Source organism: Sinomicrobium sp. (assembly GCA_029266035.1).
GTDB lineage: Bacteria > Bacteroidota > Bacteroidia > Flavobacteriales > Flavobacteriaceae > Sinomicrobium.
Genome location: JAJUFH010000006.1, coordinates 1 through 57,671 on the forward strand (window position 1 = coordinate 1; position 57,671 = coordinate 57,671).

Consider the following 57,671-nt stretch of genomic DNA (forward strand, 5'->3'; position numbering starts at 1 on the left):
GACTTTGAAAACTTTTGAAGAAAAAGGCATTGTACACAGTATTCAGGAGAACACTACGGTCAAGTATATTCTGTGCCACGATGGGTGTGATGAAAATACACACAAGGATTGGCACTTACATTTCTATTGTAAGATTTGTAAACAGACAACCTGTAAGGAGGATTTTATAATACCGCAGAATGGAAACCAAAATTACCGTATTGACGAAATAAAACTATTTGGTAAAGGTATTTGTGAGAATTGTTTAAAGGAGAGTTTGCAATAGCATTGCAGACTCTCCCTGTGTAACTTTGTTATAAATATATATCAATTTTAATAAAACAGATATGGAACATAAGCATACTTACGATGCACAGGGCAAACAGCTTTGTTGCACACAGGAAGAAAAAATCTACACCAAAGCAGGTGCAAAGAATTTGATACAGGACGACGATTGTTGCAGTACACAAAAGCATAATCAAAATCACAGCGATGATGACGGACACGACCATTCGCATTCGGGAGGTACTGACAATATTTTCAAGATGTTTCTTCCCGCCATTATTTCCCTTACGCTCTTGCTTACAGGTATCGCAATGGATAATTGGTTTCCGCAAACGTGGTTTACCGATTGGGTACGAATTATTTGGTACGTGGTGGCTTATGCTCCTGTTGGACTGCCTGTACTTAAAGAAGCGATTGAGAGTATTCGTAAAGGCGAGATTTTCTCGGAGTTCTTTTTGATGGGCATTGCCACTATTGGGGCATTTGCAATTGGCGAATATCCCGAGGGTGTGGCGGTAATGTTGTTCTATGCTGTTGGCGAGGTTTTTCAGACAATGGCTGTGTCGAGGGCAAAATCAAACATCAAATCGTTGCTTGACCAAAGACCCGATGAAGTAACGGTTTTAAAAAACAATAAACCGCAAACAGTAAAGGCAGAAACCGTTACCATTGGCGAAATCATACAACTGAAACCGGGAGAGAAATTAGGCTTAGACGGAGAACTGTTGTCCGAAACATCATCGTTCAATACATCGGCTTTAACAGGCGAAAGCAAACCCGACACAAAGAATAAAGGCGAAACCGTTTTGGCGGGGATGATAAATCTCAACACCGTATCGCAGGTAAAGGTTACGACCGCATATACCGACAGTAAGTTGAGCAAGATTTTGGAATTGGTGCAAAACGCCACTACACAAAAGGCACCAACAGAATTATTTATCCGGAAATTTGCAAAAATCTATACGCCTATTGTCGTGCTGTTAGCCATAGCCATTTGCCTTCTGCCTTATTTCTTTGTAGAAAATTATGAGTTTAGAGATTGGTTGTACAGGGCTTTGGTATTTTTGGTTATTTCTTGCCCTTGTGCGTTGGTTATTTCCATTCCGTTAGGTTATTTCGGTGGTATTGGTGCTGCGAGCAAAAACGGAATACTTTTTAAAGGAAGTAACTTTTTAGATGCCCTTTCCGATATTCAAAACGTAGTGATGGATAAGACAGGCACAATGACAGAGGGCGTTTTTAAGGTTCAGGAAGTCAATTTCAATCCCAAATTTGATAAAGCTGAAATTCTGGAATTAGTCAACATTTTGGAAAGCCATAGCACACACCCCGTAGCAACTGCTATTCACGAATACGTGGGGAAACCGAATAATGAAATCCGATTAGAAAATACGGAGGAAATTGCCGGACACGGTTTGAAATCAACGGTAAACGGCAAGGATTTATTGGTCGGGAATTTCAAACTGATGGATAAGTTCGGCATATCATACGACTTAGACCCGAACAGCATCGTTTATACAACGATTGCCGTTGCTTACGACAGCAAATTTGTCGGTTACATCACGATTGCCGACAGTATCAAAGAAGATGCACAGGAAACCATTACCTTATTGCATAAGCTCAATGTTAAAGCAACGATGCTTAGCGGAGATAAAAGTACCGTTGTAAAATATGTGGCGGAGCAGTTAGGGATAGACAATGCTTTTGGAGATTTATTGCCCGAAGACAAAGTAAACAGGGTTAAAGAAATCAAAGCCAAAGGCGAAAGCGTTGCTTTTGTGGGCGATGGTGTAAACGATGCTCCTGTTGTGGCATTGAGCGACGTAGGTATCGCAATGGGTGGTTTGGGAAGCGATGCCACTATCGAAACTGCAGATGTGGTCATACAGGACGATAAGCCAAGTAAAATACCTATAGCAATCAACATCGGTAAACAGACAAAGAAAATCGTTTGGCAGAATATCACATTGGCATTTGGAGTAAAAGCGATTGTACTCGTACTTGGAGCAGGTGGATTGGCGACAATGTGGGAAGCTGTTTTTGCGGATGTTGGCGTAGCGTTATTGGCTATTTTGAATGCGGTAAGAATACAGCGAATGAAATTTTAAACCACTTCAATTTATGAGTTTTGAAAAGGAAAAAGAAAATACGCAAAAAGAAATATATCCCCAGTCGGCATATTTCTCAATCAAGTAAGCCTGTAAAAAGGGTAGAAAGATTGCATCATAGAATACTTAATTGGACAATGCTGATTTTCCTTTCTGCCATATTGATATTCCTAATTTTTGCTGTTGTCCGTCATATTTATCATCATTATATAGGCAATTTTCAGCACCATCAACACCAACATCACCATCATCGTTGAAATGGCAGATTAGAGATTTTTTTTGATACGGTAGATACAGAATTGTAGGCAATCCAAAAATGCGTTACTCTCTTTTGAGTAGCATTTTATCAAATCAAGCTTAAAATTAAATGACAGTATATTATAAACAAGCAATCGAAAATTTAGAAGAAGAAATAAATAAATTGCACTTTGAACAGAGCGACTTATTGGTTTCTTATGAGAAAGCTATTAAACTCATTTTAGCAAAAATTTCTGAATTGAAGCAATACGTGCTGGATGTAGGGTTTAAAAACCAACAGGAAGAAATTTATTTTTTCAAACACCAGAAACCTGCCCTTGTTTCCAAATTGATTTACTATAACGCTGTTTATAAAATCGAAACCAAAAAGCCTTACGGAGAGAAACAAATAAAAAGATTTCTTAACAAAGAATTGAGTAAGCTCAAAAAATTCTTTGATAACAACATTGATTTTTATAAGTATTACCGTAGCAACAATTCCTTTCTCGACGTGAATTTCTTTATGAGAGGAAAACACGATATAAGGTTATGGTTAGATACATATTATTTTGAAGCAGACCATCGTTTTTGCACCTCCCACGATTATAAGGTTGCCAAAATATTAGCCAATGATTTGATACAAGCATATCTTGAAGACCAGCTAAACAATAATCATAAAAAGACGTTTAATAATTCTTCACTCAATTGGACGGGAAGCAAAACGGCATTAACCGAGTTAATATACGCACTTTATGAACAAGGTGTGTTCAACAACGGAAATGCCGATATAAAACTAATTGCCAAAACATTTGAAAGCACCTTTAATATTGATTTGGGCGATTTCTATCATACGTTTATGGAATTGAAAGCCCGTAAAATTAACCGAACGAAATTCCTTGACAGCCTGTGCGAAGCCCTGATAAAGAAAATGGACGAGCAGGACGGTAAGTAGAAGTTATTTAAGTATTTACTTGGGTGTATTCAAGATTTATATTTTCAATGTCATAGACATTAGTTTCAATACACTTGAATTTTTCAGGATAAAATATTGCAACATTATAACCCTGCGAATATAATGAACTTCTAAATTCTATACCGTCAAATCCCATTGATTTTATCAGTTCTGAAAGATACTGCGTTGGCAGATAATCCAATTCGCTGTCATTCTTTCTTCTTGGCTTTGAAAGTTCTTCTTCCAATTTATCAATGAAAGAACCGTGTAACATAACTTCCTCTAAAGATTCTAATTCTGCAAGCCTGAATACATCGTATGTGGAGCGACTTAAATTAACTACTCTTATGTCTTCTTCGAGTTTAAATGTACCGACAGAAACATAATCAAATAAACTTGCTCTTGCTTCATACAAAGTTGTTGTTATGTCATTGGCAATATAGAGATAAGAAATACCATTCGGATTGGCTCTTCCGCTTTTGGCTAATGCATTAGGGGGATTACCCATTTGTTCGAGAGGATACCCTTGTGGGTTATTACTAATTCTTGCTCGGTAAAATTTCTTTCCCTTTTTGTAATCTTTCTGAAAATGTTTGAATAAGGATTTTAATTTTTCCAAATCCAAAGCATTTACAAAATGAAACCTATTTACAGTTTTTATTTCTTCGGAAAACTTATCCCAAGAAAGGAAAAGAGGTTGAGTAACGTCTTCCTCTGCTCCTGTATTATGAAACCTTAATCGTACAGGATTATCTAAAACATTTTGATAATTGGCAATGTCATCTTTAATAATTTCAGCGATGAGCTGTTTTATATTATTTGTATCAATTAGTTTTTGCGTAAATACTTTTTTATGAAAATCCGTAATAATTTGAATTTCCAATGGTTTTCCATTGGCAGTATCAACTTCATACAAGTCAATAATCCCAAGAAAGAAAGGGTTTAATTCGGAAGCCTCATAGATACTCACATTTTCGGACAGACAATAATCACAATTACCTGTTGTCTTGTTACCCAAAATGATAGCATTTATATAACTGCTCTCAAAACAATTTGTGCAACAATTCATACTAAATCAATTTCAATACTAAATCTATATGGTTCATTAAGGAAAGTTTCTTTAATGTCCCTAATCCCGGAAAGTGTCCGTTCTCGTGAAAACGTCTAAATTCAGGTATAGCAATAGAGTTATAGCCTGTTTGGTCACACCAAGCAATGAGTTTATCTAAAGCCTCAGCAAACTTTCCTGCAATATCCGATGTGTCATCGTTTGAGTCAGAAACAAAATGCTTCACTTTTATTCTATTTGTTTGTGCTTCCGCATAAGATAAATGTATCGCAACAGCGTAGGGCAAAAACCCTGTTTCCGAATATTCCTCTCCAATAGAAAGATAGTCTGAAAAACCTTCAAATCCTTCGTCTTTGTAATAGATATGTTCTTCTGAAAAATTGCTTTCATCTACTTGCAAATAATCAGCATTCTTTGTTTGAGCATTGAAATAATCGTCAAGTTCAATCAGGGTATTTCTTTCAAAATTTCTAAAATATCTTCTACTTGTTGATGATAGATTGATTACATTATACCTAATAGCAAAATGTTCTTGATATGATTTAAGAATATCCGAAATGTTATCAAACACGGCATTATGAATAATACTTAGAGCAGGAATAGCTTTTGTATATTGTTGTAAAATGCCAATAGCTTTTGAATGGTCTATCCTATTATGGAAAATAACACCTATCTGATAATTTGTATAATCTCCAACTGAACTACTAATAGTATTAAAGATTGCATTGGTATCTTTGAATGTTCCTACTTGTGGATTAACAACAACTGTAAAATTGATATCATGACTTGCTAATTCTTTTATTGTAGTCTTTAAAGTAGAAGAATCCTTGACAGGTTCAATAATAGGAGATACCTTGGCTTTATTTGGAAAAAGAACAGGTTTAGTTAATTCTCTTATTCCTATCAACTCAAACTGTTTTCCTCTTATATACGGTTGATACATACGCTTTTAGTTGCTAAAAAATTATACAATCTTTGATATTCCTGCTCATTAAAATCCAAAGAATTACAAATGTGCTTTAGTTCTCTTGGGGTTTTAGATGATTTCAGCAAGTCGGGGTTCAATAACTTTCTTTCTTTTAATTTATTCAAAACCTGCTTTTGAAAATCAACTATATCAATTGTGGCAAGTAGTTCGTAACAAGCTCTAAAAATTTTTGTATTAGGAACATCAGGAACAGAACCAAAATTAACAGCAACTAAATCAAGATACTCTTGCTTTCTCAATATTTTAAAAATAGTTTCAAAGTCGAAGAAAGATTTATTTGCATCTGCCTCTTTCATCGTTTCCAATTTATTTTTGGTATTTAATGCAATAATACCAATGCTTGTGTTTTGGTATTCAACTTGGAGCTTTTTGGCGTACTTTTCATCTGTAACAATATGTACCTCGTTGGCAAATTTTCGGTAGTCATTTATTTGTTTTGCCAACTTTTCTAATCCGTCAAGTTCCGTTTTAATCTCATAGACTCTTACAGCACCGTTCAACATAACCAAGTCGGCTTTTGAAGCACCAATTTTTAGTTCATTAAGCGTTAATGTTGATTTTAAGCTATGAGTTTTTATAATATCAATAATCAAATTATTTTTATAAATGTATTCACATCTATATTGCTTTTGTAACGACTTATATAACGACTTAATTATATCTAAGTTGGTTTCGTATGAGGTAGTGTTGAAGTATTTATCTATTTGTTTTTGAAATAGCACATAATCGTCTTCCCGTACTATCTTTTGGAACATAGGCGGGGAGAAAATTTGTGATAATACTCTCAACTTTTGTATAGTTTTCATACTACTTCTTTACACTACAAAGGTAACAAATTACAAAAAGATAACTATTATAATGCTTGATAATTCGGTTTCGTGGCTTAAATAGGTTATAAATTTAGTCAAAAAAATGTACCAACATATACTTTAACATTATAAAACAGTATCAACAAATATATTTTTTCATTAGGGTTCTACTTAATGCTTTTAGGTAGTAGCTTCGTGACTTAACGAGTTTAACCGCTCCAAATCTTCCAAAAAATGTTTCGAGATTTGTTCGGTTTCGGCTACTAACTAGGACGGCTAAAAAGTCGTCCTTTTTTGTTTATGAAATTCACGGTTTACATATTATTTTCAAAAGCACACCTAAAACATTACACTGGGTTTACTTCTAATTTTTTAAAACACATATTTACAAATACTTATACTGATGAATCCTAAGGATTAGGGATTTTTTAGCTTTTATACACTCTCAAAACAGCCCCTAAACACCCATATAATTTTGTCAAAATATAAATAATGTGCCAAAATTATATAAATTATCCTTACATTTACCATAAAAAAGATTTTGGCAGAAACATTGGAAAAACATATTGGTCATTATTTCAAAGGACATGAAAGGCTTTCCAAGCAGAAACTTGTTGGCTCCATCAAAAAGGATTTCCCGGATTGGTCCGACAATACGATTAATATGTATTTGTCCAAATTGAAAAAAGAAGGAATTATAAATACGCCTTCAAGGGGAATTTATGAGATAGATAGCCACACGCTTTTTCAGCCAAATATTTCAATCAAACTAAAAAGAATATTTAATAAAGTAAAAAGAGAGTTTCCTTATATATCTTTCTGTATTTGGGATAGTGTTTGGTTAAATGATTTTATGCTTCATCAACCGTTCAAGCATTATATCGTTGTGGAAGTAGAAAAAGACGCCTGCGAATCAGTGTTTAGCTTTCTTAGTGAAACGATGAAAAATGTTTTTCTAAATCCTGATGAGGATATTTTTAACCATTATATCCGCAATCTTGATGAGGCAGTAATTATAAAAAACATGGTTTCTGAATCACCTTTGACAGAAGTACAAAAGGTTATGGTTCCAAGATTAGAAAAATTTTTGGTGGATATGCTGATTGATACAGCTCTTTTTTCTGCACAGCAAAATGAAAAAGAATTTATTATGCGAAGTGCAATGGAGAAATACACATTGAACGAATTAAAAATGCGCAGGTATGCTATCCGAAGAAACAGAGAGAAGGAAATTGAAAATATGATTAATATAATTTCGGCAAAATAATTAAAATATGCCAGTAGTATAAACGTGATAAACTCAACATCATATACAATTGAGTGGATTATCAATTTGAGAAACAAATTGGGAAAACGTATTGACCCGAAATTGATTGAAAAGGTAATATACGCTTTGACACTTTTGGAACAACTTCGCTTGAACAATTTGAATTTCGTTTTTAAAGGAGGAACAGCCCTGCTTTTAGCCACTGAAAACCCTAAGCGATTTTCGATAGATATTGACATCATTACAGAAGAAGCTGAGAATAAAATCAAGGAAATTTTAGAGAAGATTAGCCAATTAGAAATGTTTATCCGTTGGGAAGATGACAATGATAGAAAACACACACCTGATGCACCAATCGGACATTTTAAAATATTTTACAAAAGTGTGATAGATGGTCACGAAGAGCCAATATTGCTGGACTTGCTCTATAGTCCAAATCCTTATCCTGAAACAAGAGAATATCCGATAAACCATAACTGGTTAGCCATATCAGGCGAAGATACTACGGTGGTGCTGCCGACATTTGAGGCTATTTTAGGAGATAAACTAACAGCTTTCGCTCCGAAAACCACAGGTATTCTATATTCAAAAAACCGTCCTGTGGAAATTATCAAGCAATTGTATGATATTAGTTTCTTATTTGACCGAACAACAAATCTCCGTGTTGTGAAAGAGAGTTACACAAGAGTCGTTACGGAAGAAATAGGTTACCGAAAATTAAACATAAATGCTACCGAAGTTTTGAAAGACACTTGGCAAGCTTGTTATATCTTGGCAAAAAGAAATATAAAGTCCGATGAATTCAAACTTTTGCAATTAGGTATTAAGAACTTTACAAATTTCATTATTGAACGCTTTTCAATAGAGGAAGCGATAACAGCAGCTGCTAAAGTAGCTTATTTAACCTCATTACTCAATAAAGAAAATCAAGAAATAGAACGGTTTGAAAATCCGTTGGACATCAAAGATTGGCTGATTGAAGACCCAACCTACAATAAATTGAACAAGTTAAAAAAGACCAATCCGGAAGCATTTTTCTATTGGTATAAGAGTTTCGGGCAGTAAAGTTAACGCCAGAATTCATTGTTGTCAACCGCTCCAAGTCCTCCAAAAAATGTTTCGAGATTTGTTCGGTTGGGGCTACTAAACAGGAGAAGTGATTAATAGTATCGCTTCTTTTATCGCTCTTCCCCAAACATCACTCCTCTACTCTTTGGGCGACAAATACTGATAAGGCATTTGCCCGTTCTGTACCCCTACTTAGATATTGTACCTCTCCATTTTTCCAAAGGGTAGCAATAGCTCTTGAATGGTTGAATGCATCACCCACCATATATACATCACCATCCGAAACAAATACAGAGTAGCCAAATGTTCCTGGGGCTGTTATTAGATCACCGTCGTTTAGCTGCTGTGCCACGCCATTTTCCCAAAGGGTATTGACATACGCTGTACCGTTGTGTGAATGGCCTGCCACATATACATCACTTCCCGCCACAAATACCGAATAGGTCCGGACACTACTCGCACCATCGCTTAGTTCCTGTGCTACGCCATTCTTCCAAATAGTAGCAACGTCTAATCCTTTATTTACAAAACCCGCTACATATACATCGCTACCTGAGACAAATACAGAACTGGCAATGGCCCAATCTGTGCCCTCGCTTAGCTCCTGTGCCTCGCTATTTTCCCAAAGGGTGGCAATTCTCTTCTCACCCCTGCCTGTATAGCCCGACACATAGACATCACTGCCTGAGACAAATACCGAATTAGCTTCTGTATCATTCACGTCTTCGCTTAACTCCTGTGCCTCACCGTTCTTCCACAGGGTAGCGACCGCGTTTGTGCCGTTATATACATTCCCCGCCACATACACATCGTAAACCGCCTCGGGTTCAGGATTAGGATCGGGATTGTCAGGGCCTCCATCGTCATTAGAGCAACTAAATGCGACAATGGTGAGTATGGCCAACACTAAGACTTTTAAAGTACTTTGCAGGGGGTGGTTGTTTATACAGTGATTGCTGTTTTTTTTCATAACTATTAGTTTTAATTAGTCCTGTAACTTCAAACTCAGTAGTTACAAGATTAAAACATGTTGTCATTGAATGCAATAGAGAATAAGTATAGAGGGCGTATCATTGAGTGTTTGAAAAAAGGACAAATAATCACAAAAACCCCTTAAACACTCCTTCTACCCCCTTAAAAACTCATTGAACTTGATATAAAGCAGCTGTTTTGAGGTATCTTTGAAGTTATCTTCAGACAAGACAGCGGCATGGTTAGAACAACTATAAATGCAGGCAATGCTGTTTTCACCGACGAAATGGCTACGGTATCGGTTTGCCCCCCAATCATATAATTCATATATTTGTCTAAAGCTTTAGGGGTATTCTGAAAAGAATTGAGAGAGTCCCTTTGAACCTGATCCGGCTAACACCTGCGTAGGGAAAAGCAAAATGCATCAGTATTGATGTTTTTCTTTCTTTATTCTATAGTGTTTTCCTAAAGCGTTTTTTAATAAAAATTAGTTTAATGGAAAACAATCTTTGGAATTACATTCAATCCGTAAAAAAACAATCGCCACTTGTTCATAATATCACCAATTTTGTAGTGATGAACAATACTGCCAATGCGCTTTTAGCAGTTGGAGCTTCTCCGATTATGGCTCATGCAAAATCTGAAATCAAAGATATGGTCGCTATCTCCGGCGCAACAGTTATCAATATCGGAACCTTAGATGAGTATTGGTCTGAAGCTATGCTAATGGCTGCAGAGGAAGCGCATCGCAGCGGAAAAACTTGGGTTTTAGATCCGGTTGGAGCAGGCGCCACCGCTTTTCGAGATGAAATCTCAGCAAAACTTTTGGCATTTAAACCCACGATCGTGAGGGGGAACGCTTCAGAGATCATCGCCTTGGCCAAGGCCAACAAAACCACTACAAAAGGAGTAGACAGTACCGCTGAAAGCAATGAGGCAATAGACGCAGCCAAATATCTTGTAGAACACTATCACTCCACTGTATGTATTTCGGGAGCAACAGATCTTATCATCGATGAAAAGACAACTTATTTTGTTAAAAACGGTCACCCCTTGATGACAAAGGTAACGGGATTGGGTTGTTCCGCTTCGGCCATAGTTGGGGCTTTTGCCTCAATTTCTGAAAATAGAACAGAAGCTACTGCCGCCGCTATGTCGCTATTGGGTATTGCGGGAGAATTGGCCGAAAAGATTTCTACGGGACCAGGGAGTCTTCAGCTAAATATTTTGGACAAACTGCACAATATTTCGGAGCAGGAGTTTTTTGAAAATGTAAAGGTTTCAAAAAATGAGTAGAATCCTTTCTTTTCCTTATCAGCTTTATCTCGTAATCTCTGAATCAGATTGCAAAGGTCGAGACTTCATAGATGTGGCTGAACAAGCAATTTTGGGTGGAGTTGACATTATTCAGCTACGGGAAAAAAATGCTTCCGATTCGGATTTTCTGGAAAAAGCAATTCGGCTGAAAGAGATTACCGACAAATATGGGATTCCCTTAATTATCAACGACAATGCTTTTGTCGCTAAGGAAATTGAAGCTTTTGGCATCCATGTAGGGCAAAACGATATACATCCGACAATTTTAAGAGAAGATTTTTTCGACAATAAGATGATAGGTTATTCCATTGAGCATTTGGATCAACTCAAAAACAACGATACCCTTACTTCGGATTATTTAGGTGTCAGTCCGATTTTCAGAACAAAAACTAAATTAGATACGGTTACAGAATGGGGATTGGAAGGACTGATCGAAATTAGAGCGCTCACCGAGAAACCACTGATAGCGATTGGAAATATACATCTTAACAACGCAAAAGACGTGATGAGATCGGGGGCAGATTGCATAGCGGTAGTATCAGAAATCTGCAGTGCTGAAAACCCTCAAAAAGCCGCTTTTGACCTAAAAAATGAAATCGAAAAATGAAAAAGTACAAATACCCTTCCGTCCTAGCTATCGCAGGGTTTGACGGCAGTGGAGGTGCCGGAATTCAGGCAGATATAAAAACCATTTCGGCTTTAGGATGTTATGCCACCTCCGTTTTAACAGCTTTACCCGTTCAGAATACCCAAGGGGTAAGAAATATATTCCATATTCCCGTCAAAGCCGTATCGGAACAGATCGAGGCCATTATGGACGATGTTTTTCCGGATGCTATAAAGATTGGAATGGTGCATACCCCAGAATTGGTCGAGACCATTGTAAAGACTTTGGCCAAATACAAAAAGGTTCCGATTGTATTCGATCCTGTGATGGTCGCGACAAGTGGTCATCGGCTTATAGAAAAAGAAACTATCCAAACAATCGTCAAAGAACTTTTTCCTATTTCGGATATTCTCACACCCAATATGGATGAGGCTTCAATTTTGGCCGATATGCAAGTAAAAACCTTAGACGATATGAAAATAGCAGGAGAAAAGATTAAAGATCTTGGCGGCAAACACATACTGCTAAAGGGAGGTCATCAAACTACTGCAAAAATCACTTCGCTATTTTACAGTGATAAACACAGTTCTCGGGTTTTTGAAAGCCTAAAATTAAACACCAACAACACCCACGGTTCGGGCTGTACGCTTTCTTCTGCAATTGCTTCGTTTATCGCACAAGGAAAATCTTTAAACGATGCGGTAGCCTGTGCTCAAGCTTATGTTTCAGAAGCAATCATCAACGGGAGCGATGTACAAACCGGAAAGGGAAATGGCCCTTTAAATCACTTTTTTAACCCTCAAAAACTTATTAAAAATGAATTGGTCTGAGAAGGTCTGGAATTCGACTGAGCGAATTTATAACGACATTATAAACATGTCTTTTATCGAGGAACTGTCAAATGGAACTTTAGACAAAAGTAAATTCCATTTTTACATCGGGCAAGACGCTCTGTATCTCGAACATTTCGGAAAAGCCCTTGCTTTAATTGGAAGCAAACTCCACAATAAAGCAGATGCCTTGGCCTATATGAGATTTGCAGAAAGTACTATTGTTGTCGAAAATGCCTTGCACGAATCCTTTTTTAAGGAAATGGGAATCCCGGATCAAAACATCTTACAACCGGCTTGTCATCACTATATCCATTTTTTGAGAAGCACCGTTGCCTTTGAGCCCGTAGAAGTTGCAATGGCTGCAACTTTGCCTTGCTTTTGGATTTATAAAAAGGTAGGAGATTATATTTTAAGCCTTCCTCAGACCCCTAATAACGATTATCAAAGCTGGATCGATACTTACGGGGGAGATGATTTTGCGACTGCGGTTAAGACCGCCATTGAAATTTGCGACAGAGCGGCCGAAAATACTACTCCCGAGATAAGAACTCGAATGAATGAAGCTTATGCCACGGCTTCTCAACTGGAATTTCAATTCTGGCAAGCCGCATACGATTTAAAGGTCTGGAAATAGTTTGATTTACAACTGTTAAATAACCGCATTATGCTGAATTATCAGCGGTGAGATATTATTTGGAGACATCACTATGAAAAGACGTCGAATTTTGTATTTTTGCGCCAAGTAAAAACTAAAAACACTTTTAGTTTACGGGTCATTAACTCAGTTGGTTTAGAGTGTCACCTTGACAGGGTGGAAGTCATTGGTTCGAATCCAATATGACCCACATTTTACTTTACCTCTACAGAAGCACCTTTTACTCGGTGCTTTTTTTATGTCTTTTATCTTCACTTGTTTGGCGTCTTTTAAAGAGAGTTACAGCAGTAAATATTGCTGGATACTGCTTCGTAAATGTTAACCTCTCCCCCTTTTTCGTATAAAAAGGAAACGCTCAAAACTTGTAAAAAGCATGAAAAATCTAATCGAAAACCTAAAGAGAAACCGCCAAAATGTGATTTGCGAATCACTCATTGCATTGACGGCTGTGCTTTTAGGTATACTGATTTTTAGTTGCTTTGAAAGTATCGACGATAGCAGCGAGACACCGACATTAGAAGCTATAGCCGAGATAGAGGCCGTGTTTTTTACTGAAGGTAGCTCTAAAGCTCCTGTGGTGAACTGGAAAGAGAATAAAGGCACATTTGTCTTGACGAGCGATCCTGTACAAGGATTGAGTATAGACCAAAACACCGGAGTGTTGTGTTGGACAAAAGACCTTCCAATAGGAGAGCATATCGTCGAGATAACGGCTATCAACAGCAAAGGTAGCAGCTCCAGAACCATAGTGATCAACAACCCGCTTCAAGGTACATTCCGCGGTTTGAGCGATTTTATTTTAGACAAAGAGATCAACAAGGCCTCCTTTAAAACAGAGATGAAGTTTACTCCTGATGGAAATATGACGGGAAGCAGCGATGAATACCAACTTGTAGGGAATTGGAAACTAAGCGAAGGAGAGCTATATGTAGAATTCACATTTGACCCTAATGGCGAAGCCCTCAGATTTTCTGTAGCACACCCATTGAGTTTCAGTGACGATGCGGTCTATTTAGGGCTAACAAGCCTACTCTACGTACCGGCGAGAAAAGAGGTTGGGAACATACATCTCTGCATGGGCGATTGTGAGTTGTAAGGCACTGAAAAAAAAGTACTCTACAAATGTTAACCTTCCTCCCTTTTTTACATAAAAGGGAAACTCTTAAAACATTTAGGCAATATGAAAACTTTAAGCGAAAACCAACAAACAAACTATAGCACTGCGATATACAAATCACTAAGCCTATTGGCCACAGTGTTTTTTAGTGTGCTGATTGTGAGTTGCTCCGGCAGTGACGGCGATGGCGACGGCTATGGAGCACCGACCTTAGAAGCTATAGCCGAGATAGACGCAATGTATTTTAAGGAAGGTAGCACTACCACACCTACGATAGACTGGAATGGCCAACAGGGTACCTTTGCCTTGACCGGCACTCCGGTACAAGGCTTGAGCATAGACAAAAACACCGGAGTACTCAGTTGGGGGAAAGACCTGCCGATTGGTGAGCACATTGTGGAGATCACAGCTACCAACAGTGTGGGAAACAGCTCCAGATCTACAGTGATCAACAATCCCTTTCAAGGCTCATTTAAAGGATTTTACCAGTATTCTACTGCCTCGGTGGGCGGCGGTCCAACCTATGAAGTAAATATAAGCTTCACTCCCGATGGAAAGACCACAGGACGTATAGAATTATCATCAGGTACTAGATTACCATTTGATGGAATTTGGGAATTGACAGATGATGAGTTATTTGTTGAAATCATAGTTAAAGCTCCAGAAGGTGAAACCGCTACATTATCACTGACGAGCGAACTGAATTCCAGTGATGATGCCGTTTATATAGGTCCTACTACCCTGTACGTCGGTGAAGGCACTCCTGAGGAATACGCGTATGGAGATATACAACTGTGTATGGGCGATTGTGATTTGTAGAAAAAAGAAAACTCTTAAAACATTTAGGCAATATGAAAACTTTAAACGAAAACCAACAAACAAACTATAGCACTGCGACATATAAATTGCTAAGCCTATTGGTTGCTGTACTTTTTAGTGTATTGATTTTTAGCTGTTCTGACGATGGCGATCAGGCAGGATCACCGGTATTAGAAGATATGGCTCAAATAGAAGCCGTGTTACTTACTGAGGGCAACTCTGCAACCCCAAAGGTAGTCTGGAACGGCGATCAGGGCACATTTGCTTTGACCAGCCCGCCGGTACAAGGCCTGAGCATAGACGAAAACACCGGAGTGCTCAGTTGGGGGAAAGACCTGCCAATGGGAGAGCATGCCGTAGAAATCACAGCCACCAACAAAGAGGGTAGCAGCTCTGTCTCTACCGTAATCAACAACCCTTTTCAAGGTAAATTCTCCGGATTATGGGATGGTAGTGACGACGGAGAATTGGAGAGCTCTCCTTTAGAAATAGAAATGGAGTTCTCCCCCGACGGGAGCATTGGCGGAAGTATAATGGATCGTTTTGGCGAATATAATATTAGCGGAAACTGGGAATTAGATGATAGTGAACTATACGCAGAATTCACTTTTGATAGCGAGGGGTCGGGAACAGTCGAATTATCTTGGTCTGAAGAGCTTAATTTCGGCGATGATGGGGTCACTATTGGGATAACTACCTTTTACATAGGCTACGACCTTCCCGAGGGGGGTGAGTATGGAGATATACAACTGTGTATGGGCGATTGTGATCTGTAGAAAAGCCGACAGTAGGTCATCATTCTGTCATTTATTCGGAATAATGGTTTGCGTTTAGTGAAAAAAGCTAAATTTGTAACAACCGATAGTTAACTTTTTTCACGTGAATCCATTAAGTGGTGTATAGACGGACTGATGACATACTCCAAGCCTTAAAACAAGGTGACGACAGTGCTTTTAGACAGGTTTACGAAGCAAATAGAGATAAGTTTTTAAACTTCTCAAAACGTTATCAGTTGACCGAAGAAGACGCAGTCGACATCTATCAAGATGCCTATATTGTGTTTTACAACAACATTGTTGAGGGTAAAATAAAACAGTTTACGAGCAGCATCTCTACCTATTTGTTCAGTATAGGCAAACACTTAATATACGACAGAATGAGAAAGAATAAATTGGAAAGTGAAGCTAACTTTGATTTCGCGGTAGTAAAAGATGAGGAGAGCTTGGCATCTCCATTAGATTTTGAAGATGTATCGTTGACTGAAGAGCAGCTATTAGTACAAAAACACTTCGGTAGCCTAGGAAAAAAATGTCAGGAGCTGCTCACTTTGTTTTACTACCGCGGATATACTATAAAAGACATCTTGGATTTGGGTGATTACAACAGCGAAAACGTGGTTAAAAGCCAGAAATCCAGATGTATGAAAAATTTAAGGGATCGGATAAATGCAAGCAGCAAACAGTATGAATAGGGAAGATTTGTTATATCGTTACTTTTCCCATACGCTTTCTCCATCACAGAAGAAGGCCTTAGACGAGCTATTGCAGTCGGATGCCGACTTTAGGCGACAGTTTGAGTTTGAAGTCAACCTGAAACACGCAATCCAAAAAACGGAAAACGAAAAGCTAAAGGCAAAACTACAGGGATTCGAAGCAGAAATACCAAATAAGACTAAAAAACCGAGCTGGTTTAACTCGCGAAATATAGCGATTGCCGCTTCTGTGGTGCTACTGATAGGTGTGGCAGGCTTTTATCATTTTTTTGGTCTCGATCACTCTGCATTGTACGAAGACAATTTTAAAACCTATCCTAATACCGTGTATAGCATTACCCGGAGCGATAGTGAAAATACGGTAGAACGCCAGGCCTTTGTAGCTTATGAGACAGAAGACTACGGCTTAGCTCTTGAAAAATTTAAGCAAATCCCAGCCGATTTGCGCGCTGATTATATCGGTTTCTACGAAGGCCAAGCTCTTCTAAATCTCGGTCGATGGGACGAGGCACTGCAACACTTTACCGATATTGTAGAAAACGGTCAAAGTTTTGTGGCGGAGTCGCATTGGTACCTATCGCTTATCTACCTGCACCAAAAGGACAAAACCAATGCCGCCAAGCATTTAAAAACCTTAATGGCCAACTATACCTACAATCGGGATAAAGCAAAAGCTCTGTTGGACAAACTGAATTAGGGCATCTTTTTTCTCCGGCGGTACAAGCCAAAGCCCAATCCGGTTACAACGAGCAAAGCTACGCCCATATACCACTCGTTAAGCCTGCTTTTCACTACAGGAGCAGTGTTACCGGAAATTACAAATCCCGACCAGTAGTACGGATGGGAAAGTGCATTTTCTCTGTTTTCCGCGATAAAGTCTAATTTCGCTTTTCGCAAGGCGACGTCTTTTTTGTCCCCCTCGGAAAGATAACTGTAAAACTGATCCATAATTTTTGCAGAAGAGGCATCGTCAATTTTCCACAGCGAACTAGCTATAGCCGAGGCACCACTAAAATAAAAGCCCTGTGCCAAGCTCATAAAACCCTGACCACGTCGCAAATCGCCTATACCGCTTTCACAGGCACTAAGGGTAACTAAGCTGCTGTTCAAACTCAAATTGTACAAATCACTGACGTACAACAAATGTTCATCCGCTCCATCGGGACGAAAGGCCAGATAGGAGAATTCGGGCAGACTATCGTTCAACACGGCATGGGTAGCAAAGTGCAGCAGACCGTAATCGCTACCTTGAGATACAAAATTGCACAGGGTAGCACGCTTGCCAACCAAAGCTTCCCCTTCAAAATAACGCAACACCGAGGCTACCTCTTTCTCATTGCTCGGCAGCGGTAGCAGTCCGCCTGATTCAGAACCCTTAAATTGAGGAGCCACTCCTAAAACCCGTTGATTGCTGCTATTTTTTTCGGACAATTGCATCAGCAAGGTCGCTGAATTAACGTAGCTCACCACTCGGTCTTCGATAAGGTAGCGAACTCCCTTGCTCACAGTGTTCAACTGGTCGAACGGAATGTAGTTGAGCAAACCGTCGGGGGCTATAATCAACTTGTCTTTGTCGGGAAAAGCTTGGAGCAGTTCATCCAAAACACTGCGGTACAACTCAAACGACTGCTGCGCCAATTTGTCTGTGTCAGATTTCGGATTGCTGATCGCCTGGTAGTAGCTCGTGATAAACCCGTTCAGATTCGGACTGACCGGGATTTTATGAAACACAGTTTTTTGACGGGAAACACCTATGCAGTATACAGCCTTCTCCCCGAAGAAATAAGACAGTAAAACCGCATTGGGATCCAGAGCTGATTGAAGCGTATTCGTCGCAACTACCTCAGCGTTGTACTTCAGGTTGAAGTAAGACGGATAGTCGGTCTCGATGGTTTTGACCAGGTCTCGGTGGCGATTTTTTAACACAAACAACTGATCTCTTTGGACATCGTCGATTTGCTTGGCTGTATTTACATTTTTTTCTATCCTTCCTATTTCTGCCTTCAGTTCTTTTTCCTCTCGCAACAAGGCTTCCGGCACATCGCCAAAACGCGTCGCCTTAGCCCCTAATAGGGCTTCGAGCAGCAATACATTTTTGCTTTTTTCAGCGTAATAAAAAGCGCGATTCAACCAGCTGTTATCGCGAGTGGCATTGTAACGGTAATAGGCCGCCTCTATACCGGCCTCAAACAACGGAAAAGCATTGTCTATCAGGGCGAGTTTGTCGGCTCCACTCCTAAAAGAAGGCTTTAAACGATCTAATACCGCTACAGCAGTATCTACCGTTGCTATCGCCCGGCTGTAGCGTTCAGGAAGTTCAGATCGATTGAGCATTCGGGCTTTGTCTTTCAGCACGTTTAGCATAAGAAACCTATTGAACGAAACCCTATCTTCCGATCCGCCCAACAATTCAAGAGCCCTGTTGTAATGAAACAGTGCAGTGGTAAAATCGCGATTGGCGTCGTATAGCAATCCTATTTTGTGGTCGAATTCGGCTATTTCAGGATGTGGCCTGCCCTCCCACTTTTTCTTTGTCAGCGACAAAGCTTTGTCGTATTCCTGCAGCGCCAAGTTATCTCGGTGCTCTGCGTGATAAATAGACGCTTTTACATCGTGGTACTGGTTTCTAAACGGGTGTTCCGGATTTGAGTTCGATTCCAAAATACGCAGGTAATATCGCGCACTATCGGGTTGATTTAGGGCGAGGTGATTGCTTGCCAGAGATCGGGCAATAGTAATAATAGTGTTTTGATTACCACCATTACTGAGGTTAAAATCTAATACACGGTCGAAATATCGGGTCGATTTTTCCAACTGCCCTGTCTGCTTGTACAAATCGGCCAGCAATCTGTAATCGCTGAAGAGCGCATCTCGGTCGTCGGGCTTTTTGGCCGAGATAAACCGAATATCCCGATTGTAAAACTGTGCTGCCACATCATACTTTCCTTCCTCGCTATTCATTTTAGCCAAATAGCGATAAGCTCCAGACAACAAATCAATCTCTTCAGGCTTCATAGGTGAATTTACTTGCACCTCAAGGGAGGTGATTATTTCCTTAAAGGCCCGCTGCGCCTGCAGATAATCGTGAATTTCAAAATAGTAGACCCCTTGATCGTAGCAGAAAGAATGGGCGTATACATCATAGTAGGGAAGAGGTCGTAAATAAGCGTCATGCTTTTTAAACACCACACTGAGCGAGTCTATGCTCTCCTTCATCAGGCCGAGGCTATAGTGATAACCGGCTAGCCGATTAATACTTATATAAGCTACAACCACATTCTCCCACTCCTCCTTTTCAGTATAGAAATGCTTGAGTCGATTAAAATAGTAATAAGCCGAATCCCGATCGGTATAAAAATGAGTATAAGCCTTTTGAACCAGTTCATCTACAACCAACGAGTCTCTATCACCCCTGAGCTCTTACCGTTATTAGCGACCATAAAATGCAAAAGAAAATAATTTTTCTCATACACAAAAGGAGGTTCTCAGTGGCTGATATTCCCCTGAGTTTGATAGTTAGTTACCTTATTTTGAGTGTCAATACGCGTAATATCAAGAGTAATAGGCCCAGTGTACTCTTTGTCGAGCTCAATCTTTTGATATTGCAATTCGTTTACTCCGGGCAAAGGACTGAGCTCTTCTTTGTCCGTTATGGCTAAGAGCTGCCCATCTTCGTCGTAAATCTTGACCTCTAGACTTCGTAACTTATCAGAGAACACTATATACTTTAAGTTGGGTGTGAAACAAGATCCTGTTTCCTTACAAGGATTGGGCGGACGAGGAATAGGAAATACGCGTATGATAATCCCGGCCAAATCGGCAATGCCTTCCAATTCTGCATTCATTGCGGACTGTTGTTCCAAAGCAGCTTCTAAATCCTCCTCTACTTGGGCATTTCCTTGATTGTTGTCTATGATATCCTGCAGTGCATTGATCTCTTTCTCAACATCGATCAACGCTTCAGTCAGGTACTGCTTGTATATATCACCTTCGTAGGCGTAGTTTTCTGTCGTCAGCAAATCGGATCCCTTATTATTCTTGTCGTCGTCTGAACAAGACAGCGTAAACAAGGCACAGCATAGCACTGCAAACAGATAAAACGATGGTTGGTTTTTCGTATACATAAGGTGTAAAGTATAATGTTAAATATATCAAAAATAATTAAAATCTGCAATTTAAAGCACTTCTAATCGATTTACCCGACTCACTATCTCCTCAAAGTGTTTCGCTTTCCGGGTGAAATCAGCTAAAATCCGCTAAAGTTATACTCGCTAGACTTTATGCTCTTGACCTCCTTTCTAATGTCTTTGCAAACCATCTGCATTTTTTCTCCATCTTTTTTAGAGACAAATTCCAGCTCCATCACCCAAGCATCTTTACCGTTGGGAATAGCAGACATCGGTACATTGGGCATATCCGACATCCCCGAAAAACTGAGGGGTAGAGCGTTGGTAACCCACAGGGTGGCAACTCCCTCCTCCACTTCCATTTTATAACCCGAACAACTATACCCGAGTATGTTCTTTTTCCCTAGGGCGTTAATTTTCACCTTGTTTTCAGAGGCATTATTATTAACCTCATTGCGGCTGTACTGCATACTCATCCCTCTTTTGTCTCCGTCCTCATCCATATACATCACCATCGTCTGGTTTCTCAAATCCAGTACACTGATTGCGTTTCTCGATACATCTGTTGGCGATTGTATGGCAAAGTATGAAGCCTTGGGTTGCAGCCAATACACTATTTCTTGCTTTTCTCCCGAACTGCTGATATCCATAGTAGCCTTGTAGCTAAAGTGAAACTCAGCCGGAACGTCAACCGCTCCACCCATAGCATTCTGACTTACTCCTGCTTGAGAGGTCTGATTCACTTCGCTTTGCGCATTTTTTGAGGCCTTGCGATTGCGCTTCTCCTTTTTGTTATCCCCCTCAAAAATGACATCCAAACCGTCTTCTGTTTCTTCTGTGGCTTCTCTTTCTACCCGATTAGAAACGGTTTTCTCTACAGCTCTCTCTACGCTTTTCCCTAGTTTTTTTAAAAATTGACCCTGGGTAGTATTGCATACTACCAAGAGCATAACGATTGTTAATGTCAGTGTTTTCATAATGTAATCATTTTTTGAGTTTAAACTTTTATATCTAAGGTCTACTACAGATTGGGGGGTTACTTATTTTATTCGATACTCGAATGGCGAACTTTCCTATTCCAACCGATGAAAAACAACAGTACAACTAATAAAATGCTACCAGCGACAAACAGCCAGGTTTTAGAAAAACCGAATGGTGTATTATAATCTGTTGCGTCTATTTCACCCTTTTCTGTCTGATCGACGATAACCACAGAACTGGTAAGGCTATCCTGATCGGTGATGTCAATCCAACTCCAGTCTTTAGTCTGATATATATGCCCTTCTCCCCACTCGGATTCTATTTCCGGCAGCGGAATCCTAATTAGCTCTATATCGTCTTCGGGCTCTGTAACACTGGGCAGTTTCAACTGTTGGGCTACAGTAATACTCCAAAATACCGAGATTAACAGGAGAAGATGCATAATAAGTATTCTTTTCATCGCGTATAGATTTAACAGCTATAAATAAGTTCAGTTACTTCCGTACTTTTATCGGATGGTTTCCATTTTATGTTCTTTTCTAAAAAAGGTTAACACAAATAGGCTTATAATTTAACCAGATATTCAAACAACTTAAATTCACGGCTCTATACTATTCGATTATCACTATGCGATACTGTTAAAACCAATATTTCACCCTCCTTAATTTATATACCAACAACAGATTGCGCTATGGCACAGATATTGATATTTATCCAAAAATTTTTATCATGAAAAAAAATGCATACAAACAAGCCGGTTTATCCCTGATTGCATTGCTGCTCTTTACGGGAGCTATGGCACAATCGACACTTACCAAAACCGACCTCTCCATCTATCCCAAAACTGAAAAGGGTTTTAAGCAGATGGTAATAGAGGTGCCTCATTCGGATAGTGACGCCGAAAAGAAAATTGAGTTTACGGTAGGAAAATGGATGGAAGTAGGCAGCTGTAATCATCACGGACTTCAGGGAACCTTAGAAGAAAAAAACCTCGAAGGATGGGGGTACAACTACTATGTTTTTACGACCAACGGCAACGTAATCTCTACCCGTATGGCCTGCCCCGACAACAAGACCGTACATAAATTTGTGTCTGCCCAACCGGAAATGGTGAGGTACAACGGAAAACTTCCGATCGTTATCTACGTTCCCGAAGACTGCGATGTTCAGTTTAGAATTTACAAGGCAGAAAAGGAGGTCTATCAAGCCAGCGAACTAAAACAATAGACGACGAACTGTTCAGCAAATAGTTGTTTGTGAATTTGCAAAACCCTCAAACACAGAAAAAATGCTTAAATTTGAACTATGCTAAGTCAAGAACAGATAGATATTATCATCAATACCATGAAGCCTTTTAACCCGACAAAAATCGGGATATTTGGCTCTGTAGCCAGAAATGAGGAACAGGGCAGCAGTGATATAGATATATTGTATCATTTCAAGGATACTATTGGTTTGTTTAAGTTGATCCGCCTACAGCATGAATTACAGGATAAACTGCATAAAAAAGTAGACCTAGTATCTGAAAAATATGTCCACCCCAAGATTAAACCTTATATTTTGAATGACTTAAAAATCATTTATGGAGGTTGACAAAAATTTGTTTAGGCTAGAGCATATCGAAGATGGGCATTAGAAAAATTGAAGAATTGGTCGATTTACTCAATACCTATGACAACTTTGAGAAAAAGTGGGTGGAGCAGTATGCCATAATTAGAAATTTTGAGATTATAGGTGAAGCTTCCAGTCATATCTCAGATGATTTAAAATCACAGTATCCCGAAATATTCTGGAATGAAATGAAAGGGATGCGGGATTTTATGATCCATGAATATTTCGGGCTTCAGCTGGACACTATTTGGGACACTGCCGTAAATGACATTCCTGTACTAAAGCAGCAAATTCAAAGCATTGTACATTGTACAAGATTTAAAAAAGAGTTAGCCTATCTATTTTCTTAAAGCTTTACAGTCTCTACTGTCTGGACTTCTCCGTTTAGCTTTACAGCAAGCTGTTCCGAAACATCCGAATAAATCCTGTATCGGGTTACTTTCCCCTGCTTCCACTCTAAATCTACCGTATATCCCCCTTGAGCCTTAAGCCCCTTGAAACTACCTGATTCCGCCCATTGTGCAGGCAGTGCAGGCAGGAGTTCTATAAGTCCGGCATGGCTTTGTAACAGCATCTCGCCTATGGCAGTTGTAGCACCAAAGTTGCCGTCTATTTGGAAAGGCGGTCCGGCCGACAGCAAATTGGGATATACTCCTCCGCCATCTCCGTAGTTGACACCCATATCTTTGGTGGGCCTAAGTAGATTGGCCAACAACTTATAGGCTCGATTGCCGTCTTTTAAACGCGTCCAGAACAGCATCTTGTAGGCAATGGCCCAACTCGGACCATCGTCACCGCGCATTTCCAGTGTTTTTTTGGCGGCTTCAGCCAAGTCGGGGGTAGCTTCCGGCGTGATTAGATTGCCCGGATACAGTGCGTATAGGTGTGAGATATGCCTGTGGTGCACATCCACCTCTTTATACGGCCGCAACCATTCCATAATTCGTCCGTCCTCCCCGATTACAGCAACCGGCGGGATATCGTTCACCTTTGCTTTTAATTCGGCATCGAAATCAGCATCTCCGCCGATTACTTCCGAAGCCGTGAGTAGATTTGTAAAAAGTTCCCTGACAATCTGATTGTCTATAGTAGGCCCCATGCAAACATTGGTACGTGAACCGTCGGGCAGGTAAAACGTATTCTCGGGAGAAACCGAAGGAGCCGTTACCCACCAGCCTGTTACGGGATCTTCTATCAGCATATCCAAATAGAATTGTGCTACCCCTTTGAGTATGGGATATATTTCCCGAAGATATTTCTCGTCTTTGGTATACAGATAGTGCTGCCATAAGTTGTTGCACAGCCAGCCTGATCCAGCATTAGATATCCCCCAAGAAGCCTCCTCTCCCGGAGAGGTATAGCCCCAGATATTGGTAATCACATGGGCTACCCAACCGTCGGAATTGTAATAGGCTTTGGCCGTTTTTTCGCCGGGTTCTACCATTCCAGCTACAAGATCCTTCAATGGCAGGTTGAGTTCTGAGAGATTTGCGGTTTCGAGGGGCCAGTGATTCATTTGAACATTGACATCCAAATGATAATCTCCATTCCACGGCGTCTGTACCTCCTTGGCCCAAAGCCCTTGTAAGTTTGGAGGTAGCAGTCCGGGACGCGTACTACAGATACTGAGATAACGACCGTACTGATAGAAAAGTGCGGCCAGTCCGTCATCTTTATCTCCCTCTTTCAAAAAGAGATCCAAACGGCAGTCTGTAGGAAGCTCGTCGCGTGAGGTGGACCCTAACTTTATATCTACTCGGTCAAAATAGCTTGAAAAACGAGCTATATGATTGCTCTTTTGTAGGGTATACGACTTTTTACTCGCGGCTTCCAACTCCTTGTCTACTGCGACTTCATAGGCGTTTTGCTTGTAGTCGGTAGCTGCCGATATAAAGAGGATCACCTGATCGGCATTTTTAATGTGTAATGCCTTATCTTCAACCTCAAGACTTCCCCCTTGTAATACAGGCTGCAATTTTACCATATAACGCATTCCGTCCCCATCTATACCGTTGTTCAACTGCCCTTTCATCACTAGGATGCTGTCTTTTAAAAAGGTCTCGAAGCGCTCCTCCCTGTCCATACTGATTTTCAAACTGATCTTTCCGGTCCTGTTGGCAGTCAGTTTTACTACTGCAAGATCGTCGTCAAAACTGGTGAAGTACTCACGGCTATACGTCGTTCCGTTCTTGCGGAAGCTACTGTAAGCGACAGCTGTATTGAGGTCTAGCTTCCTGATATAATCGGAAATACCTGCTTCTCCACCCGCTTCATAACTAAAATCCAGATAGAGATTTCCCATCGTTTGATAGCATCCGAAAGGCACATTGGCACCATTTCCATGACCCGAACCCTCTCCTCTGGCTACAAAATGGGTATTGATAATTGCCTCTGCCTCCTTGTTTTTGCCTTCTTTCAACAGCTCTCTGATCTGCGGTAAATAAGTGTGTGCATCAGGACGGTCGGCATCCTGCGGTGCGCCCGACCACAAGGTGATATCGTTGAGTACAATGGTCTCTTTTTCCACTCCGCTATCGGGCGTCATACCCAGGCGACCGTTGCCAAGCGGAAGGCTTTCTTCCCAAATTCCGGCCGGCTCGGCATACCAAAGCACATTGTCGTTTTCCTGTGATACCGCATTCGCTCCGAAAGCGACACTACACAGGATAGAGATCAAAAACTGTCTTTTAGCAAAAAGTGACATAACTGTTCTTATTACAGATTAAAACTACACCAGATATAAAACAGTAAATCTCCGTCGCAATAGCCTAAGTACACATATTACGCGGAGATTTACAAAATATTCTCAAAATACCTCTACAGCCTTCTTAATTTGAAGCATTCAAAAACTGAATGATAAAGCCTCCGCGAGGTGCCATAGTGTATGACCACTCCCCTTCTACGGGATAGGTGTTGCTTTCAAAGTCCATCAAAGGATCCTCTCCTTCAGTAATAATCCTGAAGTGGGAGTACTCCCCACTGTATTTGCTGAGGTCTATTTTTACCTCATTCTCTTCTGCAGTACCGTTTATCCCTACGATATAAGAAAGTGCATCTTTTTGGCGTGAAAGCACGATTGCCTCGCCCGGTTCAGCCACGATATATTCGGTCTTATCCCAGGTAGCAGGCATTTCTTTCAACAATGTCTTTACATCTTCCGGCAGGGATTCAATCATCTTTTTAGAATCGGCAAAGTGAATTATCCCTGAGGTATAGATCATGGGAGTAGCCAATTCGTGTACTCCAGTATTCATCCGAGGGAATTTACGCATAGTCAAGGCCACCGGAGTGTAGTCGGCAGGACCAGCTACGTTTCTGGTAAATGGCAATACGGTGTTTTGCTCTGCGGCTTTTTCGGGGAAACGCTCTTCATAGAAGTAACTTTCAGCACCGAGGATAGACTCTGCCGTCATAAAGTTGGGCCAGGTTCTGTGCCAGCCTCTCGGCATAGTAGAGCCGTGGAGGTTGATCATTAAATGCCTTGCAGCAGCGTCTTCAAACACCCCTTGCAACGCATTCATCGTTTCCTGACGGTCAGAACACCAAAAATCGATTTTAACAGCAGTAATCCCCATAGCAGCTAACTCATCAAAGCGTTTTCTTCTGTCTTCTGGTTTAAAGTAGTCTGACGAATATCCCCAGACCATAGGCTTAACCCCTTTGGCTATAGCCTTGGCTATAATTCCATCTTTCTCGTTTGCCTTTTCCCATCCGGCATCGAAAAGTGTGTACTCCCAGCCAAAATTGGCAGCAAAATCAGTAAACTCATTATAGATTTCGGGAGATTGATCATCCGGTTCAGACCACCAAGACCAAGAAGCTCTACCGGCTTCTATCCACGAGGTATCTTCTATCTTCGATTCTGGTGCGAGGTCGGTTATCAGTGTAGAAAGCAGTATATCTCCAGCCTGATCTCCTACGATAAACACCCGCCACGGCATGGTCCACGCCTGATCGTATTTTGGCAAAACATCGGCATTTTCGTCTATGGGAAGTGTAAATTTTTCATCTTGTTTAGGAAAAGTGATGGTGTACAAGCCTCCTTCAGAATTCGGACTTAAATGACAACCGGGATAAGATCCGTCTGTAGCAGATTCTGCGATAAGCACCCAGTTCTTTTGGTCGTTTACCTGAAAGAGCGCCGGCATACACCAGCCCACAGAAGGGTTTCGAGGTTCTGAGATGGTATCTCCAGGCTTTACGCTGAGATAGAAATCTTCGTATGCCGGAGTGACATAGCTTGCAGTATTATAGGGTTGCAACCAGCCTTTGGCATTTTCTTCTATCTGGAATCCGGTAATTTCTTCTTTAACGATACGTCCTCCTTCTTGCGCTTCGGGAAGGCGATAGCGGAAAGCAACCCCTTCTTCTCCGGCAGCCAAGTCGACCACTATAGTAGCCCCTGAATTGTTGGCTAGGGTAATACTCTGATGTTGGAGCAAGTGACTAATTTCTTTCTGATTAGCCACTTTCAATTGATACTCTTCCCGTTTTTCCTCTATCGGAGAAATCTCGGTTATAGTCAATCCTTTGGTAAAATCCTGATCGGCAAGTACCAATCCTAGGGGTGACTTTCCGACTAGGGTTTCTCCATTTCTCTTTACCTCGTAATAAGGTGATCCGTTTTCATCCAGCGATAGAATTATGGTATTCTGTCCGTCCTTTGAAGACAGCTCCGGATTTTGAGCCTTATCACTTTCGGTACAGGAAGCCAGCAAAAAGAAAAAGCCGAAAACAGCCAGTACCCTTCCGAGGTTTACAAAATTGTGTTTCATAGTGGTGTATTTTGAAAAGGCTCGGTCATCTGTTTAAACCGAGCCTTATTTTATTCTTTTTAATAGCCTGGATTCTGATCTTCAGGGTTAATATACTCATTCAACCTAATCTCAGTATCGGGTATAGGCCACAGTTTGTGGAATTCCTGTATTGTTCCCGACGCTTTTGCCCAAGGATTGCGTTCTTTGATATAATCTACAAAGTTACCGGTACGGATCAAATCCATCTTACGCCAGCCCTCAAAGCCGAGCTCTCTCATTCTTTCGTCCATAATCTTCACTCTAAACTCATCCTGAGACATTCCGGTAGGCCAGGCTTCTTCTGTGGTAAGACTTCCTCCAAAGGCTCTTGCACGCACGGTAGAGTTTACGAGATTTACCGCCTCTGTCGTACTTCCCAACTCGTTTAAACACTCTGCTTTAAGCAGCAGTATATCGGCGAGTCTCAGGTAGTAAATCAACCCTCCTGAATACCAGAAGTTCATCCCTTGAGTACGAACATCCTCAAATTTTTTGATATGAGGTTCCAACTCGTCGGCCTGACCGGTCCAGGTAATTGGAGGTATAGTCCCGTCGGGCATGGTAAAGTCGTAGCGGATACTGGCATCTCTACGCGTATCTCCAGTGAGACCTTCCCACACGTCTTCGTAATAATACTCAGTAGGCATAGCGAGGTCATATCCTCCGTAATAAACATTTACATCTTGATCGGCCACAGCCCGCGATCCAGCGTGATTCTGCACCATATTGTTGTCTGGCTCTATGTTGCTGAACTGGAAGGCGTAAATAATCTCACTGCTGTTTTGGTCGAGCGTAGTGTCAAACAAATCAGCATAGTTAGGCAGCAGGGAATAGTTTGGAATCACCAAGTCGAAGTACTCCATCGCTTTCTCAAAATCTCTAACCCCTGATTCTTCAGGAGCATACATATACACCTTGCCCAACAAGGCCTGAGCAGCTCCTTTGGTAGGCAGCTTTTTTTCAACCTGGGTAGGCGGAAGGTGCTCTGCCGCAAATTCTAAGTCGCGTATAATAAAGTCATAAACGTCTGGAAGAGGTTGTCTCTCATACCTTATGCTATCTAACTCAACAATCGGAATAGGTCCCCAAAACTGCGCCAGTTCGAAGTTGACTGCCGCTCTTAGAAAAGAAGCCTGTGCCTTGAGGTCCTCGTTAGGTGCATAATACACTGCTTTCGCAGCAAGAGGTACAATCTCAGTTCTTTTATTCCACTCTCCTGTCACGGCAGTATTAGGAGCACTCATTGCCCCGTCGTATTTATCCAAAGCGGCCTGCATACTGTTTTCCACAACCTGTTGCCCTCCCTGTTTGGCCTCGTCAGATCCCATAGAGAGATACAACATACTGCGGTCTTGTCGGGTACTTCTCCAGTCGGTGTAAAGACCGGATATGGCAAGGGCAGCATTGGTCTCATCTCCGAAAACCTCTTCTTCCGGAAGTGTTGTTTTAGGTTCTTCACTTAGAAAATCGGAACAAGATTGTAAATGGAAAGCGGCAATCACCACCAAAGCCAATCCCAATCTGTATTTTATATTCTTTTTCATTTGAGTCGTTTTATACATTAAGAATAGGATGCATTAAAAAGTAATATCCAATCCGGTTACAAACATACGGGCTGTAGGATACCAGTCACCGTTTTCCGGGTCGTAACCCTTGTACTTCGTCCAGGTAACCAAGTTGTTTGCTGATACGTAAACCCTCAGGTTTGAAAGACCTATTTTAGAGAGGAAGTTCTCCTTAAAATTATAGGCTAGCGTGATGGTAGAAAGCCTTAAATAAGAGGCGTCTTGCAAGCTCCAAGAGGTGTCTCCGGCACCAAATCGCTGCGGATTGTCGTAGGTTGCTCTCGGTATATTGGTATTCATATTGTCTGGAGTCCAACGGTTGAGCATATCTGTATGCGCCGGCCAAAAGCCTGTTCCAGTCATCAAACGCTCGTAATAATCGCTTATTTTCTTGGCACCGTACGAATAGGTAAACACGGTGTTTAGCGAAAAGTTTTTATAGGTCACCCCTGTAGAAAAACCACCGTAAAATTTAGGATCTGATTTTCCTACGATAACGCGGTCGTTCTCGTCGATGATCCCGTGTCCTGGCTCACCTGGAGCCTGCTGATCTTTGGGAAGTATATCTCCGGGACGCAGAGTCTTTCCGGGGAGCTGAAGACTGTTTACATAGTCCATATCCTCCGGTTGAATAATCCGGTCAAATTCATAAGTATATATGGTATTCAGGGACTCTCCTAGGAAAAAGTTACCATCTCGTTGTATCTCGTTGTTGGTAAATCCTCCGGTATTGTATATGGCATTGGCATCTCCGTAGAGTTTGGTAATCTTGTTTTTATCTGCAGAAAAATTAACTGCAGCATCCCACTTAAAGTCTTCCTTATCCACAATAACACCATTCACAGACAATTCCACTCCCCTGTTGGTCATCTCACCTACATTTGCAATAAGCTTACTAAATCCAGTATACATACTGGTCTGGTCGCGTTCTACAAGCAGATCGGAGTTCACAATATCAAAGTATTCAGCGCTTACATTCAGTCGGTTATTTAAGAATGACATGTCCACTCCTATATTAAACTGACTCTGCCGCTCCCATTGCAAAAAGGGATTACCCATTATGTCTCCTGCCACAAATTCACTTTGTCCACCTGAATATCTTGTACCATACAAGCTATAAAACGCATAATACTTATCCCCTAAGTCCTGATTCCCTACACTACCATAGCCCAATCGCAGTTTAAGCAGATCGAACACATTCTGCTCTGCCATAAAGTTTTCGTTGACCACATTCCAGGAAAGCGCTACCGAAGGGAAAAAGCCCCAGCGGTTGCCGTCAGGAAAACGAGAAGAACCGTCAAATCTTCCACTTAGGGTTACAAAATAGCGGTTGTCGTAGTTGTAATTTACCCTACCGAGATAAGACATCAAGGTATAACCCGAAAAATCCGAATCGAGTTCAAAGTTCGGCTTGTCGTATGCCCCTCCAATATCGTGATAACCAAAATCGTCTATAGGGAAGTTTCTGGCTCTAGTATTGGAGTAATTAAACTGATACTTACTCATACTATGGGACACCAAGGTATTGAGGGTATGCTTGCCAAAATTGGTATCATAAGAGATGGAGTTGTCCCACTGAAAATAATTTACCTGATCGAAATTGTGTTTAGCCTGCCCCTCAAAGTTATCTCTTTTAGCCTGTTGAATATCTGAAGGGATATACTCGTAAAACTCCTGTCTTACGTGATCTATGGCAAAGGTAGTTCTGATTTTAAGTCCTTCTACAGGTGTAATCTCAGCGAAGTTTGAAGTCGTAATTTTACTTCGGGTTCTGTCTCGGTCTATGGTCAGGGTTTTTATCGGGTTTTCCATATTGATATCCCAGTTATTACCCCATCCGAGATACAAACTATCTCTCGTCATCTCTATAGGTAGCAAAGGGTTTGCTTCGCGAGCATCTTCAAAGGCGGTTCTGTTTTCGTCGTTTACCGACTCTTGGCTGATAGATTGCGTATAGGCAGTATTGGTACCTACCTTAAGCCAGGGTTTGATCTGGTAGTCGGCATTGATGCGTCCGGTATAACGCTTGTTTCCCGATCTTTTTATCAAACCTTGCTGGTCGGTATACCCAAAACTCAGGTAAAAAGACCCTTTGTCTGACCCTCCTGAGAAGCTGAGCGAGTGGTTTTGCTGAACCGCTGTTCTCGAAATGGCATCGACCCAGTTGTAACTCTTTCCGGCAGCATAGGTATCTTTTTCGTAATCGGCAAACCAGTTGGGCAGCGCTTCATTTTGAATAAACTGCTCTCTACTGGCACCGGGGTTGGCGGTGTAATAATCGTCGGCAACATGAGAGTTTGCCAAGGCATCAAGCCTCAGCTCAAACATATCTCGAGCACCAAGGGAAAGATTAGAATTGGTGTACTCCTGTATTCCCAACCAGGTTTTATAAGTTACTTTGCCTTCTCCTCTTTCTCCTTTTTTAGTCGTAACCACTACGACCCCATTGGCTCCTCTCGAACCGTATAACGCCGTAGCACTGGCATCTTTAAGCACGTTTACCGAGGCTACGTCATTTACGTTGGTCAGGTTGAAGTCGTTGTCCATAATAACCCCGTCTACCACAAAAATGGGGTTTCCACCGTATTGTAAAGAGTTATTACCCCTAATGCGAATACTGGCATTTCCTCCCGGTGTTGGGTCGTCCTGTATAAACACCCCGGAGGCTCGCCCCTGCAACGCATCGTTAATACTGGTTACAGGTCGTTCTTCAAGTACTTCATTGTCTACATTGACAATAGCCCCTGTAAGATCTCCCTTTCTCATAGAAGTACCCACGATGACCACCTCTTCCAGTTGTTGAGAATCGGAAGCCATAGTCACATTGATCGTCGTCTTCCCGTCTACGCGTATCTCCTGCGTTTTAAATCCGATATAACTGAATTCCAGAACAGCGTTTTCAGGCACATTCTGCAATACATAATTACCGTCGAAATCGGAGGAGGTCCCCTGAGTTGTGCCTCGTATTACAATATTAACACCGGGCAAGGGCACACCCTCTTCGTCTACCACAGTACCCTCAACGGACTGGGCAAATAACACATTGCCGGCAAACAATATAAATAAAAGACATAGACATCCAATTTGAAGTTTCATAGTAGTCTTGTATTTAATTAATAGATCATTATCGATAAAGCTTTAAAAAACACAGATAAAGTAAGTTTTCTCAGACATAAAAAGCCAACTCAATAAACCTATGCTATACTATTCTATTTTATCAATGCAATTATACAAATATTTTCGATACGTTGTTAAGTCTTTTTTAAGAATTCATTAAAAAAAATCCGCTATTTTATTCGTTTATACAACAAAACGGGCTCTCGAGGGCGATTTGGGTTTAGGCCACTCCCAGGGGAGAAAAAAAGACAAAGACCAACACCATTGCCAAAAGCAAGACAAAAGCAGCCCAATACCGGTATCTCCACGGAGCGAGATCTATATCTGTTCTTACATTCTCTCGATAGCAATACTTCGGGAACCACCGTGTAGACAACAACATACAAGCTGAGGTTAGCACAAACAATACCCCTAACAAATGAAGGTAATGCAGAGAAATATCCAATATAAAGTTGCAGATAAAATACGCGAGAATAAAAAAGACCAATCCTGTTTTTGCTGCTCCGGGAGGCACCTTTCGAGTTACAAAACCTATAAATATAATGGTGAATACGGGCACCGAAAACATCCCGGTAAGCTGTTGTAAATAGGTGTAAAAACCGCTATCTACAAACATGATAAACGGCGCACAACACATTGCCAATAGAGAAATCGCTATCTCAAATCGCTTTCCGTTGCGCACCAGCATAGCTTCTGTAGTCTTCCTACCTCGCAATTTCATCCAAGGCTTGTAAAGGTTGAGTATAAATAGGGTGCTGCTGCTGTTAAGCCCGGCATTAAATGTAGTTATGGCCGCACCCAATACTACAGCTGCAGTCAGACCCGTCATCACCGCAGGCAGCGTATCTCTCACCACCAAGGGAAATACAGCTGCGGTATGAGGTAAATCGTCGTAGAGATGCACTCCAATGATACCTGGGACGTTGATGAGAAAAGGACACAGTAATTTTCCCACACAAGCCAATGCCATTCCTCTCTGACTATGAGACAAATTTTTTGCGGTCATGGCTTGCTGTACGATGTATTGTTCCATCCCCCAGTAATACAGATTGATAATAAACATTCCTGTAAAAATGGTGCCGAAGGGAATTTCATCGCCAACGCTCCCGATAGAGTTCAGGTGTTCTTTGTGATTGGCGAGCACCTGTTGTAAGCCCTCCCCCCAATTACCATCTCCAAGGTATTTGAATCCGAAATACGGAAAGGCTATTCCAATCACCAAAAAACCAATACTGAGCACACTATCCGAAATGGTAATAGCTCTCAGTCCTCCTAATATGGAATACACCGCTCCAATCACCCCTATTGCCCACACTACAATCCAGATATTCTGCCAATAGGTGAGCTTGAGAAAGTCGAGAAAGTCAAACATTCCGGTAAAAGCAACCGCTCCTCCGTACAATACTGCAGGAAGCAGGTTTGCGATATAGCTGATTAGGAACACCAGAGATACCAGCCGCTTTGTAGAAGCATCGTACCTCTTGCCTAGAAAGTCGGGAATGGTCATAGCTCCGGTACGGAAGTACACCGGTAAAAAAAACTCTGCCACCAGCAACATGGCCAAGACAGAACTGACTCCCCAGGCCATGACACTCATATTGTTGATATAAATAGACTCGTTCTCTCCTATAAACTGGTTGGCACTTATATTGCTGAGGAAAAGAGCCCCTCCAACCACCCAAAAACTGTTTTTCTGATTGGCAAAAAACAAGCCTGTAGTAGTCTCTGTAGTCTTTTTTTTGGTTTTCCACCAAGAGACAAAGGCTACGATAAAGGTAAAAAGTATAAAGCTCGAAACAGTGGAAACATCCATTGCCTATAGTGAATTTCGCTCTATCAATACGGTTGGGAGCACCTCGTTGACCTTTTCCTTATTCAAGACAAAATCGGCAGCCTTACTACCCATAAGCGCAAAGTCTGTTGAAAATGTGGTCACCCCATCAAATATAATTTCCTTGATGATGTCGTCATTATGCGATATAAATCCGACATCCTTACCCAACTTAAACCCTTTAGCTTTGGTGTCTTTCAACATTTCCCAAAGCTCGAGGTTGTGTATGGTAAAATAGACCTTGCCCTTTTCGAGAGATCCCGGCTCATAATTGTCCCGTATCACCGCATTTATACGGTATTTTCGAACAAAATCATTAAAAGATTCGAGAATTTCCACAGGTTCGGCAGAATTGTCCTTTCTGAAGAAAAACACAAATTGATCAAACTTCTCAATCTTGTCTTTGAGTTTACAAAAGGCCTCGTAAGAAGACTTCCTGAACTCCTGAACTATATAATTATAATTCTCCTTCGTTTCCACATAGCGGTCTACCAGCAGCACCCTGTTTACGGGCAACAAACTCAACAGTTCGGGGGTATCGGCATTGGGGATGGGCGCTATGACATACATCCCGTATTTTCCTCTTATGCTGTTTACTATATTGTCGAAGGCAGCATAGTTATTGTGGTGAAAGAAAACGTCCAGCTGTATGTTTTCGCCCAGCCCTTTTCTGAAATTCTCATAAAAGGTCTCCTGAAAAATATCGAAGGCGTAGATTACCAGAGCCACTTTTAACTCTTGCTGAATATCCTCTGTGGCTACAAAATACCCCAATCGGTTTTTCGACTCAATAATCCCACTGTGAACGAGCTCTTTATAGGCCTTGACAATGGTCTCCCTGGCGAAGCCCAACTCCTGTATCATCTTGTTTACAGAAGGGAGCATCTCTCCTTTAGAGATCAGTTTTTCATTAATGGCATTCAATACCCCCTGCACGATTTGCTCGTGTTTGGACAGGGAATTAACCGATTCCAATTCCCGAATCTGTCTTACCACTTGCTCCATGTAACTTGTGTATTTTGCCACTAAGATATTATCTTCTGTTAAAACAAACCCTATTTAGCCACCCTTTTTAATTTGAGTACCACACTTGGGTTATCTTTTTTCACATTCGGATTTACCCCAACTTTCATCAGATAATCCCCTGTATAGATCTCACTTTTGAAAACGGGCTGAGCTCCTGGGTAAACATTGATCTCCTCGACAGCATAGCTAGCGTCTGGGTCAAGCCCCTTGAGTTTGACAGGGGTAGGATTCCCTTGTTCGTAGCGATAATTTACCAGGTAGCTAAACACTACAGCCTCCTCTTGCTGCTCTCCTACATACATCACCGAGGCGATATTGTTTTCCCACGGACTTCGAAGCCGGTACAGGTCGCCGTGCCATATCACATCTTCCAGCTCATTGTAATTAGCTATGGCCTGCTTGCAAAATTCCAATTCCTTATCTTCCAGCTCACTCACCACAATATCAAAGCCCAATTTACCCATCATAGCCACATCGGTCTTGAATTTCACCGATTGATCACCCCAGTCGGTAACATGTGCAGCCATAGTGATGGCAGGATAAAAGAATGAGTACTCCCACTGCATATACACCCGCTCTAAAGGATCGGTATTGTCGCTAGGCCAGAACTCTGTAAAGTACTGCAGAGCCCCGTAATCTACTCTTCCACCTCCACCGGAACACAGCATCATAGGCACTGTGGGATATTTTTCTCTAATCTTTTCCAGAACTTGGTAAAGTCCTTGTACATATCTGACATAAAATTCGGACTGATCTTCTCCCAGATAGTCAGAATACGCATTGTAGATTACAGCATTACAATCCCATTTAATATATGCGAGTTCGGGGTTTTCGGTAAAGAGATTATCTACCACTCCATACACAAACTCTTGAACTTCAGGATTGGACAGGTCGAGTACCAACTGATTCCTAAAATAATACTCTTCGCGTTGCGGTTGTTTGATCACCCATTCAGGATGTTTGTGGTACAACTCACTGTCGGGACTCACCATTTCTGGCTCTATCCATATCCCAAATTTAACTTGGTTTTTCTTTGCCGTTTCTACTAGGGTTCCTATGCCATTAGGCAGTTTTTTGCGGTTGACATCCCAGTCTCCCAATGCCGCATCGTCGTTGTTTCGGGGATAGGTATTCCCAAACCAGCCATCGTCTAACAAAAACAGGTCAACGCCCAGTTTTTTGGCATCGCCAATCAACTTTTTCAGCTTCTTTTCGTTAAAGTCGAAATAAGTAGCTTCCCAGTTGTTCAACAAGGTTAAACGCGAACCCTGTCCGTCTAGCACCTTGTGGTTTCTGGCCCATCGGTGAATGTTTCGGCTCGCATTGCCCTTGCCCTTATTAGAGAAAGTAAACCAGAATTTTGGAGTGGTCAGATTTTCTCCCTTTTCCAATGTATATGCCGTAGCGTAGTTGTTAATACCGGAAATAATCCGCAGATTGTTTAATGGGTCTACCTCAAACTCGTTCCTAAAATTGCCAGACCACTCCAGCCCTCCTATCAAGACATTGCCGTATTCCTCGGTGGCAGGCGCCCCAAGCGACACCGTAAAAACAGAGGGCTGAAACAAATTGGCTCGGCTTCCGAGTTTGGAGTCGAGCACCTTTACACCATGCGACAGTTTAGAAGTTTCAGGCTTCATTTCCATAGCCCAATCCCCGCTGTAGTGAGTCAGCCAAAAATCGTTGTTACCGTACAAATACAAATTGGCAGATGCAAATTTGCGCAACTGCAGTTCGCCCTCAGCTTTATTCTCAATAAGGCTCCAACTTTCTATCACATTTTCTTTCTCATACGATTTATAAAAAAGCTTCACCTCAAGAGCATACACCTTGTCTTTTAGCAAAAACATTGTTTCGGTCACACCAGGCGACACTTCTTTTTGTTCAGAAGAGACATATTCCAAACTCAGCGACATATTCCCATCTGCATGGGTTACCTCTACGGCTGGCTCCAAAAAATTTTTAGAACCCGCCGGGGTATAAGCCGAAGCGTATATTCCAGTATAGTTACTCCCCTGTTTATATTGAGCGGGTATCTTGCTATACTCGTCGTACTGTAATTTTTCTCCCAAGTATATCGCATTTAACTCGCTGTCTTCATTCACTTCAAATACAAGTGCATTTTCAGCTGTTTCTACAGTAATAATCTCCTGAGCAGCAACCTGAAGCAGCCCACACAATAACACTACAGGTATCATCAACCTTTTTAAAACGACGGTTAAGACTTTAATCATTTCCGGATAACTTTAATAATATTGATTAACAATTTTCACCTCCGACACATGAAATAAACACATCACACATGTCTGTTCTATTCTATTCCACAATAATACTATAAATTGATTAAACCCGAAAATTATTTTTGTTTAATTTCAAAGCCCCCTCTTTGCAGCGCTATATCAAAAACACTTTTATATTTAACAAATATTTTATTGTTTAACGAATGTTTTTTTATTTTTCTTAACATTGACATATTATCATAATTGATAGCTTAGCACTGTTTTTTTGACAACAAAAAACACACATAGGAAGATTAATTAAATCAAGGACAGAAAAAAATAAGAATTCCCCATTTCTACACACGAACTCTGGCTTTAGTATCATTTAATAAATTAAACTATGTACTCTTTTACAAAACACCATTATCGCTGGTTATTCAGTACACTTTTACTTATTTTATTATCGCATAGCCCTCTGAAGGCACAAAGTATTTCACTCTACACTCCCTACACCAAAATAGCGGTAGCTCCAGGAGAAACCATCAATTACACCGTCGATGTAATCAATAAAAGTGGTGGTATAAAGTCTTCAGCTATTACGGTTTACGGCCTCCCCGAAACATGGGATTACGATTTAAAATCTGGAGGATATACCCTAAGAGAAATCGCTGTATTGCCGGGAGAAAAGAAGAATCTGACTCTCACGGTTCACGTGCCCTTAAAAATAGAAAAAGGCACTTACAACTTCGGGATTTCCGCATCTGGATATACCCGTTTACCTCTTTCTGTCACAATCTCGAGAGAAGGAAACTCCCAGGCTCAGTTCACTTCCAAACAAAGCAATATAGAAGGAGCTGCAAACTCTACCTTTACCTATAATGCCGAACTTCGCAACGGCAGCAGTGAAAACGAGGCATACGCCCTCAGTGCTATGACAGAGCGAGGGTGGAACGTAATCTATAAGGCAGGTGGTAAAAAGATATCTTCAATCAATGTTGGTCCCAACCAAACAGAGCGAATCACCATAGAGGTATATCCTCCAGCCGAGATAAAGGCAGGAAAGTATAAAATCCCTATTATCGCGAGTTCTGGTAGCATCTCTGCACGCCTGGAGTTAGAAGCTGCAATTACCGGCACATACGACCTGCAACTCACCACCCCCACGGGACTGCTGAGCTCCAAAGTCACCGCCGGAGATGATAAAAAAATCAAACTACTGCTCAGAAATACCGGTTCGGTAGGAATAGACAATATCGATCTCAAATCGAAAGCTCCTTCAAATTGGGAAGTCACTTTCGAACCGAAAAAGATCAATCATCTCGAGCCAGGTCAGTCTGAAGAAGTTTACGCCACTCTCGAGGCCGATAACAAAGCTCTAGCTGGAGATTATCAAGTAAACTTCCAAGCCAACTCCTCCGATGCTCGTTCGGAAGCCTCTTTCAGAATTTCAGTGCGCACCTCAATGCTCACAGGATGGGTTGGCCTGCTTATCATATTGTTGGCAGCGGGAGGTGTTTACACCCTGATTCGGAAATACGGAAGGAGGTAGCCCATGGAAACACCTGTAATATCAACAAAGCAGCTGTGCAAAGATTACGGTGATATTCACGCTGTATGCAAGCTAGACCTCGAAATTAGGAAAGGAGAGATTTTCGGACTATTAGGACCAAACGGCGCAGGAAAATCGACCACTATACTCATGATTCTCGGACTCACTGAACCTAGTTCTGGTGAAGTGTCTGTCTGCGGATACCACCCTACGACAAACCCTATAGAAGTAAAAAAAAGGGTAGGCTACCTGCCAGACAGTGTAGGCTTCTACGACAATATGTCCGGATTGGAAAATCTATGCCATATAGCTAGACTCAATCGCATAAAAGAAAATGTAGAAGACACCGCTCTTCACTATCTCCAGAAAGTAGGACTGGATAGTGCAGCACACCGGAAAACTGGCACTTATTCGAGAGGAATGAAACAACGCCTCGGACTGGCCGATGTATTGATCAGAAAACCGGAAGTTATTATCCTAGACGAACCCACACTTGGAATAGACCCCACTGGAGTTCGCGATTTCCTACAGCTCATTCGTGAATTGAGCCGTGAACAAGGACTTACCGTATTGCTGTCTTCTCACCACCTCCATCAGGTACAGCAGGTATGCGACCGGGTCGGGATTTTTGTCGGAGGTTCCCTGATCGCTCTTGGCGATATCCCCTCTCTCTCAAAAACACTACACCAAGGGCAAGCCTTTACCGTAGAAGCCGAAATATCGGGTGATATCAATTTCAACAAGCATCCGGTAAAGAAAGAATTGCTCGCCATGAAAGAAGTAATCGAAGTAAAAGAAAACAACGGAAGAGTACAGCTGTACTGCAGTAGTGATATCACCCCACTCATAGCGCGTACTTTAATCAATTCCGGACTGAATGTATCTTATTTATGTAAAAAAGAATACGGACTGGACGATATTTATCAACGATATTTTGAAGGAAATTATGAAACTAACCACAATATGGCATAACAGGATTTTTGAAGCCCTTAAAGACAACACTCAAACTTCGGCAACTTCACCTTCACCTTTTGTTGTAATGGTACAAAAGGAAATAAGCGATCACATCAAGAGTTGGCGTTTTATCGTACTCCTTCTCATGATATTGCTCACTTGCTTCGGATCACTGTACATATCGATAGCCAATCTACCCCAAGCCTTGGCAAACACCAACGACCCAAATCGTGATTTTGTATTTCTAAAACTTCTAACTGCGTCAGATGGAACTCTGCCTCCTTTCCATATATTGCTCGGTTTTTTGGGACCCTTACTGGGAATAGGAATGGGGTTTGATGCCATTAATTCTGAACAGAACAACGGTACTCTCATACGAATCATGGCTCAACCTGTTCCTAGAGACTACCTGATCAATGCAAAGTTTACCGGCGCCATTGCCGTAGTCACACTGATGTTTACAATACTTAATCTGTTGTTGGTAGGACTGGGGATGATTATCACAGGGCTCTCCCCGACATTTGAAGAAGCACTTAGAATAGCGGGATTTGTCTTCGTATGCATCGTATATGTCGCCTTCTGGCTAAATCTGTCCATACTATTCTCGATAAAGTTTAGAAGAGCATCTACTTCGGCGCTTACAGCTATGGCCGTTTGGCTGTTCTTTACAGTTTTTTACCAAATCATTATAGGTATAAGCTCAAGAGCATTTGCCGCTTTAACAGTTCCAAAGGGCAGTTATATATTTCAAAAATTTCTGATAAGCCTGATCGACATCGCCCCCAGCAAGCTTTTTACCGACGCAACTTCTACGCTATTGATTCCATCAATACGGAGTCTTGGTCCGCTTTCTATGCGACAGATGCAGGGAGCCATCCCCTCTTCTCTGTCATTTACAGATAGCCTTATGATAATATGGCCTCAACTTACAGGACTCATTGCAGCAAGCATACTGTGTTTTGCCATCTCTTATTACCTGTTTATGAGAAAAGAAATAAGATCATGACTTTTTTACATAGCCCAGCATTTAAATTTATCAGTTGGCAACTACAATCTTCAATTCGGCCGAAATCAGAAGAAAGGTGATCAAAACCATTGCTTTCCAGAATGAATACTACAAGTTTATTTACCAGAGATTTATTTACCCGGTAACCAACTGCACCGTATTTTGCAGTCGCTGTTTCAACAATACCTCCTTGTCCTTCTCCAAACTGTCGAGAGCCTCTTGGGTAGCATGCCTTATGGTATAGAGCGACACCCCCTCCACGCAATCCACCTTAAACTTGCCCTTGAGTATACGAAGCAAGTCGTGGAGATTGTTGAATTTGTTGTCTGCGCATACCGAAAAACTGATGGCAGAGTTCTGAATCACATCCACCTTCATCCTGTGATCGTGTAGCAATTTGAATATTTCACTGATATTCTCTTCTACAATAAAAGAAAAGTCGAGAGATGACAAGGAGATCAGCACTTGGTCTTTTTTCACTATAAAGCAGGGTACCTTGGGCTCCAAGTCGTGCCCTTTACCTACTTTGGTACCCTTTTCCGTCGGGTTTAGAAACGACTTGACATGTAGCGGTATCTCTTTTCGCTGAAGAGGCTGCAGGGTTTTTGGGTGAATTACCGAAGCGCCATAAAACGCCAATTCTATGGCCTCTGTATACGATATCTGATTGAGCAATCTGGTATTTTCAAAATAACGCGGATCTGCGTTGAGCACCCCCGGAACGTCTTTCCATATCGTCACGCTCTCCGCATTGAGACAATACGCAAAAATGGCAGCGGTATAGTCAGATCCTTCTCTCCCCAGTGTGGTAGTAAAGTTGTTGGGGTCGCTCCCCAAAAATCCCTGAGTAATGTTTAGCAATTCTTTATTTACTCCCTCATTGATATTTTGCTGCGTCCTCTCCCAATCTACATTGGCATCCCGATATCGATCGTCTGTCTTTATGAGGTTTCTCACGTCGAGCCAAGTGTTCCTCACACCCACCTCTTTCATATACTGACTCAGTATTGTAGTGGAGACCAGCTCTCCAAAACCTATAACCTGATCGTATACAAAGTTATAATTGGGCGACTTGTTGCGTTCTAAAAAAGAGCTCAATTCGGCAAAAAGACCATCAACTTTCCAGAACACGGGATGACTCTCTTTCTCAAAAAGCTCTAACAGTATCTCATTGTGGTACTTTCTAACCTCTTGTAGTGAACTCTGCAGCTCTTCAGTATTCTCAAAGTAGTTGCGAATCACCTCCTCGAGGGCATTCGTAGTCTTTCCCATAGCAGAAACCACCAACAAAGTATTTTCATACCCCACGGTTTCCAATACTTTAACCACATTTTTCACACCAGAAGCATCCCTTACCGACGCCCCTCCAAATTTAAATATTTTCATGTTCTTAAGATTATAGGTAAACTATACACAAGCACTCCCCTACTGACATCAATCCGTTTTACTTCATCTCGACCTGTTATCCATTGTTGTCCAAATACCTGGCAATCCCCTGTGCATCCAGGTGTACTACATCCCAATCCCGAAGTATTTTAGCTCCTTGTTTCTCGTAAAAATCAATCGCCGACTGATTCCAATCGAGCACCTCCCAGCAGATACGTCTCACCCCCTGCTCGTGGCCGTACTTTACAACTTCCGACAACAATGCCTTACCCAAGCCTCGACCTCTATATTTTTCAGATACGATTAGATCTTCTAAGTGAAGTGCCATTCCCTTCCAAGTAGAATATCTCGGATAGATCAGAGCGATTCCTGCTATTTCACCTGCCACATCAGCGACAAAACAGTGAAATAGTGGTCGTGAACCAAATCCATCACTCACCAAATCGTCTGACGTAATTTCTACAGCCTCAGGCTCCTTTTCGTAATCTGCCAATTCTTGAATAAGACGTAAAACTTCAGGCATATCTCCTCGGCCGGCACTTCGTATGGTATAGGATTGCATGTGCTTTATAAAATTAAAAATAGATGTTTTAAATATAACACAAAGTTATATAAGTTTTTTGGGTCTAAAAATAAAATCTCCCCGAAATCGTTTTCGTTTCACAATTTTATCGATATTTGTGATGTCAAAATCCAGAGCAGAAATCCGCGTTATCTCTGCCACCAGCACATAGTAACCATGAGAAAAAACAAGACCCTGGGCGAATTTATCATTGAAAACCAGGCCGAATTTCAATACTCTTCAGGCGAATTATCCAAACTCATCAACGCCATCAGACTGGCGGCAAAAGTAGTCAACCACGAGGTAAACAAAGCCGGACTGGTCGACATTACCGGCAGTTATGGAGACATCAATGTTCAAGGAGAAGAGCAACAAAAACTGGATGTATTAGCTCATGAAAAATTTATCCAGACGCTTTCCAATCGCGAAATTGTATGCGGTATTGCCTCTGAAGAAGAGGAGAGTTTTATCTCGATTAACAGTCTCGACCACCGGCACCAGAACAAATACGTCGTCCTTATAGATCCCTTAGACGGATCGAGTAATATTGACGTCAATGTTTCGGTAGGAACCATTTTTTCCATATACCGCAGAGTAACCCCTATCGGGACACCAGTGACTTTGGAAGATTTTCTACAGCCCGGGAAAAATCAGGTTGCCGCGGGATATGTCGTGTACGGAACCTCTACCATGTTGGTGTATTCTACAGGACATGGGGTAAACGGTTTTACCCTCAATCCGGCCATAGGCACCTTCTACCTGTCCCATCCCAATATGCAATACTCCGAAGACGGTAATATCTATTCGGTAAACGAAGGGAATTACATCCACTTTCCACAAGGAGTTAAAAACTACATCAAATACTGTCAGCAAGAAGAGGGTGACCGACCTTATACCTCGCGGTATATCGGATCTCTAGTTTCCGATTTTCACAGAAATATGATTAAAGGAGGTATCTACCTCTACCCCAAAAGCAGCAAGGCTCCCAACGGAAAATTACGCCTTCTCTACGAGTGTAACCCTATGGCATTTATAGCCGAGCAGGCAGGTGGCAGTGCGAGTGACGGCTTCCGCCGCATTCTCGACCTACAACCTACAGAATTGCACCAACGCACACCTTTTTTCTGTGGAAGCAAGAATATGGTATCAACACTTGAAGAGTTTATGCATAAGTCGCCCATTTAAAGCGATTTGCATAATTATTGGGTGATTTTTGTTACCTTTGTGTCAAATCTCATACCGTACAACCATGTCTAAAACACAAAACCATCCTGATACCAACGGGGTTTCCATAGATCCCTCATCTAAGATCGAGGCCATCAAAAACCTCATATTTGGTGAAAACATACAGGAATACAACTCCGAATTTGAAGCGGTAAAAAAAGACATTCTTCAGAAAAAGAAAGAGTTACAACAACTCCTTGAAGAGACGAGAACTGAACTAATGCAGTCTATAGACAGTTTGTCGACAGATCTAAACATCAGAATTACAGAACTCGAAAATTCGCTACAGGAAAAAGCAGAGACTCTAGGACAGGAAAAAGTGGACAAGTCGACCCTCGGAAAACTCCTCATTCAGATCGGAGAAAAGATAAGAGACCATTAACATTCCGAAGTATTTTCCCTTCAGACTTTTCCCGCACAGAAAACAGGATTGAAACTCGCCCCCCTTTCCTTTCTGCATCACAATAGACCAAACAACCGGGTAAGAACAACTATCTTTAGCGATGAATGAGAACGACAAACTAAACATCCTCAAAGATATTCTCCTTACTGACGACAGGGAGTATGCAGAAACCATTGCCAATCGATTAAAGGCACTGGAAAGGACGCTCCATACCCGATCTGAACTGGAAGAAAGGATAGACCCCATAATCAAAACGAAACTGGAAGAATTCACGTCGGAGATTCCGCGTACTCTGGGTCCCACCATTACTGAGACCTTGAAAATTGAAATCAAGAAATCTAAAGAACAGGTAGTAGAAGCCCTCTATCCCATAATGGGTAGAATGATTAAAAAATATGTGCTTCAGGAAATTGAGCTACTCTCCGAACGCGTCAGCAATCAATTGGAAAACAGCTTCTCGGCAAAAGCTTGGAAGCGAAAGCTAAAAGCCTTATTTACTGGGGTAAGAGAAGAAGACCTCATACTGTCTGAAATCGGCAATACCTCTGTTGAACAGGTGTTTGTCATAGAAAAGAACTCGGGCATACTCCTCGGTAATTACGCAAAAACCGAAACCATAGATAAAGAGATGTTTTCGGGTATGCTCACAGCTATCAAATCATTTGTAGAAGACGCGTTTAGAGGGAAGGGACAGAACCTCGAACTCATCGAATACGAACTGTATCACATACACATACAGAGCTTTGTTTCGTACTACGTTGCAGTAGTAGTATCAGGACAGTACAATACCCCAATCAAAAACAAACTGCAAGATATCATTTTCAGTTTTTCCCAAAACTTTCTGAGCCTGATGATCTACAATCCAGATATCGACAAAAAAGACATCGTTAACGAACTAAATTATTACTTTAAGAATGACAATATCTAAAAAAATCGTATTGTTGGGACATTTTGGAGTAGGAAAGACCTCCCTAGTACGACGATTTGTAGAAAATACATTTTCAGACAATTACAAAGTCACCATCGGAGTTCACATCCTCAAAAAAGAAATGGACCTCCCCGAAAACCAAGTCAATCTCATCATCTGGGATATAGAAGGCAATGAAGACATCACAGCCACCAGATCGTCTTACCTTATGGGATCGCACGGTTTTATCTATGTTTTTGACACCACCAGAAAATCTACTTTCGAAAATCTCAAACGCGATTTAGACCACCTCAAAAACAATTACAACAACGTACCTATCATTGTAGTGGGAAATAAAAACGACCTGATAACCTCTGCCTATCTAAAAGAAAACAGTTCGCTTTTTGAACAAGTCGACTATTTCACCAGTGCCAGGACCGGAAAGAATGTAGAGCTTATTTTTGAAGACCTGACCAAAAAAATGATATCCTAATGCTCGAATTCTACAAAAAACAACACCTCTACCCTAAAGTACAATTTATAGTCATTGCGAAAAACGGAGAGGTTACAGCGTCAGACGACAATCTATTCCCTCTAGAACCAGGATCCGATATCGCGGAGTTTCATCCTTTTTTTGAAAGTGTAATCCCCCTGCTAGCTGACAAAAACACACAGTTGTCGTACTACTGTATTCACATAAAAGACAAAATATGTGATGTAGATTGCAAAACCTTTGAAGGCAAAGATCCTCTTATCGTTATCCACGATCTCACCGAACACTATGAATCGCTGCAGTTAGTAACTCAAATGCGTAACGAAACCGTAATAGAGTCGGAGATACTCTCGCTTCAGAACACCTACCTACAGGAAAAAGAAGCCTTTAAACGCACTTTTATCGCCAACTTTAGTCACGAGTTGAGAAATCCACTTACCGGGATATTCTCGTTTACCGAAATGCTCGAAAAGACTCATCTCTCCGACGAGCAATACGATCTCGTTGAAGTTGTTAAATCGCTGTGTCAGGATTTGAATATTATGATTGAAGATATTCTCGACCTATCCAAAATTGAGGTCGGCAAATTCTTCACAAAAGACGAAGTGTTCGATTTCGATGAAATGCTCGACACCGTCAATTTTATTTATTCGACCAAGGCCAGACAGAAAAACTTAAATTTCCAAATTCACCGCGACGAAAAAATCCCGCAATATATCGAAGGAGATCAGAGCCGAATAAAACAACTACTTGCCAACACCATAGAAAATGCCATAAAGTTTACCGATGAGGGGCAAGTAGACCTATACCTGAAATTGAACAACAAAAGAGCCAATAAAGTCAACATACAATTTGAAATTACCGACACGGGCATAGGCATCGCAAAAAAAGATCTCAACGACATCTTTACCAGCTTTACTCAGGTGCATAAAGACAATAAGTATCCCGGATCAGGATTGGGTTTGGCGATAGTCAAAAACTTGGTCACTTTGATGGAAGGAAATATCTCGGCAGAGAGTGAACTGGGAAAAGGAACGAGCATACGGTTTAATCTCAAATTAAAATTTCCCCTTCATCACAGAGAAAAGCAAAAGAAAAAAACACAGGAGAGCGATATACTGTTCAACAATCCTGACAAATACAGCATATTGCTCATCGAAGACAACAAAATCAGTCAAATCATCGTACTCAAAATACTAGCATCTCAAGGAGCCTTCTTTCTCGATATTGCTGAAAATGGCGCTCAGGCTATGGAGAGGGTAGAAGAAAACGATTACGACCTCATTCTGATGGATTTGCGACTTCCCGATATTTCCGGCTACGAACTCGCCCCGTTAATACGAGACTTGCCCGAAAAGAAATATGCCAAAACACCTATTGTAGCTCTTTCGGGCAGTATGATGGGAGACGGAAAAAATGACTATAAAAAAGCTGGCATCAACGACATCCTACAAAAGCCGTTTCAAGAGCTACAATTGTTAAAGCAACTCAAAAAGTTTTTTAAATGATGTACTAGTTCCGCTCTGACAAAAAAAGGCATTAGCGACTCGACTCTATCGATTCATGTGTTTCATCTCTTCTTTGAAGGTGTCGAGATCTACCCCGTGAGAAACCAAATCGTATGCCTTGGCTATGATATACTTTACATTCCCCGGTGTGAATCCCAGTCCCACTCCCAACTTGTGCAACATAGCAGTCTCTTCCTCGTCAGCTATATGATCTGCATACACCATACGGACAAGATCGTAAAGGCGCTCCAGTCTCGAGTCGTAAAAAAAAGGAGGGTTTATAGGGTATTTCGCAGGATCCACCAGAATTGCAGCGTAGTCTTCTTCCGAGATATTGAGATTGACAGCCAGGCGATCGAGAAATGCTCTTTCCTCTTCATTAATCCCGCCATCCGACAGTGCTACGCGGACAATCGCCGCAAAATGATCTCTGTTTCGCTCCAAAAAGGCACTGGAATACAAATCTAATATTGACATAGCTAAGTAATATTAAAGTTTTAAAAACTTTCTTGAGTGTTCGCCGCAAATATACATTTTATCCGAGAATCTGTTTTTATTACCTTTGCACAAAATTTTTAGCGTGAATAACACCCAGGCATTGCCAGTTTCTTTTTCGGCAGCCATAGGGGCTCCCGCCCCTTCACAGTCTCCGCAAATGCGAAAACTGAGGAGTGCTATTGCCTCCGCTCAAACTTCGGAAAAAATATATGTGGGCGGACTGGTCGGCTCATCGCTCTCATTTGTCGTTGCTCAGCATTTCACAGAGAGTGAACTCCCACATATGCTCATCCTCAACGACAAGGAAGAAGCTGCCTATTACCTCAACGACTTGGAGCAGTTACTCGGAGAAGGAAACGTGCTCTTTTATCCAGGGAGCTACCGCAGGCCATATCAAATAGAAGAAACCGACAATGCCAATGTATTGCTTCGGGCCGAAGTACTCAACCGGATAAATTCTAAAAAGAAACCCGCGCTCATCATCACCTATCCCGATGCCCTCTTTGAAAAGGTTGTCACTCGCAAAACTCTAGAGCAAAACACCTTAAAAATGAAAGTAGGAGAAAGTATTTCTCCCGACTTCGTCAATGAAGTGCTTTTCGAATACCACTTTAGAAGGGTTGACTTTGTGTCAGAACCCGGTGAATTTTCCGTTCGAGGCGGCATTATAGACGTCTTTTCATTTTCTAATGACGAACCTTATCGCATAGAGTTTTTTGGAGATGAGGTAGACAGTATCAGGACATTTGACGTAGAGACACAGCTCTCGCTCAAAAAATTAAATAAAATAAGTGTCATCCCAAATGTAGAACAGAAGGTAGTGGGCGAGATGAGGGAGAGTTTTCTCAGCTATATTCCTGGAAAAACGGTGATCTTCCGTCAAAATAGCGGAATGTTTAGCTCCAGAATCGACCAACTCTTCGCAAAGGCAGAAGAGGCTTTTACCTCCCTACAAGGAACCGTAAAACACGCCAGCCCTGAAGAACTGTTCTGCAGCTCGCGGCTATTGGAAAAACAGTTTACCGAATTTGTCGTCGCCGAAACCGAAAAGTTGGCGTCGCTTAGCCTTACAGAAAAAGACAGCCCGTACAAAGAAATAGTCACCTTTCACACCCGACCACAGCCCTCGTTCAACAAGCAGTTCAACCTGCTATTGGACGATCTCGCACAAAACCGTGAAAATGGATACACAAATTACATCTTTTGCAGCAGCGAACAGCAGGCGCAACGCTTTCACGATATTTTTGAAGAACTGCAAGGAGATATCCCTTACAAAACGGTGATATTCCCGATATATCGAGGATTTATAGACGACGACCTAAAAGTGGTGTACTATACCGATCACCAGATTTTTGAGCGCTATCACAAGTTTAATCTCCGCAACGGCTATGCAAAAAAACAAGCCATCACCCTCAAAGAACTAAACCACCTGCAAATAGGCGACTACGTTACGCATATAGACCACGGTATAGGCAAGTTTGGCGGACTGCAAAAGATACAGGTGGAAGGCAAACCACAGGAGGCCATAAAACTGATTTACGGAGAACGCGATATTCTCTATGTGAGTATTCACGCCCTGCACAAAATCACCAAATACAACGGCAAGGACGGAAAACCTCCAAAAATTTACAAACTGGGCAGTAACGCTTGGAAAAACCTCAAGAAAAAGACCAAAAACAAGGTTAAAGAAATCGCCTTCAACCTGATTGAGCTATACGCCAAAAGGCGAACAAAACAAGGCTTCTCCTTTGCCCCCGACAGCTATCTACAACACGAATTGGAGGCTTCGTTTATCTACGAAGACACCCCAGACCAGAGCAAGGCTACCAAAGAGGTCAAAAACGACATGGAAAGCGAGCACCCTATGGATCGCCTCGTATGTGGAGATGTGGGCTTTGGAAAAACAGAAGTCGCAATCAGAGCTGCCTTTAAGGCGGTAGACAACAGTAAGCAGGTGGCGGTATTGGTGCCTACCACCATCTTGGCCTTTCAACATTACAAAACCTTTAGCGAGAGACTCAAAGACCTCCCTGTTACTGTCGATTACCTCAACCGCTTCCGCAGTGCAAAAGAGAAAAAAGACATACTGGAACGACTGGCCTCAGGTAAAATCGATATCGTAATCGGAACACATCAACTGGTAAACAAGAATGTAAAGTTTTACGATCTCGGGCTACTCGTGGTAGACGAAGAACAAAAATTTGGGGTAGCAGCAAAAGACAAACTCAAAACCCTAAAAGAAAATGTAGACGTGCTCACCCTCACAGCTACCCCCATTCCGAGAACGCTACAATTCAGTCTTATGGCAGCGCGCGACCTGTCGGTTATCACCACTCCGCCCCCCAACAGATATCCTATAGAAAGCCATGTAATACAGTTTAGTGAAGAAATAATACGCGATGCTGTCTCTTATGAAATACAACGTGGCGGACAGATATTTTTTATTCACAACCGCATAGAAAATATCGCTGAAGTTGCCGGTATGATACAACGACTGGTGCCAGACGCCAAAATAGGTATCGGCCATGGACAGATGGATGGCAAAAAGCTGGAACAGCTGATGCTCTCCTTTATGAACGGCGAATTTGACGTATTGGTGTCGACCACTATCGTAGAAAGCGGTCTAGATGTTCCGAATGCCAACACCATCTTTATCAACAACGCCAACAACTTTGGGCTGAGTGATCTTCATCAAATGAGAGGACGTGTAGGCCGAAGCAACAAAAAAGCTTTTTGCTACTTTATCACCCCTCCCTATTCGGCTATGACCGATGATGCCAGGAAGCGCATACAGGCTCTTGAACAATTTTCCGAACTGGGAAGCGGATTTAACATAGCGATGAAAGACCTCGAAATAAGAGGAGCCGGTGATTTGCTAGGAGGGGAACAAAGCGGCTTTATCAACGATATCGGTTTTGATACCTACCAAAAAATACTGAGTGAAGCCATAGAAGAGCTCAAAGAAAATGAGTTTAGCGATCTCTACGGCCACGACGATACCAAAGAGTATGTACGAGACACTCAAATCGACTCCGATTTTGAACTGCTTTTCCCCGACGAATACGTTAACAGCGTTACAGAACGACTCAATCTGTACAATCAGTTGAGCGCGGTGAGCAATGAGGGAGAACTCAAAAAATACGAAGACGATCTAAAGGATCGCTTTGGCCCCTTGCCGGTACAGGTCACAGATCTACTCAACAGTGTAAGACTCAAGTGGATCGCCGCTTCTATGGGATTGGAAAGACTGATTCTCAAAAACGGAAAAATGGTGGGCTATTTTATAGCTGACCAGCAGAGTCGTTTCTATCAGAGCAAAACTTTCCTCCATATTGTACAACTGATACAGCAACACCCAAAAGGCTGTAAAATGAAGGAAAAAGACACTCGATCAGGGCTTCGTCTGCTGCTTACTTTTGAAGATATCACCTCAGCCGACAAAGCGTTAAACGCCTTAAAACCCTTTGTACTCCGTGAAGAAGAGACCCCAACTCCCTAAAATTAGAGCTTATTGTCGAAGTTCAAACCCGCTTTTTTTTGTGAAACCCTGAAATGTAAGCAAGATTCAAATTATGAATTCGTTATATTTGCAAAGAAGCCCAAAAAACAGTTAACATTTATGAGTAAGTCGTTTGAAAGATACCAAAAGCGAAGACTGATTTCATCGTATTTCTCCGTAATACTCAGTATATCGCTTGTGTTGTTTCTGTTGGGTATGTTGGGCATGATGGTTATCAACACCAAAAAACTGGCCGATCACTTCAAAGAACAGGTAGCTGTATCTATTTTTCTGAAAGACGACGCCAAAAAAACAGAGATAGAACAACTGCAAAAAAGCCTTGCCCTAGCCGAGTACACCAAATCGGTCAGCTTTGTCTCTAAAGAAGCTGCTGCAGAAGCACAGAGTGCGGAAATGGGAGAGAATTTTATGGATTTTTTAGGATACAATCCCTTGCAGAATTCCATAGACGTCAGATTAAAAGCCGATTTTGTAGACGCTCAAAAACTGGAAGAAATTGCCGGAGAAATAGGAACAAAAAATTTTGTGGACGAAGTGTCCTACGACCGTCCTCTTATCACTCTGCTCAACGAAAACATCAAACGCTTAAGTCTTTGGATATTACTGGCCAGTGGTGCCTTTACCATTATAGCTGTGCTGCTGATAAACAGTTCGATTCGACTGTCTATCTACTCAAAACGGTTTATTATCAAGACTATGCAGATGGTAGGAGCCACAAAGCGCTTTATACGACGGCCATTTATACAAACCAGTGTTAAACTGGGCGTTATAGGTGCCGTAATTGCCATAGCCGCTATGGTTGCCTGCCTGTACTATTTCGACCGACTATTCCCGGAACTCGGACTCTTGCAGGATCCCGCTCTACTCCTGATACTGTTTGCCGGCATCTTCCTCATGGGAGCGGTTATAAGTTGGATTAGCACCTATTTTGCAGCTCAAAGATTTCTGAACCTGCGCACAGACGATTTGTATTACTAATAAAACAACACCATGAGTAAAAAAGATAAATCACAACGAGAATTCATATTCCAAAAAAAGAATTACACCGTGATGTTTGCTGGTCTCGCTCTGATAGCACTGGGATTTATCCTAATGAGTGGAGGCGGCACAGACGATCCGACGACCTTTAATTCAGAAATATTTAGCTTCAGGAGAATAAGACTTGCCCCCACTCTTGTCATTGTCGGTTTTGCCATGCAGATATACGCCATCCTGCTTTCTCCTAAGGCTAAAAACAATAAAAATGAATAGTGGATCAACTGTGTATTCGACCAATACCCGCTCTATCAAAACATTGAGTTGTCAAATATTCAATAAACCCTATTTCCCTTCGTTTAGTCTGATAAATGATCTAACCCGACAGTAACACATGGACATTATTGACGCAATTATCCTAGGAATCGTCCAGGGTCTTACCGAATTCCTTCCCGTATCATCCAGCGGTCATCTCGAAATAGGGAAAGCCTTGCTTGGCGACAACTCCCTACCCGAAGAGAGCCTTGTCTTTACCGTAGTTCTCCACTTTGCCACTGCTCTGAGTACCATAGTCATATTTCGGAAAGAGGTTGTGGAAATCCTAAATGGACTCTTCCGTTTCAAAGACAACGAAGAAACGAGATTTTCCATTAAAATCATCCTCTCCATGATTCCGGCAGTATTCGTAGGGCTGGTATTTGAAAAGCAACTGGAGCAACTCTTCGGAGGGAACATATTGCTGGTGGGATCTATGTTGCTCATCACTGCATTGCTGCTCTATTTTGCAGATCGTGCCAAAGACACCACAAAAAACGTCACCTACAAAAATGCAATTATTATAGGGATCTCTCAGGCTATCGCACTGCTCCCCGGCATATCCCGAAGTGGGGCTACCATCTCCACTTCTGTATTACTCGGTATAGACAAAAGCAAGGCCGCAAGGTTTTCTTTTCTCATGGTAGTCCCTCTCATATTCGGAAGTATTGCTAAAGAACTGCTCTATGGAAACATCAGTTTTCAAGCAGAGCAAATCACCCCCCTCGCCGCAGGTTTTGCTGCAGCTTTTTTCTCCGGACTCCTCGCTTGTACTTGGATGATAAAGCTAGTGCGCAACAGCAAACTCACCTATTTTTCAGTGTACTGCCTCATCGTAGGAATTGTGGCTATTACTTATTCATTTTCACAATAACGATGGAAAAAAATTCTGCCGAATACTTCACAGAAGGACAGATTCTACTAATAGACAAACCGCTACACTGGTCGTCTTTCCAGGCGGTAAACAAGATTAGATGGGCGATTCGTAAAAGTTTTGGTCTCAAAAAGATCAAGGTAGGGCACGCCGGCACCCTCGATCCCCTCGCTACAGGTTTGTTGATTGTATGCACCGGAAAATTCACAAAAAAAATACCGGAACTACAGGGGCAGGTCAAAGAATACACCGGTACCATTTCTCTCGGGGCAACCACGCCTTCGTACGATTTGGAAACCGAAGTAGACCAATCCTATCCCACTGCACATATCAGCCCGGAACTGATTCGAGAGACCGCTGCAAAATTCACCGGAGAAATTGCCCAGATTCCTCCTGTATTCTCCGCTATTAAAAAAGACGGGAAGAGATTGTACGAACACGCGCGAAAAGGACAAGAAGTAGAGATAGAACCTAGAAATATAACTATTCACTCTTTCGAGACAGACGACAGTCATTTTCCCGACATCTCCTTTAGAGTGGTGTGTAGTAAAGGCACTTACATACGTTCTCTCGCTCACGACTTCGGACAGGCGATGCAATCAGGGGCACATCTTTCCAAACTCCGTCGCACAGCTATTGGCAACTACCGGGTAGAAGAAGCCATTACACCCGATGCCTTTGTGGAAGGCCTTCGTGAAAATCCGTAATTTTTTAGTATTTTTCACGAGAAAACCACATCCCGAGACGATGTGTTTTGTGCCACCCAATTATTTTGTGCTTCGGGCGTTATATAAAATATGGAACTGAACGGAAAACAATACGCATTGCTGATATCATCACTTGTCATGATGCTCCTACTGCTTACTCTGTTTAATATCCACCTCTCGACACAGCAAAAAAAAGAACGACTAATCGAACTGCAAGTAGAGGAAATAGTCGAAGAAAATATCCAACTACCAAAGGAGAGTAGCCGAATTAAAACGCATATGGCCTATAACGAATCGGTAAAGAGTAAGTTTGAAGAGGAAATTAAGGAATTTAAAACACTGGAAGAGCTCAGAGAAGGGAAAAGAGCTGAAGAAAGTGAAGAAGAACAGGAAGAAGATGCTTCAGACAACACTTCCAACACCGCAGAAAACGAATCTATAGACGGTGGCATCTATAGGGAAAAGCAGTCGGAAAAAACTCCCGAAAAATCTAAGGAGTCCGAAGGAGACAACAGTACCCATAACACGGTATTGCACAATAACACAAACCGACACAGCTCTATTTCTTATTCCCTAGTAAACCGTATTCACCGTTATCTTCCAAACCCGGTATACACCTGTTCTGCCCAAGGCAAAATAGTGATCAATATACGAGTCAACTCAGCTGGAAAAGTAACCCGAGCCGATTTTAACAGAAAGAGTTCCACATCTGCCAACGGCTGTCTTGTAGACCAAGCCATCACCTATGCCTTAAAAGCCACTTTCAACAGCAGGGAAGGAAGCGGAGAACAGCAGGGCACCATCACCTACCTCTTCCAAGGATAACAACTCACTATTCCGGCAAGCTAATCTTTCCCATGCTCACCCATGGATAAGCCGAAGAACCTTCCAATTCCGGACTACCAGCCAAGGTTTCATTGGCCAGTATAGCAAACAATACCGCCTCTTTAGCATCAGGGTCAAGCCCTAATACAGAGGTGTCGACAAACTCCATTTCAGGACAAGCCTCCCGGAGCAATTCCATCAACAGGGGATTTGAAGCTCCACCGCCACTGACAAAACCACTTATTTTCCCTCTGCAATCCAAACCTCTTATACATTTTACAATTCCGGCCACGGTAAAATGAGCCAAAGTGTGAAGAACATCTTCGGGAGATATCACTTCGGCACAACGCTGCTGTGCATGGTCTATATAATGCTCATTAAAAAGTTCGGGGCCTGTAGTACGTGACCCTTCTTCTTTAAAAAAAGGATGATCTAACAAAGCCTTCAATAACTTTTCGTTCCGCTGTCCTTGCCGTGCGATCTTTGCATCTCGGTCGAAAGGCAGGTCGAAATGCTTTTTTACATAAGCATCCATAAGTGTATTCCCAGGGCCGGTATCAGTACAGAAGGCTTCGTTAAACCCAGCTCCGGCTTGAAGAAAAGTCAAGTTGGCAATTCCACCTATATTGAGTAAAACCCGTGATTCTTCCACATCGGAAAAAAGCAAGTAATCGCCGTATGCGGCCAAAGGTGCTCCTTCGCCTCCCGCTGCAATATGCTTCTGCCTGAAATCAGACAAGGTTATAATCCCTGTTTTTACTGCTAAATGATCGCCATCGCCCAACTGAAGGGTCGCATTAGAATATTCATCCCGTTCGTGATAGCGTTTGGGCGCGTGATAAATGGTTTGCCCGTGACTGGCCACAAGATCGACCTCTTCCGGTTGCACTGCCCAATTCTTCAGAGCTTGTAGTATCATAGCGGCGTGTACCTCCGCTATATGGGGGTTCAACAGACATAATTGAGCTATGCTTCCAGTTTCCTTAGCAAATACTTCGCTTATACTATTCCTAAACCCATCCGAATAGGGAACGGTGACAAATTGCAACAGCTCTACTTCTGTTTTCTGTCCGTGCCCCTCCACCCTACAGAGTGCTATATCTAGTCCGTCGAGAGAAGTACCACTCATCAGACCGACAATCAGTCTCGATTTTTTTCGGGAGATCTCATATAGTTTTGCAATCGACCGCTTCATTGTAGTTTTTTAGTTGATTCGTTCGTAGTTTGTCAAAGGTAATCAACAATCTGTTCTATCTATATCACCTCCTATTTTTTGATCTGCATTGAGTTGAAATAAATTACCTTGTCAGGGCGACAAGAAACCGTTAGACGAAACAATCACAATTTATATATACAAGACGCCGTAGAGACGCAAAATTTTGCGTCTACCCCCATTGACGAATTGATGTGGTACAATTGGAAATCTTGTATCGGATGCTTTAATAAAATTTATTCAATACAAATATGTATCGAATAAAATGTTAATGTCCGGAAACCTGAGTAGGAATAGAAGTTTTGGGATTGGAGTTTACGTTTTGTCTAAATAACTCAATTACCATCACCCGCCATGGCAAGGAGTGCAAGGCAAAGCTGCGCGCGACGTGGACATCGGGAAATAGTTGTTTAGTTGTTTAGTTGTTAGTGTGTATTAATCAATGGGTGTTGTGCAATTAAATCCTTACTTTTACGCAAACAAACGTCAACACACTTATGTCTGCACAGAAACGCCTTTTTTTACTGGATGCTTACGCACTAATTTTCCGTGGGTATTACGCCTTTATCAAGAATCCGAGGATCAACTCTAAGGGAATGGACACCTCGGCCATTATGGGCTTTACCAATTCCCTGCTCGATGTGATTCGGCGTGAAAAACCCGATCATCTCGCGGTGGCATTCGACAAAGGAGGCTCGGCAGCTCGTACCGAAATGTTTGAGGCGTATAAGGCCAATCGAGACGAGACCCCGGAGGCGATTAGAATTGCTGTCCCTTATATTCAGTCCATTCTAAAAGCCATGCATATTCCGGTCATCGAAAAGGAGGGATTTGAAGCAGACGACATCATAGGAACCTTGGCTAAACAGGCTGAAAAGAAGGGGTATCTCACCTATATGGTTACT

50 protein-coding genes, 1 tRNA gene, 1 pseudogene and 1 riboswitch (1 of these 53 running past the window's edge) are annotated in these 57,671 nt (G+C 41.7%); of the genes and pseudogenes, 33 read left to right on the forward strand and 19 right to left on the reverse strand.

The genetic code is table 11. The annotated features are described in order from the left end of the window. The 3 genes and pseudogenes from ACYZZR_RS04885 to ACYZZR_RS04895 form a co-directional block, all read left to right on the forward strand. Window positions 1–265: pseudogene (locus ACYZZR_RS04885) on the forward strand (Fur family transcriptional regulator); the annotation flags it as partial. A gap of 61 nt (window positions 266–326) precedes the next feature. Then, entirely contained in the window at window positions 327–2,372 is a 2,046-nt protein-coding gene (locus tag ACYZZR_RS04890) for a heavy metal translocating P-type ATPase (protein ID WP_461532884.1), read from the forward strand. A 367-nt stretch (window positions 2,373–2,739) separates the two neighbouring features. After that, the gene (locus tag ACYZZR_RS04895; protein WP_461532885.1) at window positions 2,740–3,561 is read left to right on the forward strand and encodes an RteC domain-containing protein; all 822 of its coding nucleotides are present in this window, start codon (window positions 2,740–2,742) and stop codon (window positions 3,559–3,561) included. Between the two features lie 7 nt (window positions 3,562–3,568). Here the strand turns inward: ACYZZR_RS04895 and ACYZZR_RS04900 are convergent, their stop codons facing one another. Genes ACYZZR_RS04900 through ACYZZR_RS04910 form a run of 3 tightly spaced genes read right to left on the reverse strand, consistent with a single transcriptional unit; the run spans window position 3,569 to window position 6,424 of the window. Then, window positions 3,569–4,579: an RES domain-containing protein gene (locus ACYZZR_RS04900; RefSeq protein WP_165773001.1), complete on the reverse strand. Its 1,011-nt coding sequence runs from the start codon at window positions 4,577–4,579 to the stop codon at window positions 3,569–3,571. A gap of 52 nt (window positions 4,580–4,631) precedes the next feature. Continuing rightward, a complete protein-coding gene (locus tag ACYZZR_RS04905) occupies window positions 4,632–5,537 on the reverse strand; it encodes a sce7725 family protein (RefSeq protein WP_461532886.1) in 906 nt (301 codons plus the stop codon). 17 nt (window positions 5,538–5,554) lie between these two features. Continuing rightward, complete coding sequence (locus ACYZZR_RS04910; protein ID WP_100678208.1) at window positions 5,555–6,424, reverse strand: sce7726 family protein; 870 nt, start codon at window positions 6,422–6,424, stop codon at window positions 5,555–5,557. Between the two features lie 544 nt (window positions 6,425–6,968). Between ACYZZR_RS04910 and ACYZZR_RS04915 the strand changes: the two genes are divergently transcribed. Both ACYZZR_RS04915 and ACYZZR_RS04920 read left to right on the forward strand, forming a co-directional pair. Further along, window positions 6,969–7,694, forward strand: coding sequence for a DUF6577 family protein (locus tag ACYZZR_RS04915; RefSeq protein ID WP_461532887.1), 726 nt, complete (start codon window positions 6,969–6,971; stop codon window positions 7,692–7,694). A gap of 78 nt (window positions 7,695–7,772) precedes the next feature. Then, on the forward strand, window positions 7,773–8,759 hold the full coding sequence (locus ACYZZR_RS04920; RefSeq protein WP_461532888.1) for a nucleotidyl transferase AbiEii/AbiGii toxin family protein: 987 nt from the start codon (window positions 7,773–7,775) through the stop codon (window positions 8,757–8,759). Window positions 8,760–8,892: 133 nt separating this feature from the next. Here the strand turns inward: ACYZZR_RS04920 and ACYZZR_RS04925 are convergent, their stop codons facing one another. Beyond that, complete coding sequence (locus tag ACYZZR_RS04925; RefSeq protein ID WP_461532889.1) at window positions 8,893–9,732, reverse strand: hypothetical protein; 840 nt, start codon at window positions 9,730–9,732, stop codon at window positions 8,893–8,895. A gap of 337 nt (window positions 9,733–10,069) precedes the next feature. After that, a riboswitch (TPP riboswitch) is annotated at window positions 10,070–10,162 on the forward strand. 67 nt (window positions 10,163–10,229) lie between these two features. Here ACYZZR_RS04925 and thiM point away from each other — a divergent pair. The 10 genes from thiM (at window position 10,230) to ACYZZR_RS04975 (ending at window position 17,271) form a co-directional block, all read left to right on the forward strand. Continuing rightward, on the forward strand, window positions 10,230–11,030 hold the full coding sequence (thiM, locus tag ACYZZR_RS04930; RefSeq protein WP_461532890.1) for a hydroxyethylthiazole kinase: 801 nt from the start codon (window positions 10,230–10,232) through the stop codon (window positions 11,028–11,030). Then, the gene (gene thiE, locus ACYZZR_RS04935; protein ID WP_461532891.1) at window positions 11,023–11,658 is read left to right on the forward strand and encodes a thiamine phosphate synthase; all 636 of its coding nucleotides are present in this window, start codon (window positions 11,023–11,025) and stop codon (window positions 11,656–11,658) included. Before thiM ends, thiE begins: the two co-directional genes overlap by 8 nt. After that, complete coding sequence (gene thiD, locus ACYZZR_RS04940) at window positions 11,655–12,488, forward strand: bifunctional hydroxymethylpyrimidine kinase/phosphomethylpyrimidine kinase (RefSeq protein ID WP_461532892.1); 834 nt, start codon at window positions 11,655–11,657, stop codon at window positions 12,486–12,488. Before thiE ends, thiD begins: the two co-directional genes overlap by 4 nt. After that, window positions 12,475–13,125, forward strand: coding sequence for a thiaminase II (gene tenA / locus ACYZZR_RS04945; protein ID WP_461532893.1), 651 nt, complete (start codon window positions 12,475–12,477; stop codon window positions 13,123–13,125). Before thiD ends, tenA begins: the two co-directional genes overlap by 14 nt. 136 nt (window positions 13,126–13,261) lie before the next feature. Next, window positions 13,262–13,336, forward strand: a tRNA-Val gene (locus ACYZZR_RS04950). A gap of 183 nt (window positions 13,337–13,519) precedes the next feature. Then, entirely contained in the window at window positions 13,520–14,242 is a 723-nt protein-coding gene (locus ACYZZR_RS04955) for a hypothetical protein (RefSeq protein WP_461532894.1), read from the forward strand. Window positions 14,243–14,326: 84 nt separating this feature from the next. Further along, window positions 14,327–15,082: a hypothetical protein gene (locus ACYZZR_RS04960; protein WP_461532895.1), complete on the forward strand. Its 756-nt coding sequence runs from the start codon at window positions 14,327–14,329 to the stop codon at window positions 15,080–15,082. Between the two features lie 32 nt (window positions 15,083–15,114). After that, window positions 15,115–15,858 (forward strand): hypothetical protein, encoded by a 744-nt coding sequence (locus tag ACYZZR_RS04965; RefSeq protein ID WP_461532896.1) that lies wholly within the window; start codon window positions 15,115–15,117, stop codon window positions 15,856–15,858. A gap of 119 nt (window positions 15,859–15,977) precedes the next feature. Next, on the forward strand, window positions 15,978–16,553 hold the full coding sequence (locus ACYZZR_RS04970) for an RNA polymerase sigma factor (RefSeq protein WP_461532897.1): 576 nt from the start codon (window positions 15,978–15,980) through the stop codon (window positions 16,551–16,553). Continuing rightward, window positions 16,546–17,271 (forward strand): tetratricopeptide repeat protein, encoded by a 726-nt coding sequence (locus ACYZZR_RS04975; protein ID WP_461532898.1) that lies wholly within the window; start codon window positions 16,546–16,548, stop codon window positions 17,269–17,271. Before ACYZZR_RS04970 ends, ACYZZR_RS04975 begins: the two co-directional genes overlap by 8 nt. Here ACYZZR_RS04975 and ACYZZR_RS04980 read toward each other — a convergent pair. From ACYZZR_RS04980 to ACYZZR_RS04995, 4 genes are all read right to left on the reverse strand, one after another. Next, window positions 17,268–19,970, reverse strand: coding sequence for a CHAT domain-containing protein (locus ACYZZR_RS04980; protein ID WP_461532899.1), 2,703 nt, complete (start codon window positions 19,968–19,970; stop codon window positions 17,268–17,270). The two genes, ACYZZR_RS04975 and ACYZZR_RS04980, sit on opposite strands and share 4 nt — an antisense overlap. 89 nt (window positions 19,971–20,059) lie before the next feature. Continuing rightward, window positions 20,060–20,698, reverse strand: coding sequence for a hypothetical protein (locus ACYZZR_RS04985; RefSeq protein ID WP_461532900.1), 639 nt, complete (start codon window positions 20,696–20,698; stop codon window positions 20,060–20,062). A 122-nt stretch (window positions 20,699–20,820) separates the two neighbouring features. Then, window positions 20,821–21,678, reverse strand: coding sequence for a DUF4412 domain-containing protein (locus tag ACYZZR_RS04990; protein ID WP_461532901.1), 858 nt, complete (start codon window positions 21,676–21,678; stop codon window positions 20,821–20,823). Between the two features lie 68 nt (window positions 21,679–21,746). Next, window positions 21,747–22,142: a hypothetical protein gene (locus ACYZZR_RS04995; RefSeq protein ID WP_461532902.1), complete on the reverse strand. Its 396-nt coding sequence runs from the start codon at window positions 22,140–22,142 to the stop codon at window positions 21,747–21,749. Between the two features lie 269 nt (window positions 22,143–22,411). On the opposite strand from ACYZZR_RS04995, the gene ACYZZR_RS05000 reads away from it, so the two are divergent. The 3 genes from ACYZZR_RS05000 to ACYZZR_RS05010 all read left to right on the forward strand — a co-directional run bounded on the left by ACYZZR_RS05000 (window position 22,412) and on the right by ACYZZR_RS05010 (window position 23,643). After that, window positions 22,412–22,909 carry an ecotin family protein gene (locus ACYZZR_RS05000; protein WP_461532903.1) on the forward strand — a complete coding sequence of 166 codons (498 nt, stop codon included), beginning with the start codon at window positions 22,412–22,414 and terminating at the stop codon, window positions 22,907–22,909. A gap of 78 nt (window positions 22,910–22,987) precedes the next feature. Then, complete coding sequence (locus tag ACYZZR_RS05005) at window positions 22,988–23,275, forward strand: nucleotidyltransferase family protein (RefSeq protein ID WP_461532904.1); 288 nt, start codon at window positions 22,988–22,990, stop codon at window positions 23,273–23,275. 32 nt (window positions 23,276–23,307) lie between these two features. After that, on the forward strand, window positions 23,308–23,643 hold the full coding sequence (locus tag ACYZZR_RS05010; protein WP_461532905.1) for a HepT-like ribonuclease domain-containing protein: 336 nt from the start codon (window positions 23,308–23,310) through the stop codon (window positions 23,641–23,643). On the opposite strand, the gene ACYZZR_RS05015 is transcribed toward ACYZZR_RS05010, so the two are convergent. The 7 genes from ACYZZR_RS05015 to ACYZZR_RS05045 all read right to left on the reverse strand — a co-directional run bounded on the left by ACYZZR_RS05015 (window position 23,640) and on the right by ACYZZR_RS05045 (window position 37,862). After that, window positions 23,640–25,997 carry a glycoside hydrolase family 95 protein gene (locus tag ACYZZR_RS05015; protein WP_461532906.1) on the reverse strand — a complete coding sequence of 786 codons (2,358 nt, stop codon included), beginning with the start codon at window positions 25,995–25,997 and terminating at the stop codon, window positions 23,640–23,642. The genes ACYZZR_RS05010 and ACYZZR_RS05015 overlap by 4 nt on opposite strands. 124 nt (window positions 25,998–26,121) lie before the next feature. Then, window positions 26,122–28,068, reverse strand: a complete 1,947-nt coding sequence (locus tag ACYZZR_RS05020; protein ID WP_461532907.1) for a glycoside hydrolase family 97 protein — start codon at window positions 28,066–28,068, stop codon at window positions 26,122–26,124. A 59-nt stretch (window positions 28,069–28,127) separates the two neighbouring features. Continuing rightward, a complete protein-coding gene (locus tag ACYZZR_RS05025) occupies window positions 28,128–29,633 on the reverse strand; it encodes a RagB/SusD family nutrient uptake outer membrane protein (RefSeq protein ID WP_461532908.1) in 1,506 nt (501 codons plus the stop codon). 33 nt (window positions 29,634–29,666) lie between these two features. Further along, window positions 29,667–32,750, reverse strand: coding sequence for a SusC/RagA family TonB-linked outer membrane protein (locus tag ACYZZR_RS05030; RefSeq protein WP_461532909.1), 3,084 nt, complete (start codon window positions 32,748–32,750; stop codon window positions 29,667–29,669). A gap of 241 nt (window positions 32,751–32,991) precedes the next feature. Beyond that, on the reverse strand, window positions 32,992–34,584 hold the full coding sequence (locus ACYZZR_RS05035; RefSeq protein ID WP_461532910.1) for a solute:sodium symporter family transporter: 1,593 nt from the start codon (window positions 34,582–34,584) through the stop codon (window positions 32,992–32,994). Window positions 34,585–34,587: 3 nt separating this feature from the next. After that, window positions 34,588–35,607 carry a GntR family transcriptional regulator gene (locus ACYZZR_RS05040; RefSeq protein ID WP_461532911.1) on the reverse strand — a complete coding sequence of 340 codons (1,020 nt, stop codon included), beginning with the start codon at window positions 35,605–35,607 and terminating at the stop codon, window positions 34,588–34,590. 50 nt (window positions 35,608–35,657) lie between these two features. Continuing rightward, window positions 35,658–37,862, reverse strand: a complete 2,205-nt coding sequence (locus ACYZZR_RS05045) for an alpha-galactosidase (protein WP_461532912.1) — start codon at window positions 37,860–37,862, stop codon at window positions 35,658–35,660. Window positions 37,863–38,247: 385 nt separating this feature from the next. Between ACYZZR_RS05045 and ACYZZR_RS05050 the strand changes: the two genes are divergently transcribed. The 3 genes from ACYZZR_RS05050 to ACYZZR_RS05060 are packed head-to-tail and all read left to right on the forward strand — an operon-like array spanning window position 38,248 to window position 41,356. Continuing rightward, a complete protein-coding gene (locus ACYZZR_RS05050; protein ID WP_461532913.1) occupies window positions 38,248–39,396 on the forward strand; it encodes a COG1470 family protein in 1,149 nt (382 codons plus the stop codon). Between the two features lie 3 nt (window positions 39,397–39,399). Next, entirely contained in the window at window positions 39,400–40,368 is a 969-nt protein-coding gene (locus tag ACYZZR_RS05055) for an ABC transporter ATP-binding protein (protein ID WP_461532914.1), read from the forward strand. Next, on the forward strand, window positions 40,343–41,356 hold the full coding sequence (locus ACYZZR_RS05060) for an ABC transporter permease (protein ID WP_461532915.1): 1,014 nt from the start codon (window positions 40,343–40,345) through the stop codon (window positions 41,354–41,356). Before ACYZZR_RS05055 ends, ACYZZR_RS05060 begins: the two co-directional genes overlap by 26 nt. Before the next feature lie 135 nt (window positions 41,357–41,491). Here ACYZZR_RS05060 and ACYZZR_RS05065 read toward each other — a convergent pair whose 3' ends face one another. Beyond that, window positions 41,492–42,742 (reverse strand): aspartate kinase, encoded by a 1,251-nt coding sequence (locus tag ACYZZR_RS05065; RefSeq protein ID WP_461532916.1) that lies wholly within the window; start codon window positions 42,740–42,742, stop codon window positions 41,492–41,494. A gap of 76 nt (window positions 42,743–42,818) precedes the next feature. Continuing rightward, window positions 42,819–43,304, reverse strand: a complete 486-nt coding sequence (locus ACYZZR_RS05070; protein WP_461532917.1) for a GNAT family N-acetyltransferase — start codon at window positions 43,302–43,304, stop codon at window positions 42,819–42,821. Between the two features lie 177 nt (window positions 43,305–43,481). Here ACYZZR_RS05070 and fbp point away from each other — a divergent pair, with 177 nt between their 5' ends. From fbp to ACYZZR_RS05095, 5 genes are all read left to right on the forward strand, one after another. Next, entirely contained in the window at window positions 43,482–44,489 is a 1,008-nt protein-coding gene (fbp, locus tag ACYZZR_RS05075; RefSeq protein WP_461532918.1) for a class 1 fructose-bisphosphatase, read from the forward strand. 64 nt (window positions 44,490–44,553) lie between these two features. Continuing rightward, window positions 44,554–44,910, forward strand: a complete 357-nt coding sequence (locus tag ACYZZR_RS05080; protein WP_461532919.1) for a fructose 1,6-bisphosphatase — start codon at window positions 44,554–44,556, stop codon at window positions 44,908–44,910. A gap of 121 nt (window positions 44,911–45,031) precedes the next feature. Beyond that, complete coding sequence (locus ACYZZR_RS05085) at window positions 45,032–45,859, forward strand: cell envelope biogenesis protein OmpA (RefSeq protein WP_461532920.1); 828 nt, start codon at window positions 45,032–45,034, stop codon at window positions 45,857–45,859. Continuing rightward, window positions 45,846–46,331, forward strand: coding sequence for a Rab family GTPase (locus ACYZZR_RS05090; RefSeq protein WP_461532921.1), 486 nt, complete (start codon window positions 45,846–45,848; stop codon window positions 46,329–46,331). The genes ACYZZR_RS05085 and ACYZZR_RS05090 overlap by 14 nt, the downstream gene beginning before the upstream one ends. Further along, window positions 46,331–47,839 carry a hybrid sensor histidine kinase/response regulator gene (locus tag ACYZZR_RS05095; protein ID WP_461532922.1) on the forward strand — a complete coding sequence of 503 codons (1,509 nt, stop codon included), beginning with the start codon at window positions 46,331–46,333 and terminating at the stop codon, window positions 47,837–47,839. The genes ACYZZR_RS05090 and ACYZZR_RS05095 overlap by 1 nt, the downstream gene beginning before the upstream one ends. A 45-nt stretch (window positions 47,840–47,884) precedes the next feature. Here ACYZZR_RS05095 and ACYZZR_RS05100 read toward each other — a convergent pair whose 3' ends face one another. Further along, entirely contained in the window at window positions 47,885–48,316 is a 432-nt protein-coding gene (locus ACYZZR_RS05100; protein ID WP_461532923.1) for a tellurite resistance TerB family protein, read from the reverse strand. A gap of 178 nt (window positions 48,317–48,494) precedes the next feature. Here ACYZZR_RS05100 and mfd point away from each other — a divergent pair, with 178 nt between their 5' ends. The 6 genes from mfd (at window position 48,495) to ACYZZR_RS05130 (ending at window position 55,553) form a co-directional block, all read left to right on the forward strand. Beyond that, complete coding sequence (mfd, locus tag ACYZZR_RS05105) at window positions 48,495–51,836, forward strand: transcription-repair coupling factor (RefSeq protein WP_461532967.1); 3,342 nt, start codon at window positions 48,495–48,497, stop codon at window positions 51,834–51,836. Between the two features lie 120 nt (window positions 51,837–51,956). Further along, on the forward strand, window positions 51,957–52,835 hold the full coding sequence (locus ACYZZR_RS05110; RefSeq protein ID WP_461532924.1) for a cell division protein FtsX: 879 nt from the start codon (window positions 51,957–51,959) through the stop codon (window positions 52,833–52,835). Window positions 52,836–52,847: 12 nt separating this feature from the next. After that, on the forward strand, window positions 52,848–53,108 hold the full coding sequence (locus ACYZZR_RS05115) for a DUF3098 domain-containing protein (protein WP_461532925.1): 261 nt from the start codon (window positions 52,848–52,850) through the stop codon (window positions 53,106–53,108). A gap of 118 nt (window positions 53,109–53,226) precedes the next feature. Beyond that, window positions 53,227–54,021, forward strand: coding sequence for an undecaprenyl-diphosphate phosphatase (locus tag ACYZZR_RS05120; RefSeq protein WP_461532926.1), 795 nt, complete (start codon window positions 53,227–53,229; stop codon window positions 54,019–54,021). Window positions 54,022–54,023: 2 nt separating this feature from the next. Beyond that, on the forward strand, window positions 54,024–54,728 hold the full coding sequence (truB, locus tag ACYZZR_RS05125; RefSeq protein WP_461532927.1) for a tRNA pseudouridine(55) synthase TruB: 705 nt from the start codon (window positions 54,024–54,026) through the stop codon (window positions 54,726–54,728). Window positions 54,729–54,818: 90 nt separating this feature from the next. Further along, complete coding sequence (locus ACYZZR_RS05130) at window positions 54,819–55,553, forward strand: hypothetical protein (protein ID WP_461532928.1); 735 nt, start codon at window positions 54,819–54,821, stop codon at window positions 55,551–55,553. 7 nt (window positions 55,554–55,560) lie between these two features. On the opposite strand, the gene ACYZZR_RS05135 is transcribed toward ACYZZR_RS05130, so the two are convergent. Next, window positions 55,561–56,748, reverse strand: coding sequence for an anhydro-N-acetylmuramic acid kinase (locus tag ACYZZR_RS05135; protein WP_461532929.1), 1,188 nt, complete (start codon window positions 56,746–56,748; stop codon window positions 55,561–55,563). A gap of 515 nt (window positions 56,749–57,263) precedes the next feature. Here ACYZZR_RS05135 and polA point away from each other — a divergent pair. Next, a protein-coding gene (gene polA, locus ACYZZR_RS05140; protein WP_461532930.1) for a DNA polymerase I crosses the window boundary here: on the forward strand, window positions 57,264–57,671 show its start. 2,415 nt of this gene lie beyond the right edge of the window; 408 of the gene's 2,823 nt are visible here — the first part of the coding sequence; the start codon lies at window positions 57,264–57,266; the stop codon falls past the right edge of the window.

What these genes read in the sequence shown, in the direction of transcription:
- ACYZZR_RS04890 (WP_461532884.1), top strand. Translation starts at nt 327, where the DNA reads ATGGAACATAAGCATACTTACGATGCACAGGGCAAACAGCTTTGTTGC.
- ACYZZR_RS04895 (WP_461532885.1), top strand. Translation starts at nt 2,740, where the DNA reads ATGACAGTATATTATAAACAAGCAATCGAAAATTTAGAAGAAGAAATA.
- ACYZZR_RS04910 (WP_100678208.1), bottom strand. Translation starts at nt 6,424, where the DNA reads ATGAAAACTATACAAAAGTTGAGAGTATTATCACAAATTTTCTCCCCG.
- ACYZZR_RS04925 (WP_461532889.1), bottom strand. Translation starts at nt 9,732, where the DNA reads ATGAAAAAAAACAGCAATCACTGTATAAACAACCACCCCCTGCAAAGT.
- thiM (WP_461532890.1), top strand. Translation starts at nt 10,230, where the DNA reads ATGGAAAACAATCTTTGGAATTACATTCAATCCGTAAAAAAACAATCG.
- thiE (WP_461532891.1), top strand. Translation starts at nt 11,023, where the DNA reads ATGAGTAGAATCCTTTCTTTTCCTTATCAGCTTTATCTCGTAATCTCT.
- thiD (WP_461532892.1), top strand. Translation starts at nt 11,655, where the DNA reads ATGAAAAAGTACAAATACCCTTCCGTCCTAGCTATCGCAGGGTTTGAC.
- tenA (WP_461532893.1), top strand. Translation starts at nt 12,475, where the DNA reads ATGAATTGGTCTGAGAAGGTCTGGAATTCGACTGAGCGAATTTATAAC.
- ACYZZR_RS04955 (WP_461532894.1), top strand. Translation starts at nt 13,520, where the DNA reads ATGAAAAATCTAATCGAAAACCTAAAGAGAAACCGCCAAAATGTGATT.
- ACYZZR_RS04960 (WP_461532895.1), top strand. Translation starts at nt 14,327, where the DNA reads ATGAAAACTTTAAGCGAAAACCAACAAACAAACTATAGCACTGCGATA.
- ACYZZR_RS04965 (WP_461532896.1), top strand. Translation starts at nt 15,115, where the DNA reads ATGAAAACTTTAAACGAAAACCAACAAACAAACTATAGCACTGCGACA.
- ACYZZR_RS04975 (WP_461532898.1), top strand. Translation starts at nt 16,546, where the DNA reads ATGAATAGGGAAGATTTGTTATATCGTTACTTTTCCCATACGCTTTCT.
- ACYZZR_RS04985 (WP_461532900.1), bottom strand. Translation starts at nt 20,698, where the DNA reads ATGTATACGAAAAACCAACCATCGTTTTATCTGTTTGCAGTGCTATGC.
- ACYZZR_RS04990 (WP_461532901.1), bottom strand. Translation starts at nt 21,678, where the DNA reads ATGAAAACACTGACATTAACAATCGTTATGCTCTTGGTAGTATGCAAT.
- ACYZZR_RS04995 (WP_461532902.1), bottom strand. Translation starts at nt 22,142, where the DNA reads ATGAAAAGAATACTTATTATGCATCTTCTCCTGTTAATCTCGGTATTT.
- ACYZZR_RS05000 (WP_461532903.1), top strand. Translation starts at nt 22,412, where the DNA reads ATGAAAAAAAATGCATACAAACAAGCCGGTTTATCCCTGATTGCATTG.
- ACYZZR_RS05005 (WP_461532904.1), top strand. Translation starts at nt 22,988, where the DNA reads ATGCTAAGTCAAGAACAGATAGATATTATCATCAATACCATGAAGCCT.
- ACYZZR_RS05010 (WP_461532905.1), top strand. Translation starts at nt 23,308, where the DNA reads ATGGGCATTAGAAAAATTGAAGAATTGGTCGATTTACTCAATACCTAT.
- ACYZZR_RS05015 (WP_461532906.1), bottom strand. Translation starts at nt 25,997, where the DNA reads ATGTCACTTTTTGCTAAAAGACAGTTTTTGATCTCTATCCTGTGTAGT.
- ACYZZR_RS05020 (WP_461532907.1), bottom strand. Translation starts at nt 28,068, where the DNA reads ATGAAACACAATTTTGTAAACCTCGGAAGGGTACTGGCTGTTTTCGGC.
- ACYZZR_RS05025 (WP_461532908.1), bottom strand. Translation starts at nt 29,633, where the DNA reads ATGAAAAAGAATATAAAATACAGATTGGGATTGGCTTTGGTGGTGATT.
- ACYZZR_RS05030 (WP_461532909.1), bottom strand. Translation starts at nt 32,750, where the DNA reads ATGAAACTTCAAATTGGATGTCTATGTCTTTTATTTATATTGTTTGCC.
- ACYZZR_RS05035 (WP_461532910.1), bottom strand. Translation starts at nt 34,584, where the DNA reads ATGGATGTTTCCACTGTTTCGAGCTTTATACTTTTTACCTTTATCGTA.
- ACYZZR_RS05040 (WP_461532911.1), bottom strand. Translation starts at nt 35,607, where the DNA reads ATGGAGCAAGTGGTAAGACAGATTCGGGAATTGGAATCGGTTAATTCC.
- ACYZZR_RS05045 (WP_461532912.1), bottom strand. Translation starts at nt 37,862, where the DNA reads ATGATTAAAGTCTTAACCGTCGTTTTAAAAAGGTTGATGATACCTGTA.
- ACYZZR_RS05050 (WP_461532913.1), top strand. Translation starts at nt 38,248, where the DNA reads ATGTACTCTTTTACAAAACACCATTATCGCTGGTTATTCAGTACACTT.
- ACYZZR_RS05055 (WP_461532914.1), top strand. Translation starts at nt 39,400, where the DNA reads ATGGAAACACCTGTAATATCAACAAAGCAGCTGTGCAAAGATTACGGT.
- ACYZZR_RS05060 (WP_461532915.1), top strand. Translation starts at nt 40,343, where the DNA reads ATGAAACTAACCACAATATGGCATAACAGGATTTTTGAAGCCCTTAAA.
- ACYZZR_RS05065 (WP_461532916.1), bottom strand. Translation starts at nt 42,742, where the DNA reads ATGAAAATATTTAAATTTGGAGGGGCGTCGGTAAGGGATGCTTCTGGT.
- ACYZZR_RS05070 (WP_461532917.1), bottom strand. Translation starts at nt 43,304, where the DNA reads ATGCAATCCTATACCATACGAAGTGCCGGCCGAGGAGATATGCCTGAA.
- fbp (WP_461532918.1), top strand. Translation starts at nt 43,482, where the DNA reads ATGAGAAAAAACAAGACCCTGGGCGAATTTATCATTGAAAACCAGGCC.
- ACYZZR_RS05080 (WP_461532919.1), top strand. Translation starts at nt 44,554, where the DNA reads ATGTCTAAAACACAAAACCATCCTGATACCAACGGGGTTTCCATAGAT.
- ACYZZR_RS05085 (WP_461532920.1), top strand. Translation starts at nt 45,032, where the DNA reads ATGAATGAGAACGACAAACTAAACATCCTCAAAGATATTCTCCTTACT.
- ACYZZR_RS05090 (WP_461532921.1), top strand. Translation starts at nt 45,846, where the DNA reads ATGACAATATCTAAAAAAATCGTATTGTTGGGACATTTTGGAGTAGGA.
- ACYZZR_RS05095 (WP_461532922.1), top strand. Translation starts at nt 46,331, where the DNA reads ATGCTCGAATTCTACAAAAAACAACACCTCTACCCTAAAGTACAATTT.
- ACYZZR_RS05100 (WP_461532923.1), bottom strand. Translation starts at nt 48,316, where the DNA reads ATGTCAATATTAGATTTGTATTCCAGTGCCTTTTTGGAGCGAAACAGA.
- mfd (WP_461532967.1), top strand. Translation starts at nt 48,495, where the DNA reads ATGCGAAAACTGAGGAGTGCTATTGCCTCCGCTCAAACTTCGGAAAAA.
- ACYZZR_RS05110 (WP_461532924.1), top strand. Translation starts at nt 51,957, where the DNA reads ATGAGTAAGTCGTTTGAAAGATACCAAAAGCGAAGACTGATTTCATCG.
- ACYZZR_RS05115 (WP_461532925.1), top strand. Translation starts at nt 52,848, where the DNA reads ATGAGTAAAAAAGATAAATCACAACGAGAATTCATATTCCAAAAAAAG.
- ACYZZR_RS05120 (WP_461532926.1), top strand. Translation starts at nt 53,227, where the DNA reads ATGGACATTATTGACGCAATTATCCTAGGAATCGTCCAGGGTCTTACC.
- truB (WP_461532927.1), top strand. Translation starts at nt 54,024, where the DNA reads ATGGAAAAAAATTCTGCCGAATACTTCACAGAAGGACAGATTCTACTA.
- ACYZZR_RS05130 (WP_461532928.1), top strand. Translation starts at nt 54,819, where the DNA reads ATGGAACTGAACGGAAAACAATACGCATTGCTGATATCATCACTTGTC.
- ACYZZR_RS05135 (WP_461532929.1), bottom strand. Translation starts at nt 56,748, where the DNA reads ATGAAGCGGTCGATTGCAAAACTATATGAGATCTCCCGAAAAAAATCG.